Genomic DNA, 57671 nt, shown 5'->3' on the forward strand with positions numbered 1-57671 from the left:
CTGAGTATAAAATCGCTCCGGGAACATAGATTAGTGTGCCGATTTCCGGTTTGATGGGCAGTTGGTTCAGCACGGAGGGATCATTGATCTCATCCCATAGGAACATCACATCACTTTTGGCTGTGTCATCATTAACCCATTCTTCTGGCAGCGCCTGAATAACGCTATGGATTTCATCCATATTCCGCACCATTACCCTGATCTGTAAGCCAAAATCGGCGGCGATGGCCTGTTCTAACACATGGGATATCTCCCTATTTGCATCGGCACGTTCCTGATGATCGGCAAAAATAATATTGCCAGAATTGATGTAGGTAACGACATCCAGCATGCCTGCTTGTTCAAACGTTTCTTTCAGCTGTTTCATATTGATTTTATTGTTCCCGCCTACATTAATGCCTCGTAACAAAGCCACATAGATCATATGGGCGCCCCTCCAATTCCTTCAATTCACCGTTTTAACAAAAGGACAGATATTCGAACAGATGAGCAGTATACTCTTCTCCCAACAGATCTTGCAATAAAGGTTCCACTTGCTCCAGATACTCGGGCTTGGTTTCATAGGTTTCTTCATCTTTTACTTCTCCGGCATAGGTGCGCGCCGCTTCAATCAGGATGGCTAGTGCACTGAAAAAGTCTGACAGCGAATCAGCAACACGGTTTGGTTCTCCACCTGTAAAAGCGGCATATACGGGAGAGTTTGGTGCTTCCACATCTACAATTAACGGATCATCGTTAAAGTTTGCGATGACAACGTGATTTTTTGGCCAAGTGGAGGACTCTTCATAAGGTTCATTCATGCCAATCCAGCGGAATCCCAGTTGCTGACGAAGCAGATGTTCAGGTGCGACAAAGGAAATCAGTGCGGCATCACCGATTTCGACGGCGGCATTTTTCATTTTAAGTGTACCTTCCGCATCCGCATCCATCATTTCATAATGACTGTACAGATACTGAAGTTCTGGAGAAAGAGCTATTCGTGTATCCACTTCCGGCTGGTGATGTTGTTCGCGGGGACGCAGATCATGATTTTTGAAAAGTCCATAAGCTTCATTATATAAATCCTGCTGTTCCACCAAACGGCTCAAGGCCGCATCCAGTTGTTGCATGATGTCTGAGTCCTCCTAATAACATTGATATAATAACAGGCCGATTCGTTTGATTCTTGGCTATAAGCATTATACTATATCAAAGATAAATTCAAAAAAACATTTGAATACGTTTACATTAATGAGTGGACATGATATACTTTCACTCAAATAAGGATTGTTACTGCTTCGGGCAGGCAAAACCTGAACAACACTATGCGTGGACTTTGTTCCATTCATAATGTTGTTCGGGTTTTTTTGCATTCTACGGTCCATATTAAGGATAGAAAAACAGAGGACGTACTTATTTCCAACCCAACTAACATCACGCTGTACAGAAGAAAGGGGAGCATTATGAACAAGAGAAAATGGTTAAACGGTTTTGCCGCAGGTTGTCTCAGTATCATCTTGGTGATTAGTGGATGCGCATCCAAAGCGCCACAAACCGCGAGTGACACACCAAATCAGGCGACAGAACAGACAGAGAATGAAACCCAGGAACCTGCAAACAACCAAGCTGCCAAAGGCAGAACGGTGATTACAACCGACGGTGAAGTGGATGATATGAACTCCGTCATTCGTTTCCTCTTATATTCGAATGAGATGGACCTTGCCGGAATTGTACTGACCAGCTCGGTGTATCATTATGCTGGAGACGAGGAAGCAGGGATCAAGCCGTTCCGCTGGACAGGCACACAGTGGGTGTACGATATGATCGATGCCTATGGCGAGATCTACCCGAACTTATCCAAACATGCGGATGGGTACCCGGAGCCGGAACAGCTTCGAGCGATGACCAAGATCGGTAATATTTCCGATAAAGGGGAGATGGAGAAGGAAACCGAAGGTTCCGAGTTCCTCGAAACTCTTTTCCTCGATGATGACTCCCGAGACCTGATTGTTCAGACATGGGGGGGCACCAATACCACAGCCAGAGCGCTAAAATCGATTGAAGAACAGTACAAAGATACGGCCGAGTGGGATACGATTCGCAAAAAAGTCAGTGACAAACTGGTCCTGTACATCATCCTCGATCAGGATGACAGCTACAACGAATACATTGCGAAGAATTGGCCGGATATCCGTATTCTCAACGACCAATCAAACTTCTGGCATTTTGCCTATGCATGGAAGATGCATGCCGAAGAAGTGAACAGTAAGCTTCATGGCGACTGGATGGTCAAGAATATCCTGAACGGACATGGCAAGCTGATGGATATGTATGCATCGATGGGTGACGGCAAAATGATCGAAGGCGAACTGGCCGAAGAACAACGGGGAAGTGCTGAATATCTCAAGAACAATCCGCAATATGACAAGTACGATTTTATATCCGAGGGTGACTCTCCTTCCTTCTTTTATCTGATTGATAATGGGCTGCGCAGTATGGAAGACCCTTCCTACGGCGGTTGGGGTGGACGCTTTGGCGTTGTGAACGACAAGCTGTTTAGAAACAATGTGCTTGATTACGATCCGTACACCAAACGCTATGAAGCCGAATACTCTCTGATGAGATGGTTTGACGATGTGCAGGATGATTTTGCAGCACGTGCAGACTGGGCAGTTGCAGACACTTACGAAGGTGCCAACCATAATCCGTCTTTAACGATTAAGGAAGGGGTGGATCTTAGTGTTAGTCCTGGGGAGGAAGTTACTCTTCACGCGGAGGGTAAAGACCCGGATGGAGATCAACTGACCTATACGTGGTGGAGATATTTCGAAGCGGACACTTATGAGGATTCCAAAGTAACACCGAACAAAGTTCAGCCTGAAATGGCGGGTGACCTGCAGCTTGGATTGCATCGTGAACTTGCAAAGGATGAGCAGGTGGATACGATAAAATTACAGGGCAGTGACACCGAAGCGGTGACATTTACCGTTCCTGACGATGCCAAATCGGGTGATACCCTTCATATCGTTGCCGAAGTACAGGATGATGGAGAGCATCAGTTGAAGCATTATCAACGTGTGATCCTAACTGTGAAATAAAGAAATAGAGGGGCTATCCTAAAAGTCATCAACATGGCTGGTGGGACGCCCCTCTTATTTTTGTAGTCTGATCGTAATTGATCCGTTAACGCTGGATGCCTGACCAGAAGACTTTCCAGGTGATCGCCAAAGCTTGTTCATAGGATTGCCGTGTCTCATACACGAGCTGTATATCCAATCCATCCATCACGGTGACAAAAGCTACGGTGGCTTCTTCCGGACTCAGGCTTATATCGGAATGTCTGGTGAATACGGCTGCCAGCTCTTCTTTCAATGTCCCGAGGTACGTTCGATACTGGGCTAGCACAAAATCATGCACCTCCAGCGGTGTGATAAAGGACAGGATATACATAAAAGCGACGTTTGGATGAGTCAGAAAGCGATTTTTGTGTTCATGCAAAAAGGCATATAGCTGCTGATCCAAAGTTTGGGTAACAGACTCGCTGAAGAATTGGCGTACAAACTGTTGTTCCTCCTGCACAACTTCCTCATATAACTCCAGCAATAACGCTTTTTTGGATGAATAATGATAAGCCAGGGATTGCTTGCGAATGCCTGCCTCTTCGGCAATCTGCGCCATCTTGGTCCCCTCGTAACCCAGACGATTAAAATGTTGAATGGCAATTTCCTTGATTCGTTTTTTACTCAATGTCTACCTCCAGTTGGCGAGCTGTATACCTCTGCTGTTTTTGGGAGTATACCAAATATAACAAGATATATACCACAAAAATGCCTATAGAGATAGCATACACCACCGTATAGGAAAATGCAGAAGCCACCACGCCCAGGATCAACGAACCACCACCAATTCCGAGGTCAAAGAAGTTAAAGAAGGAAGCCATCGCACTTTCGTGCTCATGTTCTTCTACAAGATTCACACACCAGGTCTGAATGGCCGGGAATATGGCACCAAAACCAAAGCCATATAATGCGCCGGCGATCAGGAATTGCACATCACTCTGGGCGATAATCAGAACCAGTAGCCCCGCGATTGCAAACACGGCAGAAGGTAACAACACGGAACCTGGTCCCCATCGATCAAACATTTTCCCCGAAAATAGTCGAACGGCGAAGCTGGCGATGGCGACGATGAAGAAATACCAGGCTATATTCTCAAACCCTCTTTCGGCAGCAAATAAAGCCACAAAGGACATGATTGAACCGGCTGCAATACCAACGAGCATAATGAGAAGGGAAGGGAAAAGTACCTTCTTTTCAATCAGTTTCACCGAAGGGACATGAGTTTGCATAGACTCGCTACTACCTCCTGTTTTCGGCTTTCTGGATACAAACACAGTCATCAGGAGAGCTAACAGCAAAATGCACATACCTCCCATAAACAGGCTCTGGTAGTCGTACCTAAACAACAGGCTTGTTCCAATCAAAGGACCGATGGATATAGCGACCGTCTCCCCTACGCCGAAATACCCCATACCTTCTCCCCGGCGATCTCTTGGTATGTTTTCAGTGGCAATCGTTGCAAAATATGTCGTTGCCAAACCAAATCCGAATCCGTGGATCACTCGAAATACAAGAATCATCCAAATACCTGACGATAGGTAGTATGCGCCTGTCATTAATGCACAGATAGTGATGCCGATAATCAATAGATATTTTTTATCTATTCGAGCTGCTAAAACAGAAGTGAAGGGTCGAATCAAGATGGCAGAAAACATAAATACGCCGGTAACAAGCCCAATTTGGGAGGCTTCGCCACCAAGACTTGAGACAAACAAAGGCAAGGTGGGAAGCAACATTTCAAATGCCATAAACAATAATGCGTTGGCTAACATGATAAATAGGAATGATCTTCCCCAGAGTTGCTGAGGTGTAGAGCTATGTGTTGAAGTACTCATGGTTTTCCTCCGTAATATTGATCTCTGTCGCGCGACATGTTGAACTGATTTTACCTGACGATAGTCAGGTTGTAAAGCGCGTATTCAGAGCAGGGGTTCATGATTTTTTGGTGGATGAGAGAAGTTATTAATTATTTTTAATTCATATCCCAACATTTTCCGGTATAATAATCAGATAAAATGATTCAAGTGAATACTACCTCGGAGAGGTGATATGTAGTGACTGTTGATATACTTGTAAGAAATAATGTTAAGGTACTTGGCTCGGGTAGCCAAACGATTGTATTTGCTCATGGTTTTGGATGTGATCAGGATATGTGGCGTTACATTATTCCAGGTTTTATGGAGAACTACCGAGTGGTGTTGTTTGATTATGTTGGATCTGGCGAATCTCAAATTAACTATTATGATGCTATCAAATATAGCAACCTTCAAGGATACGCCCAGGATGTGCTGGAAGTTATGGAAGCGCTCGAACTAAAGGACACCATATTTGTCGGGCATTCCGTCAGTAGTATGATTGGTATGCTGGCATCGATTCAGAACCCCAAATATTTCAAAAAAATTATAATGTTAGGGCCCTCCCCACGTTACGTGAATGATCTGCCGAATTATTATGGAGGTTTCGATCGGAATGATATCGATGAATTACTTGAGATGATGCAGATGAATTTTATTGGGTGGGCGAGTTATCTGGCACCCATTGTGATGAACAATCCGGAACGGAAAGAGCTGACGGAAGAGTTGGAGAAAAGCTTCTGCTCCAGAGATCCGCATATTGCGAGACAATTTGCCGAAGTGACGTTTTTATCGGACTGTCGTATTGATCTGGAGCAGGCAACTGTGCCAACATTAATTCTTCAGTGCTCGGATGACAGTATTGCCCCGGTAGAAGTAGGGGATTATTTACACGCTCATCTGAAGAATAGCCGATTGCAACAGATGACGGCCAAGGGACATTATCCGCATCTAAGTCAACCGGAAGAAACCATCCGAATGATTAAGGATTATTTAACGAGCGCATAAAAAGCGGAAGAAAGGCAGTTATTCCATGGATATACAATTAGATCTGGCTCCCTGTGGATACTTCTCTATCTCTGATTCGGGCGTCGTACAGTCGATTAATCAAACTATGCTTACGATGCTTGGATATGAACGCGATGAGCTCATAGGGCAACATATTGAATCCACCATGTCGGTGAGCAACAAGGTGTTTTTCCATACGTATTTCTATCCCTACATCCAGTTATATGGACATGTGGACGAGATGTACTTTACGTTCCGTACCCGTGATCAGCAGGCTGTTCCTGTTCTGCTTAACGGTGTTCGCCAGACCCGTAACGGGGAAAGCGTGGTAGATTGTGTTGTTGTAGTCATGCGTAAGCGAATCGAACATGAGAAGGATATTTTGCATACCAAAACGAAGCTACAAGAGTTGTATCAAGCGACGCAAGAAGCGAACAAGGAGCTTGAACGACTGCATGAGGAATATAAAATTAAAGAGCAGGCGTTAATCAAAGTAAATGATCAGTTGGAAACACTGGCCTCCACCGACTTGTTGACAGGATTGAAGAACCGCAGGTTTTTCCAGGAAAAAATGCTTGAAAGCTTAATGATGTTCCAGGAGAAACAACGTTATTTCTCCCTGCTGGTTGTGGACATTGATCATTTCAAAAGCATTAATGATACGTACGGACATCCGATCGGAGATCTGGTGCTCGGCAATCTGGCAGGGCTGCTGCAAACGGTATCGCGAAGTACGGATGTGGTTGCACGTTACGGTGGAGAGGAATTTGTTGTCATTCTTCCAGATTGTGAAGAGGAGCAGGCGATTGGTATCGCAGAACGATATCGTTCACAGGTTGCTTCAGCCGACTGGGGTGAATATAACATTACTGTGAGTATCGGTGCGGCCACTGTAGTAGAGGAAGATACGGAAAAGACCTTGTTCCAAAGAGCGGACAACGCCCTGTATGCCTCCAAAACCGGAGGACGAAACCGGGTGACACATGCAGCTCAGATGGTAAAAAGTTAAGAATTGGATTGCATCAAAAGAAAGCAAAAAGGAGCCTGTGCATGATGAGGAAGATGATCCCACATGCACAGGCTCCTTTTATTTGCGTGAAATAGATTGACTACGTTGAGATGGCAGACTCAGGGTTAATTTATCGCGGAGCAAGGTAACCATACGCCTTAGCCGGAGAGTTCGCCTGAGGACGAAAATCTTCGCTCGGTTCATCCATAAATGCCGGGTTCACATATATGGAGTGTGCATCATTGCCAGATCCCTTGATGTAGGCGGCAATGCCGGAGTAGGCTTTATTTTTCCAAACCCACAGGGCATCTTCCTGCTCACCTGGTGAGTAATAGACATTATGGTCAAACACATTGCCGGTATTGCTAGTATATTCGTTGTATATCAGTACTTCCGAGCTGCCTGATACGAGAATGTTACGCATGAACGTATTGTTCTTTGTCCGTGACTGCATGAATAACTGTCCATTGCCTGCACTCAGGGTATCATTTCCCACAAGTGTATTGTACATAATCTTGCTATCCTCGGTAGCTCCTCGTTCCTCGTCATAACCTCCCATGGCAATACCCGTCAATCTGTTGGAATAAATCAGGTTATCACGCACGGTAATGTTGCTGGTTGAACGTCCGGCATGCTCTGAGGCAATCTCAATTCCGATATCGCTCCGATATACCCGGTTCTGGTCGATGATATGATCTTTCCCGCCATCTACGTAGATGCCGCCGGCCGAGTTGGTATCATTGGGCAGGTCTGTACCGTAGGAGGGATTGTTATTGGACGTAATATCGTATACTTCGTTTCCTCGTACAATGCCGTTCCGAGCCTGATCGTACGTGTCGTCCTCGGACGTACCCTCGTACCCGATCAGATCAATACCAATATTGTCGGAATCATGGATGATATTGTCCTGGATGGCAAAGGTATCAACATTACCGTTGACTGCGAGTGACTCGCTTGAACCAAGTGTAAGATCATACAATTCATTATCCTTGATGATGATATCGCGTAAAGCTTGAGGGTGCTCTGTGCCATATATGGCAATACCGTGGGCATCCCTGCCCCGCAAATCGGGACCTTCAGGAGTTGCGTAACTAGCGATCGCGTGTATGGTGTTGTCTAACAGCTGAATATGCTCACCTGCTCCGTGGACATAAATCCCGGTTGGAACTTGGCCCCCAAGTGTGGTCGTGAAGTTACGAATTTCGAGATTTTGAATCGTGATATAACTGGCATTTTCAATTTCAATTAACCCTTCAATGCCCCGGACAGATAAACCTTTACCATCAATGATAACCTGCTCCTGAGGATAACTTGAAAATAGGGTTGGATTAGCGGAAGAATTACCGCTCCGGGTGATTTTGACTTTCTGATGATAGACACCTTCACGCAAATAAATCGTGCTTCCTGGGGAAGTATGGTCGGCTGCGTGCTGCAACGTTTTCCACGGAGATTGAATGGTTCCTTTATTCGAGTCGTTTCCTTGGGGTGATATGTAATGGATGACCTGGGGATCAGACTTTTGAACAGAAACGGGTTCCTTCATGGCAGATGTATGATTCTGACAACCGGATACAAGCACCATCAGAATCGGAATCATAAGTATAACTACGCGAATCAAATCGTTTCCCCCTTGAATTTAGCTTTGAAGATAGATTATAGCAGATTTGAACGGGTTAATAACCCATGATATGCTCTTATAAAATCAGCGAGGAGACTGCTCATGAATACATTAACGATAGCTGAATTAGTAGATCGGGAGAATCACGCATGGGAAGAACTCAAGGAACTCCTGGATAGTGGGCAAAATACATATGTGTATGTTCCAGCAAAACAAGAGGCTGGAGAGGATACCCTCTATCGTCTGCAAATAAGCACCAAATCCTATTTGGGGGCTGTTGCTTATGAGACAGAAGGTATTGTACTGGACCATGGCTGGATCACGTTGCTTGGTGCGGGTGGTGACAGTACATCGGGGAGTCTCACCAGTTGGAATGGTGTGAGTGAGCAACCTTGGGTAGATGTGCTGGAAGGTATGATGGTCGTTGCATATGATGCGGCAGGCGGTTTCTTCGGACTGGATACAGGCAAGTATGGCCGCACGGGACACATATATTATTTTGCACCGGATACACTCGAATGGGAATCGACAGAACTGGCATATTCAGGTTTCATCAACTGGCTGGCGAATGGTGATCTGGAGCAGTTTTATCGGACCTTTCGCTGGAAAGGCTGGCAAGAGGATATGTCTCAGCTCCAGACAGGACAAGTATTTGCGTATTACCCACCACTTTGGACGCAGGAAGGTGACGGCGAGAGCAGTAATAAAGCCCCAATTAGCATAATGGAGGCCTGGAAGTTCGCACTGGACGGTAAATAGTTGGCATGCTACTGTAGGATGAAATCAGGAAAGTAACCGGTAAGTTCAAGTTCATTGAGTGATCTACTTTAAAAAAACGGTATTCTGTTCCAAACTAAAAAAGGCTCGCGCTTGGCGCGGGCCTTTTTGTTCTGAACTTTAAACTCAATTATCAATTGTCCAATGTAACAGGTTTAATGCCTGAGCGTGAAGCTCTGCTATGCCAGACGGTCAACCCGAGTGAAACAACGCAGACGAGCAACAGACAAGCATACACCACATGATAAGCTTGCTCGACCGAGACTCCCGGAATGCTGTGCAGCAGCAGCCCACACACGGCTACAGACACCGAACCACCGAAGAACTGAATCAGTTGTAACATGCCCATACCGGAACCGATTTGCGCTTTGGGCAGCACACGTGACGCTTCATTATTCAGTGAAGCCATGGAGGCTGACAGTGCCGGTGAGAAAAAGAGATAACCACTGGTAATGATCAAGGCGGACTGATCCAGTCCGAGCATGAATAAAGCAAGTACCGCTGCGAGCAGGGTGTGTCCGATGATCATAAATCGCATATTGCCATAACGGTCGATCCAACGCCCGACGAAACGGGTGCAGAATGCTGCAACGATTGCCCCAGGAGCAATCAGCAAACCAATGGCGAGCGAAGAGCGTCCATATAGATCAGCGAGCACAAGCGGCATCAAAAACAGATTGCCCAGATTCACCACCAGCACGCAGAATCCGATAAGGATTAACCGGGTATATCCTGGCGTTCGGAACACTTGTGGATTCACAAACGGAAGACTTGCTTTTCGAATATACAGGAGATGTGCAACAAGTGAAATAACGCCCACGGCAAACCATAACCAGGATTGCTGGGTGATCGCGACGAGAAGTGTAGTGGCATTAATGACGGTTAGTATGGCACCAATAACATCGAACGGCTGATCTGTTTTGACTGTTTCCCGTGGAAGGAAATAGAGCAATACAGGCAGGGCGAGCAAGACAAGCACGGTTATGGCAAAAAGTCCGTTCCAGCCCCAGTATTCGCTAATGAGTCCGCCGACAATGGGGCCAAGTCCAAAAGCCATGGCGCTACCTGATGAGATCAGCGCGATGGCAGCTCCGCGTCGTTCCACCGGGATGTAACGACTTGCAATGACGAGACCCAGACCTGCCATAACTCCTGCACCCGCAGATTGCAGAATGCGTGTCAGTAACAAGATAGCGAAGTTATGCGCGAACAACCCCAGCAATGAAGATAACCCCAGGATCAGAAGCCCGACCGTTAACAGTTTGCGTACCGGGATACGGTCTGACAATCGGCTGTAGATCACCGTCGACAGGGCGTAACCAATCGAATAACTTGAGATGACCCAAGACCCCAGGTCCGAGGTAATCTGCAGATCATGAATAATGACTGGCAAAGAAACATTGAACATGGTGGTATTCATCACAACGATGAACAAACAGCATGTCCAGAGTGGCATGACAATTTTATCTTTCACGGTACCATTCCTGTCTTGGGTATGAATATGAATTCGGATAGAACTTTTAATAGATATTTGATGAAAAGCAATATATCATTTTACACCGAAATTTATAATATGGCAATAATGTCATAATAATTCGTTCAGATGTGATGAGCATAGTAAGATTTTAATAACAAACAATAGACGAATTTCCTGAATTTAACTAAAATGATCATTGAACATACATAAGCAGATGGATCAGCGGTTAGGTAACTAGATATGTAAGTAATTAGCATGTTTAAAATGAAGGAGATTATACCCATGACTCATGCATTATTAATGTCCCATAGCGTATTTCCGACGCTGGATATGAAGCGCACCGCGCAGTTTTATGAAGAAAAGATGGGCTTTCGAGTAGTTGAATATCTTGATGCCGCAAAACCTCACATCTGCCTGTATCGTGATCTGACCGAGATTATTTTAACCCAAAGCAATGGACAGAAAGTTATACCCAACAGAGAGTTATATGGTTATGGATATGATGCATATTTTATTACCAAGAACCAGGAAAAGCTTCAGCAGGAATTGATCAACGCCGATGTGAACATCGTACGTGTCCTCAATCATACAGACTATAATAACAAGGAGTTTGTGATCGAGGATATCGATGGACGATGGATCGCTTTTGGCATTAAACAGGGGTAATTAGATACAGAAAACGGATTTATGAATCACTAATGGTGTTCAAATTGATAGCGGAGTATGTGAGGGAGTTATCTATATGGTAGAAGGAATTTTTTTGCTGTTTGCCCAGATCGGTTTAATTATTGGAGTTGCGTTAATAGCATCCGGATTAACAAATGGTTCAAAAGGGAAAGAAAAGTTTAAATGGTCGGCGACATTTCCCACGGTATCCTGGGGATTATGTATCCTTAATTTGCGCTTGGCGGTAGTCATTTGCTGAGAAGACCGGCGCAGCTGCACATCGATACGGATAAGGCCGCACGTGCTAGTTCCGGATTTAGTACCGGTGCAGTATGACCATAATTTAGATTCAAATCTCTACAATCAGAAAACGGCGCTTATCTTAAAGATAAACGCCGTTTTTCTATGAAAATATGAAAATGGTTACATAGATTAGTGCACCTTCGCAGCAATATAAGCAGTAGAGCTATTATAAAAATTCTTATAAGTACCCAGATCCCAAGAGAAGGTACTTGGGTCTGAGATATTGGTGTTGATAGATGGTTGTTGTCCGTGTTTCTCAGACCATTTTCCCGTACTGTTCTGCAACATAAAGTGGAAGTCCACCACATCAATACCTACATCGACTTTGCCATTATTGTTGGCATCAATCCAGCCAACTCTATAAGCAATGCGGTGTTCTTCGTCTGTGACAGTAGCTGTTCTACTGGATAGAATTTTCCAACCAGGTTTAAAATACAGTCCATTCGTGTTTCCGTCTTTAACTACAAGGGCTGCTCCAACGCTCGAATTTGTAAAAAATCCTGTGTCATACACATTGGAAACCCCATCACCATCTCCCGGGTTCCAGAAGAAAGGTGCCTTTACCGAATATCCATAACAATTGACACCGCTTGAAGTGACTGCCGAATAAGGCCAAGCGTGACCGTAAGCTGACGCAAATGGCTGTACCATATCAATGTGTGGTGCCAGTTGTATGGTGATTTTCGGAGATACATCGGCATTAGGGTTATCCGGTAAAACAAGGTTTGTTAAGGCTTTGAGTTCCCCAACCGTAGTTTGGTTCCCTTCTTCATCAATAACAATTGTATTATCGCCTTGAAATTTTCCTGCTTTTGCTTTGGCTGTCCCTGACGTTTGAACTTCAGTGAACTTCTCCGTAGTGTACTGATCCGTAGTATCTGGCGAGGCCATAGCGACGGATGCCATACTCACATTAAATAGTAAAGTACAGGTAAGAGCGGCTTTGAAAATTTTCTTCACTTTAAAGATCGACTCCTTCTGTTGGAATAAACAAATAATAACATATAATTCCAATTAATTCCACATGTAGTGAATGAAAAAGAAGCCCAATCAGCTAATGAGAGGGCTACACCATTGGGAATTTTGACTGTCCTTCATCGTTCCTGGTTTCCGATCGTATCCTAGTTCCCGAATGGCAGCCGGTGCAGATGAGCATCTGTCCATCTGTTGATTGGTATATAGATATCAACTTAATGCTTAAATTTTTTGCGAAGATACCCTAGAAATCATCAGTATGGCTGAGAAGTGTACGCTTTGTCTGTGTAAAAAAAACTGTAAACAAACAGGCGCTCCGATAACGGGCGCCTGTTTGTGCATGTTATATCTACAAATCTTACGCCGCAGTAACTTGTTTACCGCGATTACGAATCCACTTGATGACATCCATCAGAATGACGGCGACAAGTGCAAGTCCGCCTGCAATCAGGAACTCATTCCAGCCGAATGTATCCGGGATGGCGAATACACCGCGAACACCTGGAATCAGTGTGATTGCATAGAGACACAGACATACCAGAATGGAGCCAAGCACGAATTTATTGGTCATGAAGCCCACTTGGAAGATGGTTTGTGTGTTGGAACGTGCTGCAAATGTTTGCAGACTGCGTGCGAGAATCAAGGTTGTGAAGGCCATAGCCACACTGATTTCCTCCGAGATGCCAAGTCCTATATATTGGGATACAATAACAGCCGCACCAATAAGGACACCACGTGTAATCACAGCCTGCAGGGTTCCACCTGCGAAGATACCCTCGTTAATATCACGGGGTTTACGCCGCATGACATCTGGCTCGGGTTTCTCTGTACCCAAAGCAATGGCAGGCAGGGAGTCGTTCACCAGATTGATGAACAGCAGCTGAAGGGCCGTAAATGGATTAACCCAGCCGACGATCAAGGCAAACAAAATGGCGATAATCGCGCCGAGGTTACCGGCGAACAGGTATGCGATGGCTTTTTTGATATTATCAAATACCATCCGTCCAACACTAACTGCATTCACGATGGAGACAAAGTTATCATCCGTCAGAATCATGGCAGCCGCATCCTTGGCGACATCTGTTCCGCTACCCATCGCTACGCCGATGTCGGCTTGTTTCAGCGCAGGTGCGTCATTAACTCCATCTCCGGTCATGGCTGCCACTTTGCCTTTACGCTGCCAAGCACGAACAATCCGGATTTTGTTTTCAGGAGATACCCTTGCGTAAACCGAGATATGTTCGAGTTGTTGATCCAGCTCCTCATCAGACATTTTGTCCAGTTCGGCTCCGGTAATGGCGAGGTCATCCGGTTCGGCAAGGCCGATATCCACACCGATCGCCTGAGCCGTTGTTTTGTGATCTCCAGTGATCATGATGGTGCGAATGCCCGCTTTTTTGGACTCTTCAATAGAACCGTATACCGCTTCACGCGGTGGGTCAATCATCGCTGTCAGGCCAACAAGTGTCAGATCATGCTCGTCATCAATGGTGACCTGGTTTTTATCATCGAATTTTTTGTACGCGTAGGCCAGCACACGGAAGGCACGTTTTGAGAAGGCCTCATTTTTTTCTTCAAATTGTGTGCGAATCTCGGGTGTGAGGGGCTGAACCTCACCGTTGATAAACACATGACTACAGCGGCTGAACAGCACATCCGGTCCACCTTTGGTCAGCAAGGCCGTCTGTCCCTCGAAGGTATGCACCGTACTCATGAGCTTTCGATCCGAGTCAAAAGGAAGCTCAGCTTCACGCGGGAACTGGTCACGGATTTCATTGTAATCCTTGTTCACCCGGTTGCTGAAGGCAATGAGGGCCACTTCGGTTGGATCACCCAATTCCTTGCCTTCCTGGTTAATATTCGAATCATTGCAGAGCACTGCAATATGTAACAGACGCCGTTCCTCTTCCGACCACTGATCGGGATCATCGGGGAATTCGTCCTTGGTGCCATGGGGAATGTAATAATCCACGACAGTCATCTTATTCTGAGTTAGCGTTCCGGTTTTATCCGTACAGATGATACTGGCAGAACCGAGCGCCTCAACAGCAGGCAGTCTGCGAATGATCGCATGTTGTTTGGCCATCTTATTTGTTCCGAGTGACAATACGATAGTCACAATGGAGGATAACGCCTCAGGAATGGCAGCAACGGCAACAGCTACGGCAAACATCAGTGCATTTACGATGGAAGGCCCGATATTCTCCGTACCTTCGGTCAACCATACACGACCGGCTTCGATGCCAAAGATGAGAATCGACAAGCCTAGGATGAAAAAGCCCAGTTTTTTGCTGAATGATTCCAACTTGCGCTGTAATGGTGTGTTCTTGGCTTCGGCATTTTCAATCAGTTCGGCAATTTTGCCGATTTCGGTTTTGAGAGCCGTACCTGTAATGACAAGCATGCCCCGTCCATATACGACGAGTGAGCCACTGAAGGCCATATTGCGACGATCTCCAATAGGCGCTTCATCCGGAATGGCATCGGCGTGTTTCTCCGCAGCTTCGGATTCTCCGGTCAACATGCCTTCGTTGATTTTCAGACTTCCTGATTCCAGGATACGCCCGTCTGCCGGGACATAATCACCTGCATCCAGCATAACAATATCACCGGGAACGAGTTCCCTCGCTGGAATGGTTTTTTTCTGCCCGTCACGAATGACCTTTGCTTCAGGTGCAGACATTTGTTTCAGCGCGTCAAGCGAACTCTCGGCTTTTTTGGTCTGCACTACACTGATCACCGCGTTGAGCAAAATAACCAGGAATATGATCAATGACTCAATCAGGTGTCCAAGTACAACCTGTACCGCGGCTGCAATCAGCAGCACGATGACCATCGGATCTTTGAAATTTTCGAGGAACAATTTCCAGACTGGTGTTGCATCTTTACCTTTTAACTCGTTATATCCTTCCGTTTCAATTCTCTTGGCAGCTTCGGAGGTCGTAAGTCCCTTGGAGGAACTCTGTACATCCTGAAGGGTTTCCTCCGCACTGTGTCTGTAATGTTGCAATTGACCAGCTCCTTGAATATTAGATTTCTCTGTGTATTACCCTTACGGGCAAAATCTAGAATCGTTTCATTTTCGTATTTTTTTAAGATTATGGATTTATACGTTTTTAGCTGTACACAGTATTTTTCATAATGATCCGAGATATGCCTTTTTTTGAATGTTATTATTTCCAGTTTGGATGATAGTCTGGAGAACCATATATAGATGTTGGATCAGAAACTGTGTGCACCATCACACTAGCTCATATCAGGGTCTGTTACGCTAATACATAACGAACTGCCTTAAATCTAAGTTTGGAGGGGATACCATATGTTTTGTTATCAGTGCGAACAGACGCCGAGTGGCGGGTGTACCGTGGTAGGGGTATGCGGCAAAAACGAAACAATCGCAAGTTTGCAGGATACGATGATTTTTGCGTTAAAAGGCATCGCTGCTTATGCGACACATGCACGCCAGTTGGGATATTCTGATCCTGAGGTGGATCGGATTACACATGAGGCATTATATATGACATTAACGAACTCGAATTTTAATGTACAGGAACATCTGGAGATGGCGATGAAGGTAGGTAATGCAGCAATCCGCATTATGGATGTGTTGGATCGTGCGCACACGGACCGCTTTGGTGTACCGCAACCGATTACGGTTAGCCAGAACCAGATTGAAGGACAGTGCATCGTGGTGACGGGACATAATCTGTATGCATTGGAGGAGTTGCTTCGTCAAACTGAAGGGAAAGGAATCAACATCTATACCCACTCGGAAATGTTGCCTGCGCACGGTTATCCGGCGCTGAAGAAATACGCCCATCTCAAGGGTAATATCGGCAAAGCCTGGTACGATCAAAGAAGACTTTTCGAACAATTCCCGGGTGCTATTCTTGCAACGACGAATTGTGTTATGCCGATCAAAGGCACATATGCAGACCGCTTTTTCTCCTACGAAGTGGCGGGTCTGGAGGGTGTGGCCAAGATCATGGATGATGACTTCTCACCCCTGATTGAACGTGCATTGTCTCTGCCTGCGGCTAATATACAGTCGGAGCAAGTCTTAACGACAGGATATCATCATGAGACCGTGATTGGGCTTGCGCCCGAGATTATTCAAGCGGTGAAAGACGGTCATATTCGTCGATTCTTCGTTATTGCAGGCTGTGATGCGCCGGGGAAAGGTGGTAACTACTATCGAGAACTCGCGACATCCTTACCGAATGATACCGTAATTTTGACCACATCCTGTGGTAAGTTCCGCTTCAATGATGTGGATTATGGTACGGTTGGAGACACGGGTATACCGCGTTATATCGATCTGGGTCAATGCAACAATTCCGGTTCTACAGTGAAAATTGCAATGGCTTTGGCGGATGCTTTTGGCTGTACTGTGAACGAGTTACCTGTCAGCATTGTGCTGTCCTGGTTTGAGCAAAAAGCAGTTGCGATCCTCCTTGGCCTGTTCAGCCTTGGCATTCAGGACATTCGTATTGGACCAAAACCGCCTGAGTTTATATCGGAAGGTGTCTTGGATGTACTCGTAGATATGTTTGGTCTGAAGTTAATTACAACGGCAGAAGAAGATATGAACGCGATGTTGGCACTGTCATAGGATGGGGATGTATATTTACGTGCATCGCCATCTGATGACTGCGAATGTCGGTTGTGAGTATGAAGAGTATGACTCATAAGTACAGATGGATAAGAGCCTACATAAAAGTAGGCTTTTTTGCTTTTTCGACTTTCATAGGTCCATATACCTTGTATAAATGAACATGAAATGTCAGGGAAATTAGTTTTTTTATCCTATTGAAGTTTTTTCATGGAAATGTGTATATAGATAGAGGCATATAGATCATAACACATCACAAAACACGGGTTTACCGTAACATGAGGAGATTGTACATAATGCATAACACACAGATTGAAGATTGGTTGAAACTCGCAGGTGGCAAGGAGAACATTAAGCTCGTAGAACATGATAAGGACACAACGACACTGGTGCTGAAGGAAAGTACACAATTGAACATGTCGGTTCTTGCCTCCGCAGATGTTGTAGCAGATATTCGGGTAACAGGTGAGCAGTGCCGTCTGGTAATAAGAGATGAATCTTCACTTATCTACAATACGTTACTGGGTATGAACGCTTGGGAATCTACAGGGACAGCGTTGCAGGAAGCGGGACACACGAAGAAGAACAGATTCTCCATCTTACATTTTGTATCCGATGTGTTCAGGCCCTTGATGCCTGCAATTCTCGGAGCCGCTGTTATTAAAATTATAGTCGCCATTATTGCGTTAATGGATACGTACAGTTCTGCGGACTCTTCTGCGTTGATGGACAGCCAGACCTTTACGATCTTCAGGATCATTGGAGACGGTGTATTTTATGTACTGCCTATATTGGTAGCAATCAGCACAGCTTATCGGTTGAAGAGCAATATCTATGTTGCAGCATCTATTGGCGGACTCATGTTTTATCCGGAGATGACCATGCTGATGTCAGGGGAAAAAGAGGTGCATTTCCTGGGTTTGCCACTTGTGTCTCAGCCTGCTTTTTACTCTACGCCCATCTGGGTCATTCTAACGATCTGTGCAGCCGCCTTCTTGGAAAGAGTCGTTGAACGATGGAGTCCAAAATTCTCCAAAGGGATGGTTGCTCCATTCCTGACGTTACTGATTCTTGTTCCGCTAGTATTGATGATACTTGGTCCAGTCGGAACCTGGATTGATGAGTATCTGCCGGAGGCATTGGATTCACTAGTAGCTAATGCTCCAGTGTTGTCGGTGATGTTACTGGGAGCTGTCTTCTCACTGATGTTAATTATAGGATTACACTACTGGCTGATTGCCATCATCATTAATGAAATGGTTATGAATGGTGGTTCTATGGTGATTGCTGCCATGTTAGTGGCGATTGTTGGACAAGCGGGGGCCGCGTTCGCAAACGGAATCCGCTCGAAAGAGCCAACATCCAGAAGACTGGCTTTCTGGGCTACTGGAACAGCCCTCCTTGGAGTGGTAGAGCCTGCATTGTATGCGGTCAACTTGAGAAAGAGATCCTCTTTCTACGCGGCATTGCTGGGTGGAGCTGCGGGTGGACTGTATTTTGGATTGTTATCTGTCGAGGCATTTGCTATGGTGGGGAATCCGAGCTTGATCAGCCTCCCGCTCTTCATCGAAGAGGGTAGCTTGAATCTGTTACACACTTGCATTGGTGTGGTTATTGCATTTGGTGTCTCAGGTGGACTAACGTATTGGATGGCAGGAAAAGGACAGGAACGGGGACAGGGGTCACCGAAAGCTAGTATTGATTAATATGTAAAACGTAGCATTGAAAAGTAGCATTAAAGTTGTAAGAAAGAGCTTGTACCTTATGGTGCGGGCTTTTTTGTTGTGTTTTTCTGATTAATGTAAGTATGGAATGTACAATCGCTGTCCACCATTTTATTCAAGCCATAGCTTGTTGGTTATGGAGTTGTCATGTATTTTGATATAGTGAAACCTATAAATCTGGATTACTAATCCCTTTGAAAGGATAACCTATGTCTGACAACATGGAATGGATTGCTCAATGGAAGTCAACGAATGCACTAAGCAACACATGGATAACGAAAGGCGAGCTGCATTACTTTCCCAGTCACACCTTGATATTTATCATTGATGGAAAAGCGATCTGGAATATAAATGGACACCGAGTTCACGTCTCCTATGGAGAATTAATTGCGGTTGAAGAGAACTCCGTAATGGAGGTCATTGAAGGTGGCAACCTGGATCTGGCAGGCTGGCATGTTCAGTTCGATACATATTCGGTGCAGCATGATAGACGGGAAGCTGAGAAGTTCGAATGGCGGTTACCGTCAGGAGAGGCGTATCAGAAAGTGCAGCTGTCCGGTGGAGGTCTGGCAAGTATCATTCAGCATTGGAGTGAAGTGCATACACCGGATCAGAGTGCAGAAAGAGTTGGCAATCAGCATTTGTTATATGAGTTGTTAAGTAATCTATATCGGAAACAGCCGGATGACGAGTTGAAGCCAGAACACGGTATACTTCGCTCCATTGACTACATGCAGCAGCATTATGATCAGGTCATTACACGTACACAGTTAGCTCAGATCGCCGGAATCAGTCCATGGCATTACTCCCGCAAATTTAGCGAGCGATATGGTAAGCCACCTCTGGATTATCTTGCACACTACCGGATCTACCGCGCGCAGGAAGAATTGATATTAACAGCTGCAACCTCACAGGATATTGCCAAAAAGTCTGGATTTGAAGATGCTCATTATTTTAGCCGACGATTCAAACAGTTGACCGGCGTATCACCTAAGATATATAGGCAGACGATGACGCAGCGCAAGATGGTGTCACTTTCTCCAATCTGTGCAGAAATTATGATTCATCTGGGTGTCATCCCCCATGCCGTAGTGGTTACCCCAATCCTGCTGTCCCCACATCATCGGGAACAATTTATAGTGCATGGAGTGCAGATGCTGGAGGTTACACAGTATGAGGTGGAGATAGAACTTGTTCGACAAGTTCAACCGGAGATGTTGATAGGAAACGTATTGACGGAAGAGGTCAAAAGGGAGCTGCGCACAATTGCACCGATTCTTACCGGACTTCATCAAGATGTAGAACCAATGCTCGATCAATTAGCAGCCTGGTTTCTTAAAGAAGATGAGGCTTATAGACTGCATCAGCAGATTAAACATGAAGTCAGTGTAGCTAAGCGACAGTTGCAACCCATCATCCAATCCGCATCCACAGTCATGCTGCTGAGGGTAGAAGCGTTTGGTTATCGATATCTGGGTGGGCATTCACACGGGGTATCACACTTGTTATATGAACAGCTTGAATTAACACTGCCGCAAGCACTGGATTCAGGTACAGCATGGTTTAACCCTTGTTCACTTGAACTGCTCACACAAGCCAATCCCGATTATCTGTTTGTGGAGAAGCGGATCATGCAGCACTTCGGCGCTGAAGAGAATATGAGGAAACTATGGGAGAGCCCGCAATGGAACGAGCTGAAGGCTGTGAAAAATAATCGGGTATTTTACGTAGATACTCACCTGTGGGTAGACGGTCACGGAATTACGGGACATACTCTGATTCTCAATCAGATCGTTCGCCATCTTACGGAACCTTTTCATGAGAGAGCACAATAATCCAACTGAATACGCACGATATGCTATGGAAGCAATACTTCTTATTTGATACTATTTGATAATAATTATCATTATCAATATACATAAGGGGCGAAGTATATCATGTCACGAAGATTCAAAGGGTTTGGTATCATGCTGTTGGTGATTAGTGTAATGCTGGCGGCATGTTCCGGTGGAACCAAGGAAGAGAACGCTACAGCTGGAACAGCAGGTGCTCCAACTGAAGGAGCAGCGAGTACTGCAAAAGAAACAGCGACTGAAAGTGGGACTAAGGTGGTGAAGGATCAGTTTGGAGAAGTAACGATTCCAACTCATCCTCAAAATCTGGTTGTGTTTGATTCGATCTATGCCGAGTATCTGATTGAGATGGGTGTTACACCCCAAATCGTTTTGTTAACTCCAGAAGTTGAAGCGGAATACCGCCCTGATTATTTGAAAGAACATGGGGTCCAGATCATTGAAGTTGAGCAATATCAATATAATTATGAGCAGTTGCTTGCGTTGTCACCGGATATGATCCTTGCAGCTGGCGAAGGTATGGAACAGGGCGTATATGATGAATTGTCCAAAATCGCTCCTACGGTGGCACTGGATGCCAACAGTGAAATGAAACGTGCTATGCCAAAGCTGGCTGCCATATTCGATAAGACTGAAGAATCTTCCAAAGTACTGGCTGAATTCGACGAGAAAGCCTCACAAGCGAAAGAGAAAATTGCGACAGCCCTGGGAGACAAGACCGTATTGGTTCTCCGGGTAGAGCACAATCGTTACCGTTTCATGGGTCCCAAAGGAGGAAGCAGCAGTGTTTTCTTCTATGATATCCTGGGTCTGAATAGTCCTGAAGCGATCAAAGACTCTACAGATTGGTTTAGCCAGTTCTCCCTGGAATTCTTGCCTGAGATGAATCCGGATTATATTTTCCTGGAAGACAGAACCCTCGTAGGTTATGACACGAAGAAATCCATGGAAGATCTGAAAGCAAGTCAAGTGTGGTCGAATCTGGAGGCTGTGAAGAATGATCATGTCTTCCCGTTGAAGACAAGCCAATTCGTATCGGGTGTGGGTCCGATTGGCTCTGTAAAATTGATGGACTATGTTGTTGGAAAGTTGGTGCCTTAAATGACTGTAGAGCCTCAACTGGATATTTATGATATTACCATCGTTGGTGGGGGACCTGCTGGAATGTACGCCTCCTTTTATAGTGGCATGAGAGCCATGCGTACCAAAATCATTGAAGCCAAACAGGAACTGGGTGGATTCATGCGTACGTACCCGGAGAAGCTGATCTGGGATGTGGGCGGGGTTGATCCGATTCGCTGTGAGAAGCTGATTGAATCGCTGGAGAGACAGGCGAGAACGTTCGATCCAACGATTGTATTTGGGCAGGAAATTGCCGAGCTTGAACGACGTGAGGACGGTGCATTTGTACTCATTTCCAAAACAGGCGAACGTCACTACACACGTACCATCCTGTTATGTGCGGGCAGAGGTATGACTCAGGTGCAGAAGCTGGATGTCGAGGGTGCCAATCGGTATGAGCTGACAAATCTGCACTATACGATAACCGACCTGTCCCGTTTTGCCGGGAAGCGTGTTCTGATCTCGGGTGGCGGCGATTCCGCAGTCGACTGGGCGAATGAACTGGGCAAGATCGCAAGTGAAGTTACGGTAGCACACAGACGTCATGAGTTTACCGGACACGAGTCGCCAGTTGCTCAGATGAAAGCTCAAGCCAACGTCATGACGCCATTTAACATCTCACGCTTATACGGTACAGGTGACAAAATCGATCGTGTCGAGCTAGCCCATGTAGAAACTGGTGAGATCACACATGTTGAAGTGGATGAAGTTGTCGTAAGCCATGGGTATGATCGTGATTTCGGTAACCTTGTGCAATGGGGACTGGCGCGGGAAGATTACGGCGTATCCGTTGATCAGCGCATGCGTACCAACATTCCAGGTATCTTCGGAGCGGGTGATTTCATCACTTATGGAAGCAAAGTCAGGCTGATCGCAGGTGCTTTTAACGATGCGGTGCTCGCAGTCAACAGTGCCAAGACATATCTGGAACCTGCTGCTTCCGATATGGCGGGTGTCTCTTCCCATAATGCCCGTTTTTATGAGAAAAACAAAGCTCTCTCCAATACGTAAAACTGCATATGCATAAAAGATAACATGTCCTAGCAAGAAGCCCGATTTGTGTCGAGATCTCTCTCAAACACGCATCGGGCTTTTTTGTGAGAAAATCGTGTGTTTTTCGTAATAAAAGAGAGATATTAAGGTTTATATCAACCAGATTTAAATAAGATATTTTGTCATAAAAACCGCGTTGCTGTTGAAAAGTTAGAACCTTTGACGAATGAAAGATTTCCCTCAACTATTAAATTATAATTATAGAAATGATGATATCTGGAGAGGGGGACTTGCATTTGATTCAGCCTCAATCCACAGAGATAACAATAGAAGAAGTCATAGATCAGCATGCTAAAAACGTAAAAAGAACAGCAAGAAGATTTTTCTACTCTAGAATGTTATACGACAATTGGCTATTGGACGATCTCACACAACAAGGCTATTTAGGACTTATAGAGGCGTATTCGAAATTCAATTTTAAAAAAGGAAAAGAGTTTTTCTGGCGTTATGCTTATAAATTTGTAAAGGGAAGAATGATAGAGTTTACAATACAACACTACAATATTGTACGACCTAGCCAAAAAATAAATAGCATAATCCTTAAAATAATGAGTCGAAATCTACTAGGAATGTCACCAGATGTTATTTCCCAAGAACTCGGATGCTCCTACAATATGGCCGTTCAAGCTTTGCATTTTTATGTAATTAGGCGTCAATTATACTTATATGACTCAATTAATTCAAAGCAAGAAAACCAAGATGAAAGACAGCTTATAGATGTGATTGCGGTCGAAGAAAATCAGGATCAAATATTTAAAATCGAAAGTGTAGGAAGCTTTTCTACAATAGAACAGAAAGTTGCTGACAAGCTAATAGAAGGCTACAGCAGAGAGAATATAATAGAATATTTTACGATCTCCGCAGCTCAATTAAGAATGAATATTGATGAAATATTAAGAAAATGCGATTTCGATTACCAAAAAATTATTAATAGAAATGAGGCGTTACTATTGCAAATTTCAGCACTCAATCTAAATGGTCAACCACAGCAGAAAAGTGATGATAATTTTAAATGGGTGCCAATTGAATATATTTTTGCTAATCCCAGTAACCCCAGAAGAGATCTAGCCGTCGACACAAATCAATTACAACAAATAATAGAAACAAAAGGTTGGGAAGAGCCAGTAACGTGTTATAAGAAAGGAGAGTACTACATTTTATTGTCTGGACACCGTAGATGGTATGCAGCAAAACAATTAGGGCATGACAAGATGCCTGTATTTGTAGTGGACGCACCTACTACATCTGCTGAGGAGAAAGATCGTTTAGGCTCATTACAAAGTGTGCAAGTGGAATGGACACCATATGAAATAGCTAAAAACATATACGACCGTTGGATATTTAGCGGGTGTATCGCATATGAAGAATTTTCAAAAAAAATAGGAGTACCTAAAAAGAAAATTGCTGCAAAAATTCGCGTTTACAAATATTATCTACGTGTTGAAATTGAAGACAAACTGAAAAATGGCATGTATTCGATCTCTATGCTTGACTACATCATTACCTGGATTAAGCGATTGTGTGAATTTCATCCTAACTTGGTGAAATCGCTAGATGAGGATTTTATAAGAATACAAATGTTAAAAAAATACGAAAACAAATGTTTTAATAGTAACATTCTTAATGATAGAAATTTCGTATGCAATGCTAGTGAAAAAGAGATTATATCGTTTCTGTCGGACACTACCAAAACGTTGAAACAATCAGAGATTGAGATGACAATCAATCGTTCGGGAAAAGATGATAATTACAACGGAATATATAAAACAATGGACGACTCAATAGCAACTGTTCAAAAAATTGAATGTAAAGATCGTAAAGAAGCACAAATATTAATAGACGAGTTAATTGATTTAATGGAAATGTTAAAGAATAAGAGCCTTGAATTACAAGGGGGAGTTAGACTTGAGTAACTATTCCAAGTTGATAATGGCAGATATAAAGGATGTCGAACCAAACCCGTTGAATCCACGAATGGATAACACAATTAAAACTGATGAATTACAACGAGTAATTAAAGAAAAAGGATGGGAGGTTCCTATAACCTGCTATGAAAGAGATAATAAGTATGTAATTCTATCAGGTCATCGAAGATGGCATGCAGCAAAAAAGTTAATGCAAAGAAAAATTCCAGTGTATTTAGTTGAGCGGCCACAAAGTATCGAAGAAGAACAGGAAAGATTAGGATCAGTCCAAGGTGGTAAATCAGATTGGAGTGTATATGAATGGTCTAAGCACACTCATGATATGTGGATTTATTGGGAAAAGTGTTCGTTTAGTGAGCTCGCACGCAAAATGAACAAAAGTGTTGCTTTTGTATCAGCAAGAGTAAAGGTATTTAGCTATTATCCACATTCTGAAATCGAACAAAGTTTAACCAATAATAAAATATCAATCTCCGCACTAGCATGTTTAATACAATGGTTGAACAATTTAAATAGATTAAAGCCTGAAATAGTAGAAGATCACAAATTGGATACAGTGCGGACAACAATGTTGTCCAAAATTGAGAGGGGATTAGTTGGAATATTGGATCTTAAAACGGACTCATTTATCCACAAAGCCAACTCTGAACAATTAAAAAGTTTTTTAGTAGATCCTGATAAGAAGTTATCTGACGCACTTCTCGAGATAGATGGGGATAGTATGAGATATAGAGGGAAAAGTAAAATTAATACCTATATCCAAGATATAAATAACGCAAAAGATATTTTTAAAAGAATAAATTTTTCTGGCAACGAGCATGAACGTATAAGATTGCAGGAAAGAATAGAACAATATTCAAACACAATCTTACGTCTGAAAACTGATTTGAAATTATATATTGATAATTAAAAAACCTTCAAAAAACTAACTGTGATCCCTTCTGGGAATCACAGTTTTTTTATATCTGAGAATTTAGACGGATGAAATATAATATGTTCTAAGAAATGGTATAATATTGTCGAATAACATCAAAATCTGTTAGCTGATAAAAAATGTTGGAGGTAGCAGATGAAAAAAATAAACAAATTTATATCTTCTCCTCTTGAATTTGAGGTCTTGGAGCATGACAAGGTGATTGCCAAAGTGAAGTTGGATTATAGCAATCAAACGGTTGATGTATGGCAAGATAAAAGTGTATCGCCTGTTTTTCTCCCTTTTCCAAGCAAGTCTAAGGTAACCGTTGGGGATGTACTGGATTACTTTGAATCCAGATGTTTTCCTCGCACCAGACACCATGCCGATAAAATTTTGCAATCATTGGGTCTGAATGATTACGTAGCTTCGGAGATCGTAAAACAAACACATGGTGTGTTATATGATGATTATGTCTGGATTAGATTTTCTAATGAGGAGTTGTCTTGTGCTGATGTCCATCCCCGTTTTGCAGGTGAGCAAGGATTCTCGTAAGACTTTTGTCAGTAGTAGCAAGGGTGACCAATTAAAATGGAAAATTGAGAATAAGTGGGGAAAAGCTAATAAATTTGGTTATGAAGGACTGGCGGAGTGGGTAGCGTTCGAGCTAATTAGACGATCCAATATTCCATCAGGACTTATAGTTCCTTATACGCAGTGTGTTCTGATTGAGGAAAACGTTGAATATCCGGGTTGTTATTCTGAAGATTTTCTGCAGCCGGGAGAGAGTATCATTACTTTGCATCGCATTTTGGAGAGTTATGGTGTCAAATTTGAAGATTTACAGCAAGGACAGAGCACACGAGATTCCGTGCTTTTAGTTGTTGATTTTCTCAAGGATGTATTGAAATTAGATACGCTAGAGTACTTCTCAATCATGTTACCACTGGACGCGATTCTGCTAAATGAAGACCGACATTTGAATAATATCGCTTTTATACATGGTCCTGATGGATATAGACTCTGTCCACTTTTTGATCACGGTCTAAGCCTTTTGTCAGATACAACAGACTATCCGCTAAGCATGCCAACAAGTATTGCATTGCGCAAGATTAAGGCGAAGCCATTTAGCAGTGATTTTTCAAAACAAGCACGTGCGCTTCAAACAAATCTTCAATTCGATCGATCTTCAGTTATTCAATTCATTGAACAACATGATCAAGTTCTTGGGAGAGTTGCTCAAATTTTAAGATCCCAGATTCGAAAGTATGAACACTTATTTGTGTAACTAGATATAATGTTTCGGTAACAGTGAGATATTCAAACTCCAAAAAACAGCGCCACCTGAATCGTTCTGGTGAGCGCTGTTTGTGTAATCTTTTTTGAACTGGATAAAAACTTGAATTCCCAGACTACCAATCTTGGCGAATGGATAGATGATTTTCTGAGGAACTCAGGACATCTTATTTGGCCTTCAGCTCCTCTTTTTAAATTGTAAGGTCCATCAGACACGTTATCTACCAAAATCCCCTTATAAAAACACTGAAAACGGCTTGTTAATCGGATATAGAGTGTCTCAAGTTCCTTAGATTTCTGTAGGCGCTTCAAACCGTTGAATAAGACGCCTCAGATTCGTTAGCGCTCGCTCCATGTTTTGATCTAACCGGCGGCGAGCCTAGAGGACGACCCTGAATCCCGCCAGAAGAGAAGCTTTTCATTGTAAGGAAGAAAATCTGCTTTCACGACGTCTTGATCGCTTGCTCGCACTTGAAAGGTACGTTCTCACACATTCAGGATTCAGTGCGCTTGCCTACGCTGAACACGTTCAGGTTCGGTTTCGGGTCTCACTAGATTTGAAAACTCGCGCTAATTCAGCTCAGTCTGTCCACTTGCGAGTCGATCTGCGATCTCTTCGGCTTGTAGAATGGAGGTATAGGGATCAGCAGTGAAATATTTATGAATATCCAGTTTGTAGATATGGTCGTTCTGCACCGCAGGCAGATTGTCCCAGACATTAGGCAACAGGGAGTGATCTTTCGTGCCTTCTGTAACCATCATCAGCAGGTAATCACCTACATACTCTCTAAAGACCTCCGCGCTAGCTTCCAGATTTTCTTTGCCTAGGTCCAGAAGATCTGACTTCACCTTGGGTGCCGGAGTTAGTCCAAGCAATTCATAGGCTGCTCTTCCACCACGATTGGCGCTGTTGCCAATAATGGCTGGGTTCTTCAAAAAGTTAAAATCGGCAACGGTGAAGGTGGCACCGTCTGGAATTACACCTTTAATTTTGGCCTGAGCAGCTACGATCCGTTGTTTAAACGATTCGTTCCAAGTTATGGCTTCTGCTTTGCGGTTCAGAATCTCGCCCATGGCTGTCACTTCTGCTTCCATGGAATCATACTGATCGGGTACGAATACGACAGTCGGAGCGATTTTGGAATAGGTCTGAAATTTCTCCTGGTCCCATGTGATAATCAGGTCCGGTTCCAACTCTACCATTTTCTCAAGTGAAACCTCACTGTGGTTACCCAAATCCGCGCTATCCACAAGTTTGTCACGCAGGAATACTCCATAATCCAGCAGGCTACTCGGCACACCAACTGGTGTTACGCCGACAGCCAGAACATGTCCTATATTCCAATCAACGACAACCCGCTCCGGGTTGAGGGGGACTGTAACGTCTCCCATCATCGTGGAGAGTGTTCTTGTTTGCGGTGCGGTGTTTCCTGTTTCTGTCGTCCCAGGTTTCACGGTCTCTTTCTGGGTACAACCACTAATGAATACGGCCATGATCAGCAAAACAGGCAGGGTGATACGATACCAAGCTTTCTTAAACAACATGACGAACCCTCTTTCTAATTGATAATGATTTTCATTTAATATAACTCTAGAGACAATCTAACCATTGCACAATAACCAATTCGGAAGCGGAAGCATAACCATTTCAGAACTCAATCGACAGGTTGAACTGAGAATGATTATCATATATGATGAGGCGAAGCTTTGGATGTGGTAACGAGGAAACACAAAGAAAGGTCCATGACGATGAACATAGAAGAATACGGGGCATTATGGGAGCATATAACAATCCGATTACTGGATATTCGGATCATGACCGTTAACATCAGTGAAGATCCTAATACGTGGACGCTTCCCTCGAATGCTTTTTTATTAATTACGAATGGCAAGGGGAAGATCTGGCTTGGTCAGGCGATGCATCACATTAAAGGGACATATATTCTGCACGCCTCCAAAGGAACGCGTCTGGATTGTCTGGCTAATAAGCCGATGGAAATACATATGTTGTCTTATTCGTCACCAGAGTCAGAGAAGCCAAATACTGAAAGATCCCAAACATATACTGGGTCGGAGTCTTTGCAAGTAAGTTTTGGTTTTGAACCAGCGTGTCCATTGCCATTAATTGAGATCATGCAGTTGATATACAGACAATGGAATGAACTACAGTCAGCAGGCCGAATTCAAACCAAGGCGTTGTTCTACCAATGGCTCGCCGAGATGCTGAAACAAATGCAGGAGCAAAGGTTTAACGATGCTAAGCTGAATCGGGTAGATCAGGCGGTGCATTATATGAAACGTCACTACGGGGAACCACTCAAGATAGAACAGGTAGCTGAAATGCTGAATTGTAGTCCAAGGTATCTGAACCAATTGTTTCAGCTTCAATTAAATACGAGTCCCAGCCGTGTGCTGTCACAGATTCGGATGGAACAGGCATTAAAACTACTGGTGAGCACGAATGGGACCTTACAAGAAATCGCGGAGAGAGTAGGCTATGAGAACGGCTACACGCTAAGTCGTTATTTCAAGAAACATTATGGTGTATCTCCTGAGTTTTACAGAAAGCGTCGAGAGTGCGGTGCTCCAGATGTAGCCCTGCAAACATCCCAACCACATGCCGCTCTGGAAAGTCATTATTCGGGATGGAGCGAACGAACGGTACCTATAGTTGAAGCTGACAAAAACCAGCCAAAACAGAAGATTATAGATCTACAAGGAGTCCAAGTGAGGAAGCCCCCAGCGCCCGAGGTACCAAGAGCCAGAACTCGAAAACTTGCCACAAGCATGGGCGAGATTACGATACCGACCAAGCCTAGCCGTGTTGTCGTGGACTGGAATTTGGGAGAAGTGCTGGCATTGGGAGTGACGCCTCTTGGAGCGCCGCATTCACTCATTGAAAGTAACCAAATGCTGGAGCCTTATATCTATGATCAAGTACAGGATATCGGCAATCATAATTTTATCTCGCTCGAAAAAGTGCTTGAACTGGAGCCCGATTTGATTATCACCTGGAATCCTGCTGCCTACGCTTCCTATGCCAGAATTGCACCTACGGTGGTCTATGGAGAGACTGGTTACGGCTCTGTCGCGGAGGAGATTCGAGAGATGGGACGTATTCTGAATCGCCAGACAGAAGCCGAAACATGGATTAAGGAATACGGGCGGAGAGTACATACTTTGCAGCAAACGATCCCGGGCAAGGTCTCCGCAGAGAAGACATTTACCGTCATTGATCCGAACTGGGGAGAACATATTACCCTTGTGGGAAATACGGGAACTCGTGGAGGTAAGGCAGCCTACGGGTTACTGAACTTGAAGCCAGCAGGCAAGGTTCGCCAGGAACTATTGGAGCCGGGCCTGGAATACCTGGATATTGCGCGGAGTGCGGTAGGTGGGTACCTGGAGGACTACCTGTTGGTGTTGGATAATGGTCCAAGACACGGACTTGATCAAGCTTCAGGCAAACCATGGCAGAAGTCCATCGAGACAGATCACTGCCGGATTATTAGCCTTGACTGGAATAGATATTTTCTATCCGACCCGTTGTCTGCGGTACTTCAAGCCGAGGAAATGGCAGACCGGATTATGGCATATTAATTGTCGCTCACGCAATGAACTGTAAGACTTATCGACCAGATATCATATATGCATATCCCGAAATGAGCGAACCATATATGTGAATATCTGGTGAATTTCTCGATGTTTAAGTCCATGATGGTTTGTTCTCCATTATACTTGATGAAAACGGACGAGGAGATGGACTCCAAATGAAAAAACAAATGTGGATCATTGCAAGTGTTGTAGTTGTGATTGTAATCGGAACCTATCTGTTTGCAAGCAATACGGGCAAGGAAGAGGCGGGTACAGCCAATGCGCCCAACATCCGAAAATTGGTGGAAGATATCAGCACAGGAAAAGAAACACCGGAATCTGCCTCCATTAATGCCAAACAGTTAATCGTCACCGATCAAGATGAAAAAACCATTACATATGATTTGCCTGAAAATGAATTTTTCCTTTCCATTGCACCCTATGTGGACCAGACCCATCCCTGTGCAATTCATAGCTTGACCGGTTGTCAGGGGGAAATGAGCAATAAGGAATTCAGTGTTACCATTCACGATTCTCAAGGCAACACTTTTATGAAAGATGAAGTGATGAAGTCTGGTGCAAACGGATTTATGGATTTTTGGGTGCCTAGAGACAGAACCTATCTGATTCGTATTGTTCGAGATGGAAAGGTTGCAGAAACGCAATTGTCTACATATGAAAATGATAATACATGCATCACTACGATGCAGTTGAGTTAACAGCAATCAATAGAAGGGAAGGATGGCTTTTGAGCTATCCTTTCCTTTTTTATTTGATAAAAGAATGGGAATAAGGTACTTTCCATTGACAAAAATCCATTCCTACGGCATAATCCAATAGTGATAATGATAATTGTTATCATATAAATACATATTAACAGGGGAGAAAAGAGATATGAAAAAAGGGTTGAATGGACTGTTGATTATGCTGGCCTTTGTGCTGGTTTTGGCGGGTTGTGGTAAAAGCACGACTACAACAGATACAAGTCAAGGTAGTGACTCGGGTAGTGCTCCGGCTGAAGAGACAGCAGGTCCTGTTACCGTGAAGCATAAACGTGGAGAGCTTAAGCTGGACAAACCAGCAGAACGTGTCGTTACACTTGAATGGACATATACGGAAGATGTTGTTGCCCTGGGTGTTCAACCAGTAGGTAACGCAGATAACGCTAACTATAAAGTGTGGGTAACATCCGAAGCAGCACTGGATGACAGTGTAACGGATATCGGAACACGCAGTGAACCAAATCTGGAAGCTATTGCTGCATTGAAGCCAGATCTTATCATTGCTAATGCAGATAATAACACGGCGGTTTACGATCAGCTTAACGCGATTGCTCCAACGATTGAATATGATCCGTATGATGGTGACGGCTATGATTATGACAAGATGACAGAGATATTTAATAACATTGCAACAGCTCTCGGTAAAGAAGACAAAGCAAAAGAAGTTCTGAGTAATCTCGATCAGCACTATGTAGAAGCCAAAGAAAAACTGGCTGCTGCGGGGAAAGAAAACTTCAACTTTGCACTGACACAAGCGTTCACATATCAAAATGCAGTCAGCCTGCGTATGTTTACCGATAACTCGGTTGTGATTGGTACTTTGGACAAAATCGGACTGGTTAACGAATGGAAGCCGGATAAAGTTGAGAACTATGGCTTCTCTACAGTAGGTATTGAATCCTTAACCGATGTAAAGGACAGTAACTTCATTTATATTACACAACCAGACGATGACGTCTTTGGCACAGCCATGAAAGATAACTCGGTATGGAACGGCCTGAACTTTGTGAAGGAAAAACGCACATATCAACTCGATAGTACAACATGGACATTTGGTGGACCGATCTCCTCCAAAGTATTGGTTGATGGGGTAGTCGAGGCGATTACCAAATGAGTTCGGTTCAAGGATCTAAGCCAGCTATGAATTGGCGCACAATAAGCATATATGGGGGCGGTCTAACCGCTCTCATCGTGCTTTTTTTTGTAAGTCTGTGTTATGGAGAAGCTTCCATTCCTTTGCATGTCGTTTGGGACGCTCTTACAGGCAGACAGGATTCATTAGAGCACAATATGGTCTGGGACTTGCGCATGCCGCGGACAGTAATCGGTATTCTTGCGGGTGGCGCACTGGCTGTTGCGGGCGCTTTGCTGCAAACGATTACTCGTAATCCATTGGCTGCTTCAGATACGCTGGGCATTAATGCAGGAGCGTACTTTGTGGTGGTGCTGGGAGCTATCGCTTTTCCAGGTCTATTAAGTCAGTCGCCTTTTCTTTTCGCAGCACTAGGTGGTTTGCTAGCAGCATTTGCGGCTTATTTCATGGGCGGCGGACGAACATCAAGCCCGGTTCGACTTGCGTTGTCCGGTATGATTGTATCGATGGTGCTTGGTTCATTTACAAGTGCATTACATATTTTTTTCTCCATGGAGACACAAGGGTTGTTCCTTTGGGGCTCCGGAACACTTGTCCAGAATGACTGGAGTGGTGTGTTTTATGCTTTACCTTGGGTGGTTGGTATTACCCTTCTCGCGTTAATTCTGTCCAGACAGTGGGATATGCTGGAGTTGGATGAATCAACAGCCTCTTCCTTGGGACAAAAGGTTACATTGGCTCGTGCAGTAGGGTTAATTCTTGCTGTATTGCTGGCCGCTGTGATTGTAAGTGTAATTGGGCCGATTGGCTTCGTGGGACTGGTCGCACCACATCTGGTTCGATTGAGTGGTGTACGTTCTAATCGATTACTTTTACCCGGTGTGTTCATATGGGGCGCAGCGCTCCTGGTTGGAGCAGATGTCCTCGCCAAGATGGTGCATAACTCCAGCATGGAACTGCCAACGGGTGCTGTTATGGCAATCATTGGTGCACCGTGGCTCATCTGGCTTGTTCTTACACGCATGAAGGCTGCAAACGGATCAGGCATGTCAACTTCAATGAGCACAGGAGGAGCCGCGCGTCGCTTTGCATTTGGCCCGATGGCTGTATTATTTTCAGTCATAACGGTCGTGCTTATCTTGCTCAGTACGATGTTTGGCGGTATGCGAATTCCGCTGGCCGATTGGTTACCAAGTCTGTTCCAATCGGATGGACTGTTCTCCGCGCTGATTCAGCTTCGGATTCCGCGTACACTTGTTGCCGCAGGTGCAGGAGCTGCACTGGCAATCAGTGGTGTACTCATTCAGATGGCGGTACGTAACCCGCTGGCAGATGCTTCAATTGTTGGTGTGTCCTCAGGTGCAGGGCTTGGAGCGATGATGGTCATCATCTTATGGCCGGGTCTTCCGATATACTTGCTGCCAATTGCGGCAATCATCGGTGCAGCCATTGCTGCAGTGGTGGTGTTCTCCCTCGCCTGGAAGAAAGGACTGAACCCTTCGGCGGTTGTGTTGCTGGGGATTGCAATGTCTGCCATTGCTGGAGCAGGTATTCAGATTCTGATTGTCCGTGGTGCGGTATACGGTAGCAGCGGATATATCTGGCTGACAGGAAGTACCTATGCTCGTACCTGGGAACAGGTGAGGGTTATCGGATTATTTTTAGTTATTCTGGTACCGGTGGCTTGGTGGCTGGCACGCAGATTCGAACTGCTGGTATTTGACGACAATAGTGCATCCGGGCTTGGTCTCGGAGTACGTCGTACACGATTATTAGCCATGACAGTTGGTGTATTACTTGCAGCAGGTGCGGTTGCTTGCGTAGGAACCGTTGGTTTTATCGGTCTGATTGCACCACATATGGTTCGGTTACTGACGGGGAATAAGTTAAGACGATCCATGTTCCTATCCGCATTAGCGGGTGCAGTCATGCTGGTGCTCGCCGATACAATCGGCAGAACCGTCATGGCACCGACAGAGATTCCATCAGGCATACTCATTGCGATCATCGGAACACCGTACTTCCTGTATCTGATGTATCGTTCCAACTGGCGCAAGTCTGTATAAAAAGTTCAAACCTGAAGCCTGCTCCCCGAGCAGGCTTTTTGCTGTAACGCGTGCCCAGAGGCACGCATGATCTTGTTGGTGAAAGTCCAACCCAAGGAGGGGCCAAGCCACCTTGGTAGCTAGGATGCTTGCATATGGCGAAATCTGTGTGCAAAAGCGCATCGACAAAAGTACCTGTCAGAAACAGGGCGAGCAACAAGCCAGGCCGTAACATGAAGTGAATCCTGCCGCGTCGTCAAAAAGGCCCTGCAAGGGGGAAAAGAAGGTGCCGAGTCTCGGTCATATAGATGAAGGCCAAGGAAGCTGTGCAGAACTTGGAACAACAGTGAAGAACCTTCCGGCGTAAAGGGAGCGGCATGGCTTGAAAGATCATGCAGTGAACTGGGGAGACCCTCCCCCACACGGATTTTTTTTTTAGGAATTCGTAAAGAGATGCTCTATAAGTCCAAAAGACGAAGTGAAACGTCTGTGGGAAGGGAGTCCGAGGGGCTCATAGTACCGAAGAACCCAAGGACAACATAACCTTGGGGAGGGAAGGAGCCCTGCTTTGTTTATGCTTTTGGAGGAGGTACGAGTGAGTGAATGCCAATCGGCTAACAACACCAAAGGAAAAAGTTCAACAACTCCAAGAAAAGCTAGGTCATGTGGCCAAGGAGAACAGCAAGCGTAAATTCCATGCCTTGTACGACAAAGTCTACCGGGGAGATGTTTTGTGCGAAGCCTGGAGACGAGTGAAAGCGAACAAGGGAGCAGCAGGAGTAGATGCCATGACGCTGGCAGATGTGGAGGAACAAGGAGAAATGAACTTCCTTAAGGACTGCGAACGAGCGTTGAAAGAAGGCAACTACCATCCGCAGCCTGTACGGCGGCACTATATCCCCAAGAAAGATGGGAAGCAAAGGCCGCTGGGCATACCCACCGTGCGCGACCGAGTCATACAGATGGCAACGAAACTGGTAATTGAACCCATCTTTGAAGTGGATTTTGAGGACGTATCCTTCGGATTTCGCCCAAAACGAAGTGCGAAAGGAGCGCTGGAACGAATTCGGAAAGCCTGCAACCGCAAAGGGAATTGGGTAGTCGACGTCGATATCCAAGGTTACTTCGATAACATTAATCAAGAGAAGCTTATGAAATTGGTGCAGATGCGCATCAACGACAGGCGGATACTGAAATTAATACGGAAGTGGCTTCAGGCGGGAGTGATGGAAGAAGGAAACGTAAGGCGCTCCGATTTAGGAACGCCGCAAGGTGGTGTGATCTCACCGCTTCTGGCGAATATCTATCTGAACTATTTTGACCGACTATGGGAGAAACATGGAAGAGGTCTGGGAGAACTGACAAGGTATGCAGACGACTTTGTAGTCATCTGTAAAACCAAAAAGGACGCCGAGCATGCGTATGAACACATAGGCAAAATTATGGAACGTCTGGAGCTAACCCTGCACCCGACCAAAACTCGCATTGTAGGTCTATGGACAGGAAACGAGGGATTCGACTTCTTAGGAATGCACCACCGAAAAACGAAAGCAGAAACGTCGCAAGGGAAGGTATATTACACCACACAGCAATGGCTAACCAAAAAGGCGGAAGAACGAATTCGTGGAGTCATTAAAGAGCGATTATCCCCACCGAGTATGCGATCTAGATCGTTTGCGGAACATGTGAAATGGCTCAATCCGAAAATTCAAGGGTGGAGAAACTATTACTACACGAGTTACAGCCAAAAGAGACTAGCTAAGCTGGATTGGTATATGTTGCAACGGTTAACACGGTGGTACGCGAAGAAGAGACAACGCAGAAAATGGATGGGTTCAATAGCTGAGGTTAAGTACATCGCCAGTCAATATGAATTAAAAACGCTATTGTAATCTGCATGCCCATGAATGACAAACATCGGAAAGCCGTATGAGGGAAAACCTCACGTACGGTTTGATGAGGAGAGGCTGGGTTTTGCCCAGCCTTTTACTCTAGTTGGCACCATTCAGCCGCAATCTTAAATCACCCAATGAATGTCTACTCCCGCACCAAATGACAAAATCCCCTCACGTCTACAAGAAGTAGAGACCACGTTATCAAACGTGAAACTCTTACTCCCTTTGGACCTTGAGGGGATTTTGGCTTGAGCACATTCCAATCGTACTCCCGTTAGCTGGATTTCAGAATCCCGCTGTCATCGACGGATTGTACCGCTTGTTGCAATATTTCATTATCCTGAACAAGCGCGAATCGAACGTAACCTTCGCCTGAAGGACCAAAGGCACTGCCTGGGGTTGCGATGACTCCTGCATGTGTAACCAGATCCATGGCAAATTGCTCCGAGCTGTCGTAGTGCGCCGGAATCCGGCTCCATACGAACATCGTTGCTTCAGGTTTGGCAATTGGCCAACCCAGACTGCTGAAGCCTTCACATAGGATGTCTCTGCGCTGTTCATAAATAGCTCTGACCCGTTCAACCTCGGATTGATCTCCGGTAATGGCGGCAATTGCTGCTTTTTGGATCGGTAGGAACATCCCGTAATCCATATTGGATTTTAGCTTTTTCAGCATGGAGACCATGGTTGTATTGCCCACACAGAAGCCGATTCGCGCTCCTGCCAGTCCGTACGTTTTTGACAGGGAATTGAATTCCACACCGACGTCCATGGCGCCAGGGAATGCGAGGAAGCTTCCACATGACATTCCGTCAAATACGAGCTCGCTGTACGCATTATCGTGAAGCACGATAATATCATACTTCTTGGCAAAGGCAATCAGGTCGAGATAGAACTGATCCGGTGCCATCGCAGTTGTTGGATTGTTAGGATAGGAGACCAGCATGAATTTTGCTCGATGAGCGATATCTTCCGGTATATCCTGAAGCTGAATAACATACCCGTTTTCTTCTTTTTGCGGCATATAATACAGTTCTGCACCTGCTAGTAACGGTCCATCCGCAAAGACGGGATAGCAGGGGTCAGGGACCAGCACCAGATCACCTTCATCGACAATGGAGAGGGATATATGTGCCAGCCCTTCCTGTGAACCGAGCAAGGAACAGATCTGTGTTGCCGGGTCTAACTCGACCTGATAGCGTTGCTTGTACCAATCGCTTGTAGCTTGCAGCAACTCACTCTGATCATTCACAGCATATATATAATTAGCCGGATCAGCAGCGGCCTCGCATAGTGCAGTTATAATATGCTGCGCAGGTGGGATATTCGGCGTACCCACACTGAGATCAATAACGGGCTGACCGTTCTCCAGTCTGCGGCGTTTGATCTCCAGCAACCGGGTGAATATTCCTTCGTTGAAATGATCCATTCGTTTGGCAAAGTTCATGATGATGATTCAGCCTCCAATCCTCTTCGTACGCATATTCATTAATAATAAATGGACAGCGACAAAAAGAGAAGAGCAGGGGAAAGCTTGCGGATCATGACTTTACTTTAAACTGACTTAGTTCGTCTTGCAGTTTGCCAGATAGCTGGTTCAACTGTTTCGACAGATCCGCTACCTGTTCGATACTATCCAGCTGATCCTGCGTGCTGGCGCTTACTTCTTCCGTCGATGCCGAGTTCTCCTCTGTGGTGGATGAGATAATCTCCAGTGCCTGGAATATCTCATCTTTGTGTTTGTGTACATTGGCGGTATTAGTGGTAATCTGCATCATACGTTGCTGTAGATCTTTCAGGTCTTTGTTAATACTGAAGAAAACATGTTTGGTATCTTCTACGGATTTGGCATTCTCCTCCGCAATCTTCATACCGCGCATGGTATGTTCAACAGACAGGGTTGTTTTCTCTTCAATAACATTCACCTTTTTGTTGATTTCCTCTGTTGCCTGAGCCGTCTGTTCTGCAAGTTTGCGGACCTCTTCGGCAACGACGGCAAATCCTCTTCCATGTTCGCCAGCACGTGCAGCCTCAATGGAGGCATTCAGGGCGAGCAGGTTCGTTTGAGAGGCAATCTGTTTGACTGTATCCACAAAACTGGATATTTCATTCCGACTCAGGTCAATCTCCTGGATAATAGAGGACATTGCTTGGGTGGACAGGTGGTTTTCCTCGGACCATTTCGATAATTGTTCCACGACCGCAAGTCCTTGGCTGCTTTGATCAGCAGATGTCTGCACGACCGTTCCCATAGCCTGCGCATCGGTAGCAATTTCATCAATTTGGCTGGATAATGAGCCTGTTTTGCGTAAGATATTTTCCGTTTCGATGGACTGATAATTCGTAGCATTGGCAATCTCGTTGATGGCTGTTGATGTGTCATTCATGGTCACAGCCGTTCGTGAGGAGATGGCTTGCAGATCATTCGACGACTGGTTCAGGATTTGCGCCGAGCTGCCGACCATTTGCAGCATGCCCTGAATTTTCTGCACCATGGAATTCAAGCCTGTGGCGATCTGTCCAATTTCATTATTAGATTTGATATCCAGTTGGACAGTCAGGTCACCTTGTTCAATCTGTTTAATCTTGGCCAGCAGCTGTGGTATGGAGCGTAACAGACGGCGAAGGGTAATGTAACAGATAATCACAAGCAGAAGGGTGGCTGCAGCAAAACCGCCAAGCGTAATCCACGTGAATGTTTTTAATTCCGCGAGAACTTCTTCTTCGGATATGGTCAGACCAACGGACCATCCCGTATCTTTGCTGGTAGCGAAGCCGATATATCGACGTTCCCCATTGTCGTTCATAAGTTGTACGCCGTTTTCACCGGCAAGCATTTTCTTGCCGATGTCTCCCATGTCCCCCGTACTGTTCAGGATGTTCTCCTTCAATACCTTCTCTTGATCCGGATGGTACAGAATTTCCCCGCTCTTGGATAGCAACATAGAATAACCTGTGCTTCCAAGGGAATAACTCTCCATAATCGCCGGGATATCCTTGAATGCAATATCCGCTGCGGCAAAGCCGATCGTGGTGTTGTTTTCGTCTTTGATCGGATAGAAGATACCCATGAGTACATCGCCTGCTGCAATATCAATGTACGGATCGGAGAAATAAAGTCCGTCTGCGTCAGTAACCGGCTTGTAGTATGGACGTGACTGGATATCAAAGTCCGGCGCAGATACGACACCATCATTTTGAATCCAAAAGCCTTTTCCATCCAGACCCGCGACCCAGGCATCTGCAAACGAAGGCTCTGCTTTAACAATAGCGGCGAGTGTCGCCTGTGTTTCCGCAGCGTAGGTTGAACTTTTCGCATCCGCAGCAGATGCTGTTGTTTCTATGTATTGCTGAAATAATGTGTTGGTGGACATTTGCTTGACCAGTGCGCCCTTTTCCTTGAATAGTGCATCAAATTCACTAACAATGGCTTGTGTCTTGGTCTGGAGCATGGATTCCTGCTGTTTCACCAGAATGTTTCGTGTGCTTGCAAACATAAATGTTCCCAGCACGGCAAAGACAACTACGATAATGATCAGCAGCACAATGGACAACGTATTTGCCATACTAGATGTCCGTGCTCCCGTTTTCCCCCACTTGTTCAACATGTTCGACATATTCCATCTCCCCAGATGATTAATAAAAAGCTCAAAACGCCTAAGTTATATGTCGGCTTAATCTATAGTTTTATGTAGATTTCTGTCGAATAATCCTGAAAGCGACGGAAAGGAAAGGTATGAGTATGAGCAGGCTGAAAGGGGAGGGATTAAAAAAGAGGAAAGGAATGAAAAAACGGGATCGGTAGTGGTTCATCCAGGCGATCTTGTTTATAATGGAATGAATTGGAACTATGGATGGAAAAGGGGGATTATCTGTGAGTGAGTTATGGCATGCTTCAATACAGGGGGTTCCATGGAATGCCGAAAAGATGCACCAGGCGGTGCATCTGTTGCGTCGCAGAGCAACGGTTCATTTTCGCGTTGACGCGGATACATACGAGGACCTTGCCGAGCTCGATGCCAAAGTATTTTCTGCCCGGCCGGATCTGATTCTACACATATCACATATGGACCCTAAAGGGGTATATTCATCCGGATTTTTTGGGCGACTGGCACAGTTGAAACATGTGTCTGCCTTGCAGCTTGATCTTTCGCAGGCTCAGGATTTGACGATACTGGGTGCGATGGAGCAACTGCAGTTTCTAAGATTGAATTCACCTGCAAAGGCAACCGTGCTCGATTTTATTAAACACTACAAACGATTGACCTTTCTTGAACTGCGTGGCAAATTCAACGGATTTGCTTCCATTGCGGCATGTCTCCAACTGCATACGCTCATTCTGAACTGCACGATCGAAAGTGCTGATGTGTTAGCGGAACTGCCTATGCTTCAGTATCTATCCCTGGATCACTGTGAGTTAAAAGGGGGACTGGATGTATTGACACAGTCGACCATCTCGATGTTGAAGCTCAGCTCTGTTCGCAAACTGACGAGTATTCAGGGACTCGAACAGATGCGCGGGCTGGAATATCTGCATCTGTCCTTGCCCAAGCTGGAGCAGTTATGCGACTTTTCCCTTCTGACCTCTCTCAGACAGCTCGAACTGGACTATATGAAATCGTTGCGGGATACGACACATCTATGGACAGCCCGTGCTTTGGAGTCTATTGAACTGAAAGAGATTAATACGGCGCTCAAGGCGGATTCGTTTGCTGGACTGACCGGGCTGGAGCATTTGCGCCAAATCGATTTTCGTTTCATTGATGTTAACAAAGGACGAATTGCAGCTATGCGTGATCACCTGGACAAGGCCGGAAAATCCCATTTGTTATATGAAAATATCCCTGAGCATGAACGCCTGAATTCCGCAGGTATTGCGCACTTATCGCATGTATTAATGTAAACGGGCTTCTGTCCAGCGTGTGTATACAGAGCGCACTCCGGTGAACGGACCGATTGAGGCGTGTAGATGTCATTGCTATCTAGGTGTTCGTATCCGTTAATGCGGGCATGTTGATCTCTTTCACGCAGGCCGCTTTGGACAAGCTGATGATACATCGAACGATGGAGACCATATCTTGCAGGGGAATGCGGGTCCCATCATACTCGGCCAGTGCACGTTCCATCCCGTCTTCATACGGAATTTCTGCCGCCAGTTCTCCCGGGTTGATGCATGTCACCGCGATGCGGTCATTTCTCGTATGTTCTCTTAGAGCTTCCGTAATACCCCGTATGGCAAATTTGGAGGCGACAAAAGAAACCTGGCTGCTGCCTGCATTGCTCAAACCGGCTGTTGAACCAATCAGGATGATCTTGCCTGCTTCAGACTGGCGGAGCTGAGGCAGTAAAGCCTGTATACATACAATTGTAGAAGTCACATTCACATGGATCAGCTGACTGATATCTGCGGGTTCATCCTTATCAAACGTGTAGTGCTCTTCAAATCCTTCCTTTTCCCAGATCCCCACGTTATAAATAAGCACATCCAACGTCTCGCCTTGAAGTTGGCTGGCAACTTGCTCTGCGGCCTGAAGCTCGGAAAGATCAGCCTGAATCCATATTCGCTCGACGCCATCCTCCACGGACAGACTTTCCGGCTTGCTGCGGGAGACCACCCAGACCTTATCACCGGATTGTGGCACACCTCTGACAAATGCATCGCCCAATCCCTTGCTTGCACCAAAGACAATTATATTTTTCAAATAAAGCCCTCCTTATCGATTAGAAATTAATAATATTTACATTAATCTATATCTTACTATAAAGGTGATATATGGAACATGAAGTTTACATGAGGTATGCTTCATCCTTATCAAGAAAAACCACCCCTGCCCCGCAAGGACGGGAGAGAGATGGTTGGAGAGATCATGATAACATTAATGGTAAAGTTTTAACTCGGCGATGGACCACCACCACTCGGGAGTGTCCGCGGTCAAGGCAATTTTGATGTATCGCGCCGTTTGTTTGGAGAACGTATGTGAGATGACAGGTCCTGTTCCCAGTGCTTCCGTAACCCCTTCCCAACGTTCGCCATCATCAGAAGTGAAAAACTGGAAGCTGCGAGCATAATCGTTGCTGCTGCTGCCTGAGTCCATTGTCAAGCGGCTGAAGCTCTGCTTGCTTCCCAGATCAATCTGGACCCATTGATTGGCATGTTGACCAGATGAAGAGGTCCAGCGTGAATTCAGATCGTCGTCGAGCATCGCCGCAACATCTTCAGAGGTGGAGGCAGTCGCTGTCCATGATGTTCGATCCAGTTCAGCAGGTAACAGATGATCCTGTTCCCCGGATATCCAAGGTGTCTGATCAGCGGTATAGACCTCTAATTCAGCCACGGACCACCAATGAGAATCGGTACCCGTCTGTACGACCTTAATATAACGTGCCTCATGCGGTGTAAAAGCGATAGAAAGTAGCGCATCTGATCCTTCACCCGAAGCCAAGGATTTTCCCCAATGCTCTCCATCCAGAGAAGTATATATTTCATAACCGCGAGCAAAGTCTTCCCGGCTGTGCGCGCTGTCGAGCACAATCCGATTCACTGGCTGCGAGGCTCCCATATCAAGCTGAATCCATTCGCCACCTGTTTGAGTCTGACCGGAGGTCCAGCGTGTTTGGTCCGAGCCGTCGAGTATAGCCGCTGCATCGTCTCCGGAGGAAGCTGTCACGGACCAGCCATCTGGCAGTAGCCTCTTTTGTTTGCCCGTTCCATTATGATGAACAAACAACTCGGAGATCGACCACCATTGATCGGAATCCCCGATCTGTACCATTTTCACATAACGTGCCTGCTGTTCAGGGAAAGTGATGGACATGCGTCCAGGCGTGCCTTCGCCGCCCGCAATGGATGTGCCCCAGTGTTCACCGTCATCCGAGACATAAATCCGATACTGTCTCGGATAGTCTTCTTTCGCATGGCCCGGGTCCAATTCTATGGCATCGAAAAAACTCTTTTGGCCGAGGTCAATGGTAATCCATTGTCCTTTGGTTTGCTTCCTACCGTTTGTCCATAGTGTATCTGAACTTCCGTCCAGCATATTGGCTGTAACATCTGCTCCTTGAGTAGAGGAGGCGGTTACGATCCATGAAGAGCGATCTGGAGGCGGTACGGGCTGTGGGAGCTCTGGTGTTGCTTCAAGTTTGCCAAATCGGGCAAGCTTGAGTTCAGAGATCGACCACCAGCTGTCTGCAGAGGAGGTCAATACAATTTTGACATAACGAGCGGTTTGCATGCCCAAATCCACGGACAGACTTGGAGACGTTCCTGCTCCCTCTGTGATAGGCTCGCTCCAGTTCTCGTTATCTTTGGATACGTAGATTTCGTACCCGTGAGCATAATCACCGCCGTTGTTGCCGGAGTTCATGAATACCGTATCCATAAACTGTTCGCCACCCAGATCGATATGCAACCAATCGCCGGGCTTCTGAATCTGTCCGGATGACCAGCGTGTAGTCAGATCACCGTCCACCATGCGCTCTACCGGCTCCGAACTGGAGGATGCCGTAATGGTCCATTGGCTCCGATCGAGATAGACTACACCCTGAGAGGCATCCGGCTGTTTAACGACGGAATGTTCCAGCGGGTTAACCTTTACTTGCGCTTTGGCATACACGGTAGCCGAACCCAAAGCGCCATGGGCATTGTAGAAATGAACGGTTTTGACAGTGTCGGACGGATTCCAGATTTGCGCTGTATAGACGCCGTCCTTTTCATACACGGTTGCTGCCGGATCATCTGCCCATATATGCATCGTGCGTGTTCCCGTAGAAGCCATGCTGTGCATGAACCAGTACGCGTTAAAGACTTCATTTTGCTGCATCTCACTCGTATTCCATTTGGCTAGAGCACCTTGCGGGTCTCCAATGGACTGGAATGGCCAGATAATATGCTGCCATGTGCGCTCCTGCTGACCACCCAGGTCCTTAATGAGACCATTGTAGAGAGCCTTAGTATTCTGCGGATCACGTCCATAATAGGTCATCCATTCCGCTGGCGGCAGCCAGTGAATACCGTAAATATGCTCCGCCTCATTAGAGAAGTACGTTCCATACAGGTAGGCGCTGCCGTACACATGACCTACCGTAGCGTGTTGGTAATCCTCCAGCCAGTTATCCCCGTCATAGTTAAACCAGTATTGCTCGGCAGCTTTCTCTTCGGTCATGAAGCCCCAGATCCCGGTGTCGCGATAGGCTTTGTTGCCTGTCACCTCACCCCACATATATTGGCCGACCCAACTAAAGAGCGCTTCTCCTGCGGCCTCCTGGTTATTCCCGCTGCGATTATCGGCGTAACCACCTGCCCAGGAGTGACCAGCGTACGGATCAAAATTGCGAAGCCATGGAAACTGATCATCTGTCTGTGAAGGATTGGCATAGTCCCGAATCAGAAGCTCAACCATGTCGCCGTAATCTTGCAAGAATGTTTTGTCATATGTGGCCAGTACAGCCGATGCAAAAACGTAATAACCGTAGGTGAAATGATGATCTGTCAATCCGGTATTAACACCAAATCCGCTACCGTAAGGGAAGATGGTTCCCCATTCATCCGAATAATAAAAATAATACGAGTGCAAAGGTTCGTCCGGCGAATAGGTATACCAATCTGTCAAAATGGTTCGAAGCAGGGACAGATAGTTTTCTCGTCGTACCGTATCTCCTATCTGGTCGCTGATGAGCACACCCAGCGCAAGCGGATGAAGCTTTTTCCCTTGCCAGTAAGGATCCTCGCTCATCAGATTGCCTGCCGTATCCGCGTCAAGCTGATCCAGATAGCTGATTAATTGTGCACGCGAGTAGGTTGGATCATCTGGCTCCACAAATTGCGGAATAATTCCATAGAATCGATCTTGTGTCGTAAACGTATTGCCTTCACTTACTTTCATCATGCCGCGAATGGAAGGGTAAGCAAGCTCCGTAACCGGAGTAGTCGCTAGTTTCCATTGGTGCGGCAACAAGGCCATCACTGTCTCGGATGAAAAGCCTGCCCGCTTCGTCCGGGTTACCGAGTTGAAGGTAGTCGTTACCAGTGAAGTGCTCTCATTATAATTGTAGTCCACTGTTGTATCGGTTACAAAGGCGTAGGCATGCCGGTAATAATAAGACAGTTCTGCCGCGGACGGCAGGGTAGCCAGTGACAGATAGTCTTCGCTCTGGCCCAGCTTGATTTTGAGCGTATTGCCAAGTTTCATAAATACGGTTCCTTCAGGTGCAAAGATCCCGTAGTTTCTTGTAAAGGTCTGAGGCGTGGGCGCTCTGTCCTGATTGGTTACTTCAACACCGATATGATCGGCCGTCAGCGATTCTCCATCATTCAGAACAATTTCACGGTTCTGATCATCGAAGAGACGTGTGATGTTGGGAGAACGAACAATAATGGTATCCGGGTTATCGAAGGTGTTGTACAGGAAAGGGGAACCTTTCACAAACGTGGTATTCATTTTGGCTGTGTCATCATCGCTCATGATGATCGTTGCGGAATAATCCCCATATCCCGCCACCTTGGTATTTACCTCCGCCGGGTTCATATTGCTGGTGCTCATGATCAGATCCGGTTCACCGTCAGCGTCCATAGAACCGCCATCAGCCGAAACGTAACCAGCTCCGGGATTCAGAAGTTGAAGTCCTTGTTTGGTATATCTACTTTTAAGCGGAAGTGTGACCAGACTGTTGCCATCCCCCAGATCGGATACAAGAATAGACTGCCACCAGTCATTGGAAGGGAGGGGCGCTGTGATGTCAGCCGTGCGATTTTTCGGGTTTTTCGGCTGCAGCATGGTGATGTCATTTACAGCGTAACTCCCGGAACCCACCTTTACCGAGGACGGTTCAGGGATATTCGGAATTGTATGCACAGGTTTGGCATCGCCTTCGATATACTCGTAGACGTCGAATGCGTACAGGGAGTATCCGTTGGTTGTTCCTCTGCCAAGTCCGGCTAATTTCACATACCGTGCTTCGGCGTATACCGGAATCTCATCCCGTCCACCGTCGCTGTGCAGTTCCCGGTATAATGTAGTCCACTGGTCTGCATCATTTGATACTTGAATATCGTATGCACGTCCAAAAGCGTTTTCCCATTGTAGGGATACGTTCCCGATCTCCCGGATTAGTCCAAGGTCTACAACAATCCATTCCTGATCCTTGTAGATGGAAGACCAGCGTGTATCCGGACGGCCATCCGTTACATTCCGTGCTTCGTAATTCCCTTTTTCCATTTTGGCTTTATCCTCGGCTGAACGGCTGGGCTCATCAATTTCTTCCGAAGACGCTGTAACCGGTTGTCCTAGTGCAAGGTTCATTGCTAATGGTTTGGGAGGTGGATTTGCTCCGCCCGTCCCATATACATTGAATTCGTATACAGAGACGCCATAGGCTGGCTGTGCTCTTTGATGACTGAACAAGCGCACATATCGTGCCTCCGCTGTGACCTCAATTTCTGTCAGGCCGCCTTGCCCCTTCGTTGTCGAGTAAACAGACTGCCAGTTGACCTCGTCGTTGGATACTTCCAGATCAAAGACGGAAGCATACGCATTTTCCCACTGGATGGAGATGCCCGAGATGGAGGCCACCGTGCCTAAGTCAACATAGATCCACTGCGGATCTTGCTGCCATATACTTTCCCAGCGGCTGTTTTTGTTGCCGTCAACCACAAGTTCTGCCGTATTGCCGCCCAGAGATGACGAACTGTACACAGGCCGGTTCAGGGATAACAGATGATGTTCCTCATCTGCGGCGTTCACTTTTGAGACCGGCCACAGCGGGATGCTGCTAATCAACAGCAGAACAGATAACAGCAAGTTCATGTAGATGTTGCGTGTTTTTCCTCTTTGACTCGTTCGTACCTTCATATGACTACTCCTTTGTTAGCCCTTGCCATCTCACCAGACAGAGCTTCTCTTCTTCTCTTACTCGCTACCGTATGTATCATTTTGTTTCCCGTGTTGCTTTTGTGAGATGTGAATCCAATGCTCAACACGGGATATTCAGGTGCCCCATTTTGTATATCGATCATTTTGTCTGGAATATAAAGGTTTTTTAATCGTTTTCGTGGAAAAAGAGACATATGTCCTACATAATGTATGGGGAATGTGCAACTGTGAAATCAAGATACGGAATCGTTGTTCTCCAACAAAACGATATCTTCGCCCCGTTGTTGCCTGAGAGCAATATTGTCCCTCCCCCAAGCACACATGACATCCACGATGGTGTTGGCGGTAACGCCATATTCTGTAAGTCCATATTCAATTAAAGAAACCAACACCCTGGATGGGAAGAAAGGAACTTATGATGAAAACACTTGTTATTCTGGCACATCCCGATATCGAAAGTTCAAGAGTCAATCGTCGCTGGAAGGAGGAGTTGTTGCAGCATACAGATGATATTGTTCTTCACGAATTATATTCGGCCTATCCCGATTGGAAGATTGATGTTTGCCGAGAACAAGAGTTGCTGGAGACGCATGATCATATGATGTTGCAGTTCCCGTTATATTGGTACAGTTACCCACCGCTGCTAAAGAAATGGTTTGATGACGTGTTTACCCATGGATGGGCGTACGGATCGAAAGGTAATCGATTGAAGGGAAAGCGGATGGGTCTGGCCATGTCCATAGGGGATAAGCAGGAGAATTATGCGAAAGATGGTTCCATCGGTTACAGCGTAGAGGAACTTGTTGCACCCTTCGTAGCAAGCATGAATCATGTAGGGGTTCAGGCGCTGCCGCATTATGCAGTCTATGGTGCCTCGTTCCAGGCTACGGATGAAGAGATTAACCGAAGTGCTGAAGAATACATGCGTTATATAAAGCAGTTCCGGGATTTTTGAAGTTAAAAGGTGAAGCTCTTCATAGAAAATGTACTGAAAAGGACCTGACTCCACACATGGTGAAGTCCAGGTCCTGATCAATAAACGAAACATTAATAACCGAATAAAACTACATTTATTCTACGCGGAAATAATCAAAATCTGCATATCCTCCGGTAGACTTCGTTGCATAATTGAATAGTGCAAACCGATATCCCATAAAGTGTGGCAGGGTGTAAGACATTTGAAGTGTATTGCCAATGGTTGTCCAGTTGCTACCATTCAGGCTATAAGCAAAGTAGGCTTTGTCGGTTTGGTTCGTAAAATCACAGATGACGCGGAGATAGATTCTGTTCTGGTTGAATGGCACAGTTGCTACTTCAGTCATGGTGCCAGAACTGGCATTAGCCATAACGATAGATTTGGTGCTGCCCGTCATTTTTACGCCGACAAAACCATATTTGGCCTGAAAAGCAGCGAGTCCAGCATAATCACCATCCTTCATGCCGGCTGTATCCAAAGCGGTCATCCCTGTGCTTTTTGGACCAAAGGTTCGTTGTGTCAGCGTGTTGCGGGCTTCTAACAGGTTTTTGCTGATTTTGCCTGCGGTTAACCGCATGAAACCGGGCCGCTGGAGCAGGGACCAGTTGGCAGCATCAGGGTTATGATTCCACTGCCAGAAAGTAGCGAGACTGGATGTACCGGAAGATGAATTGCTCGTCAGGGAGACGTCATCCACATAAAACGCCATCAAATCATTGGCCGGGTCCGGATTCGAGTTATACGGTGTTTCCACAAAAATAAAGCTTTGGGACAGGTCTGCATTCGACGGAACGGTATACGTACCTTGAATGGTACCCCACTGTCCGCGGGTTAACGTCGCACTGCCCATAATGGTAATTCCGGTATAACTTGCACCGTTCTGGATGCTAAGATTGAACGTTTTGGTTGCAGGACCAGTAGTGTATTTGATCTTTGCCGAAAAAGAGTATGTTCCTCCAGGTACCAGCTTGCCTGTAACCATCTGTTTGGCTCCGCCTGCTGTCTGCTGTCTGCCGCTGACGAGCAGGCTTTTTGTACCGCTGAATGCTTCGGCATTTGTTACGGTGATATTCGCCGTATTGTTGCTGGTCCACGGCTGAATGCTGCTTTCCTCAAAGCCGCCGTTCACTAACAGTTGCGTTACTGAGGGTGTGCCTGATGTGGTTGCGTTGAACTCATCGGACCCGTAGATTTTGGCAGCAGGCTGACCTTCAACGGGCATATTCATGTTAAGGGGAACCTTGCCGTTCACCCCAAACACAGGCCAGTTATCAGACCACGTCACAGGAACGAGATAGGGGATGCGTCCAATGGCTCCGCTATCACGAAACAGCAAGCCGTACCAAGCGCCGGATGCGGTATCCACGATGCCTCCTTGGGCGATTCCCGAGTCTCTGAGTACAACTTTACCTGTGTATGGACCTGTCAATGTGTTTGCACGATAGGCAAGCTGAATGCGACCATCACCCGAAGGCCAGGCAATCAGGAATACATAGTACATACCATTGATCTTCTGAATGTGTGCTCCTTCTGCCTTTACAATCATGTTGGAGCCGGCAACACTGCTTGCGTTTGGAATCAGGACCTGATTGAGCCCGCCGGATTTAACGGCTTTGGCATCAGGTGTCAGCTCAACGATACTGATGTTATCACTGCCATGAACAAGAAAGGTTCGATTCCCGTCAAACAAAAGGGAGGGGTCATGGTAATAACTGTTCAATGTGTAAGGTGTCCATGGTCCTGTTTCAATATTGCTGGTTTGGTAAATATACGTCTTGCCCGTGGAAAGCGAGCCAAAGGCCACATAATATATACCGTTGTTGTACCGCAAGCTGCTCGCCCAGGAACCACGCCCATACTCGTTTTGTCCATTGTTCAGATTCTGTATATCCCCGTTTCCAAGCGTATCGTATACATAGTTTACGATGCTCCAGTTGACCAGATCATAAGACTTCATGACCGGGACTCCCGGATTCATATGCATCGTTGTGCTTGTCATATAAAATGCATTGCCTACCCGAATGACGTCACTGTCAGGAACATCCGCGTAAATAACCGGATTGCTGAACGTTGCGGCTGAAGCTGCCGGACTTGTCAAAGGGAATGATGTTATAAGCAAAGGAAGAGCGAGTAGAAGAGCACTGATTTTTTTCCACATATTCTATCCTCCCAATGGATCATGTCCTATGAATTAAAGCGAGTACTCCAGATAATCAATGTAAGCATCCCAAGTGCCATTATCCGTTGTTACGACCAGCTTGATTTCCTGATTGCCTGTAGCATGAGTGATGCCGGTGAGGGTTTGAACGGTCGGCTCCGTTCCCGTGAAGTAGAAAGAACCAGCGGTTACACCCCCAATGACCAGATCAACACGAGCTGTATTATTGTTGTTGGAAGCGCCGCGAACAGAGAACTGGTGGGTTGGGAATCCAAAATATTGATTGTATGCTGCATAATCATTGTTCCCGTAAAGAGCGACTCCATTAAAAGGGGAACTGACTACGCCAGCGTATTGACCGCCAAGCGTCATATTCTCGGCTTCGTAACGGGTAACGTTTGGATTGGGATTAGGATTTGGGTTAGGGTTGCCGCCCGAACCGGATGTGAACTGCCAGTAGTCCAGTTTGAACAGATTTCCATTGCTCGAGCCTGTAAACACCAGATACAAACGATGTACCCCTGTAGCATTGGTAACATTGGTCTCCATCTCGCGCCAAGTTTGCGAACCGCCAGTTGAACTTACGTTAAGTGTTCCAACTAGTGGGCCTGTCGGACTGTCCAGTCGAACCTCGATGTTGCCATTTCCGGTAGAAGCGACATTGGCCTTGAACTTGGAGGCTCCAGCTGAGCCAAAATCAACATTGCCGACCGCGATCCAATCCCCGTTATGAATATTAGTGACATTCTGATTGGCTACAGGTCCACCGCTCGCTTGACTCGGTTCAGTGTTAATTCCTGCTTGCCAGCCAATGGTTTCGGCTTCCACGCGGACATACGGGTTGAGGTTAGTGGTCTGAGGTACACCTGTCATATTCCCCTGAACTTCCTGGATTGTTCCATCCGCATTATGTGTCAGTTTGTTGATATGTGTGGAACGGTACCCTTTACCATCACCGAGGAATGCCTTGCTTACCGTTTGCGCATGGTACGCCACATACCATTCGTTGTTGAATTGGAACACGGCATGGTGGTTATTGCCGCCTACACCGAAGAACGTGCCGGGATTTTTCAGAAAGTGTCCTTTATACGTGAAAGGCCCCATCGGGCTGTCGCTGACCATGTATCCGATCTCACCTTTTGGATATGCAGTGGGGTGTGTTCCCGCGAAGTTGATGCAGTAGGAGTAATAATATTTGCCGTTATACTTGTGGATGCCAGAATCTTCGAACATATAAGGAGAATCAATAGTCACAGCACTGCCCACCACACTGGTCATGTCGGCACCGAGACGAATGACCCGAGCTGTTTTGGGATTGGCAATGGAAGCAGCATTGGTATCGTTCGGGATGCCGCCTCCAGCATACAAGTAAGCAGAGCCATCATCATCGACAAGCACAGCCGGATCAAAGAGCCATGTTACGCCGGACATACCCGGTGTACCGTGAGTCAGGAGGGCACGACCAATTGGATCGGACCACGGTCCAATGGGGGAATCAGCCGTGAGTACGCCAATACCTCCACCCGAGTTGGCAAAGTACAGGAAAAACTTTTCTTTGCCAGCAATGGTTTTCTTCGCCATGGCAGGAGCCCAGGACTGAGTAGCCCATTTGGCAATTCCTTGTCCATTATTGGCATTATTCGCACCCGCTACCGGGATGGAACCATGGTCTGTCCAGTTCACCATGTCAGCTGAGGAGATGACGTTAATTTTCCCGATCGTGCTGTACTGGTTCTCTCGGACAGAGCCGTCACTGTTGTACAGATATGCATCACCTGTCATGTAGACATAGACCCGATTGTTATGGACGAGCACATAAGGATCGGCTCCCAGTTTATGATCGATGAGGGGGTTAGAGTTTCCAGGAAGTTTGGCAACGGCTGCATTGGCTGCATGGCTTGATTCCATGGGCAGGGTGACAAAGATTAACAGACACGACAACAACAAAACTAGCGGTTTACGAATCATACGTTTCGCCTCCATGAGATTGGATTAGTTGGTGAGCTGAAATTCAGGATAGCTGAGATGATGAAATGCCGAAAAAACGAAAAGATTTTCCTCATGTCACCCCCTTCTTGAAATAATGGTTAGGTTGGCTGTTAGGATAAGTCTTCATGTTGTCATATATGGTTTAAGCCGGACAACCTGTGCACCGGGTACGTGGTCACGGCAGCAAGGGGAGTGGCTATAACCCGAAGTAAGCCTGCATCTGTGGGTACGATTAGAAAAGCTATAATCTGTCAGGTTTCTTTTTGTAATCGCTTTCAATAAAATGGGCTAGAACACTGAAATTTGGCGAAGAAAGAGGTTTGGCCACATTTAAATGTAATTATCTTTCATATTTTCATTTAAATGTTTATTAACTTGACGATATCATATCACAATTTTAAGATAATACAATCTTTTTCTATTTTTTAGTAGAGGATGAAGAAAATGATTATTCTATGTGTTTAACATTGGGCTTGATGGTAAAATACGATCTCATATTCTATAAAACTACACTTTCAAGCATAGCTTTACCCGGCCAACAATTAGATACGCGAAAAAGACGTCTTAAGCTGTGACCGTTTCCCTGGAATCTAACGGGGGAACGGTCATTTTCGTTTTTTTCTGGAATCGATCCTGGTTATATAACAAAATCTACTCTTACTTGCTGACCAACTTTGACATTGCATAATCTCTTCTCTTTGTTGTACATATTCCAGTTTTTGTATAGCTAAAGCCCTGAGCGTAGAAGGTTGTTAAGTGATAATGGTGGGGTGCCCCCTGTGTTTTGTCCACACCGTTGATTGAGTGTTTGAATATTACTATCTAGTGAGCTTATGCCAAATACTGCTAGAGTCAGAGGTTCATAAAGGTGGGATGGGAAAAATGGCTATTTTGTCAACTGGGCCGATTGAAAACAATCCGGTTTCCGGGGTTAGACCGACCCAACAGGTAACGATTAGATTGGTAAGTCGGGCTGAGGTGGACTCTGTAACAGTATCCATTCAGGGGTATGTGCTAAGCACAACAAGAACGCTGTATGTGAGTGAAGTAATCAGTATTGCTCCTAATGAAGCAGTGACCAGAACTTATTTTGCAGATTTAGCTGCTTTTGAGTTTGTTTTTGGAACAGACGTGGAAGGTGTGGAGGAAGTAGGGATTTCAGTGTGGGGCAAACAAGCCTCTGGGCAATTGGTAGATGCACACCGGGTGGTGGAGCACGAAAAAACAGTTAATGACATCTAGGAGATCAGAAATCCCCAAAAGAGGAGATGTAGCGATGAGCTTTTTATCAACAGGGCCAATAGAAAATAATGCTGTTAGCGGTGTAAGGCCGACTCAGACAGTTACAGTCAAAATTGATAACCGTAGTGATGTGAGTACCTCAACCATACAAATACAAGGGTATTACATGAGTGGTGGAATGAGGGTTCTGTATGTCAGTGAGTCTTTTGACATCGCACCTAATCAAATAGTAACCAACAACTATTTTGCCAATCTGGATGCCTTCGAGTTTACTTTTACAACAACAGCGACGGTTAATGATCCTGTTCAAGTATCCGTATGGGGTAAGAGCAACACAGGCGCATTGGTAACAGCCCATCGTTTGGTTTCTTCCGAATTGCTGGGTGAAACCCCAAGCATCAACGGAGCTACAGGCGCAACTGGGGCTACGGGGGCGACAGGCACACCAGGGACAGCTGGAGTGACAGGTGCAACAGGAGCACAAGGCACAGCAGGTACAACGGGAGTAACCGGAGCAACAGGCACAGCAGGTACAACGGGAGTAACCGGAGCAACAGGCACAGCAGGTACAACGGGAGTAACCGGAGCGACAGGCACAGCAGGTACAACGGGTGTAACAGGAGCGACAGGCGCATCAGGTACAACCGGAGTAACAGGAGCGACAGGCACAGCAGGTACAACGGGAGTAACGGGAGCGACAGGCACAGCAGGTACAACGGGAGTAACGGGAGCGACAGGCACAGCAGGTACAACGGGAGTAACCGGAGCGACAGGCACAGCAGGTACAACAGGAGCAACAGGAGAAACAGGCGCACCAGGCGCACCAGGTACAACGGGAGCAACAGGAGAAACAGGCGCACCAGGTACAACGGGAGTAACCGGAGCAACAGGCACAGCAGGTACAACCGGAGTAACGGGAGCAACAGGCGCATCAGGTACAACGGGAGTAACCGGAGCAACAGGAACAACAGGTACAACAGGTGTAACCGGAGCAACAGGTACAACCGGTACAACCGGGGCTACGGGTGCGAGTGGTTCTGGAACAATTATTCCTTATGCATCAGGACTTCCTGTTGTGTTGACTACAGTTTTGGGTGGACTTTTGAATACTTCCAGTTTAGTTGGTTTTGGTAACAGTTCTACCGGAGTAAGTGTTAACGGAGGAATTATTGATCTCACAGGCGCTGCAGGCACGTTGCTTAACTTTGCTTTCTCAGCATCGCGTGCAGGAACGATTACTTCACTGGCCGCTTATTTCAGCACAACAGCCGGACTAAGTTTGGTTGGATCTACAGTAACCTTAACTGCACAATTATTCCGATCCACTACACCTAATAACTCCTTTACAGCTGTACCAGGTGCATTGGTAACCTTAGCTCCTCCACTGACCGGCATTTTGGCACTGGGCACAATATCCAGCGGGGTGACTACAGGACTGAGTATTCCGGTATCTGCCGGTGACCGCCTGCTTATGGTGTTCTCAGCATCAGTAACAGCCGGAATTGATGTGGCTACAACGGTAGCGGGATATGCAAGTGGCGGCCTTACCATCACTTAACGGAAAATGGGCTATATAACAAGTTTAAAGACAGGGACTCTTGCCAACATGGTGAGAGGTCCCTGTTTATGTGTGTGCTTTTGTTTTCAAACTCTCTTCAAATGAAAGATAAGGACTATACAAAAACATAAAAAGACGAGGATTGCTCCTCGCCTCGTACATACCGTGGCCTACTCAATTTCACTCTGTTTTGGTTAGGCTGTCTACGACAAATTTAAGTTGGGCTTCCAACGAAATTGGGTCACTAAACACGAAGCCACGGCTTTCCTCGCGATAAACGTGATTATTCTGGACAGCAGGGAGGTTATCCCAGATAGGACCTTCAAAAACGGAATCTCCACTCTCATCACCTGTCCATCCACTTACAAAGATATAATCTCCTGCATATTGTGGTAACAATTCAAGTGATAACTTGGCCCAACCTTTGCCGCTATCGATGGCTTCCTTCTGAATGATCGGCGGTGCCTTCAGGCCAAACTCTCCATAAATAATATCTCCACCTCTACCAAAGCTCCCGTAGGCATAAAATTCTTTGGCACTTCCCGTATCAAAAATCGAAACCGTGCGATCACCTACCGCTTGCTCCACGAGTGGTTTATATTCAGCGATCTTAGCATCCCACTCTGCGATCCAGGCCTTCGCTTGCTCTTCTCTACCAGTCATCTTGCCAAAATCCATCAATTGCTCCCGTAGAGGTATTCCATATTCAACAGCGACGGTCGGCGCAATTTTGGACAGCTTTTCGATCGTTTCAGGGTCATTCCAAACGACAATTAAATCCGGTTGCAACTCCATGATTTTCTCGTAGGGTACATCGTTACCGATGTTGACAACGTCATCGAGCTTTCCTTCTGTATAACTGTTAAAGGACTCATCACCAGTTCCAACAGGCTTAAGGCCAAGAGCTAGCAAATGACCGGTAAAGGCTCCTGCAACCATTACTACCCTTTGAGGTTTTTTGGGGATTTGTACTTCACCGTTAACCGCAGAATAGGTTACCATCTCCGAGCTTCCGTTTGTGGTGTTACTGATATTACTCTCTGCACCTACAGTTGGACTTTGCGTACTGCCAGTGCTTCCATTCGTGTTTGCTGGCCTGGAACATGCGCTAACCAATAGAGTTAGGCACAACAGTAGGGTAATTCCTACAGGTAGTTTGCTTCTATACATCCGTAAATCTCCTTTTTCGCTATGTTGATAATGATTATCATCTCTGATATCAATATAACGACGGAGTTTACGCGGAGCAATGGATGATCGAAGCCTAAGGATAGGACGATAAGAACCTTTTGTCACTTGTCCGGACTCATCCTTGAATTGCTTTGGTGTGACTCCCGTATGTTTTTTGAACATTCTTATAAAATAGGATACATCAGCATATCCGACGCTTGCAGCGACTTCTTGCAGAGATAACTCGGTCTTTTGCAACAGCGTTACTGCTTTGTTCATCCTAATACCGATTAAGTAATCGATTAGACTTGCGCCAGTTTCACGTCGGAAGTACTTGGACAGATAAGGGACGCTGTAATGGAATGTATGAGCGAGGGTTTCCCGCGTCAGCGGCTTGGCGTAGTGCTCCTGCATATAGCGAATAAGCTGAGAAGCAAGGTTAGGCCTAACAATGCTTACCTGCTGTTGATCCATTTGTCTGAGCAATTCATATACAAATTGATAGAATAGTGTTTTGGTATGGAGTCGCTCCAAGCGTCCCGGTTTATTCCACTCGCCCAGCATTCGCTCAGTGATTTCGTAGAGGATGGCAGGATGATATGGAATAAAACCGTACTGGAGATGGAATGGCAATGGTTGATCCGGTTGTTGAAGTGTATGCTGCTTGCCAGGCAGCGGTAAGGAGGCTTTATAGAAAATCAGATAATAATGAAAGGATTCGTCCGTTAGGATGATGTCCAGACGGGTGTTTTTGCCCCCATGAAGCATATAAAATGGTTTGGTAGCATGCTCATTTCCGTCTAAGATCAAGGTTGCATTACCATTCGTTACGTACAAAAAGGCGCTGGCAGGGAACAGGTAAGGATGTACGCACTCGTCGGCCTGTATGACAATATGTCGTACATCCATGATTTTGAGCGATGCACAATTCCAGATGAGTATGTGTTCTTGTACATTCAAGGTTGCTTTCAATAGAGAGTTGTCTTCCTTCCATGAGCTGTTGAAGCCAGCCTTTTATG

General features: G+C 45.8%; 40 protein-coding genes (1 of these 40 cut by a window edge). 24 read left to right on the forward strand and 16 right to left on the reverse strand.

All coding sequences use genetic code 11. The features are described 5' to 3' along the window. Together MHI01_RS26840 and MHI01_RS26845 are read right to left on the reverse strand one after the other, a co-directional pair. Window positions 1–424 carry the 5' portion of a DUF1697 domain-containing protein gene (locus tag MHI01_RS26840; protein ID WP_340984540.1) on the reverse strand. Its footprint begins 134 nt before the window's first position, so only the first 424 of its 558 coding nucleotides appear in the window; the start codon lies at window positions 422–424; its stop codon lies off the left edge, out of view. A gap of 34 nt (window positions 425–458) precedes the next feature. After that, the gene (locus MHI01_RS26845; RefSeq protein WP_076318787.1) at window positions 459–1109 is read right to left on the reverse strand and encodes a hypothetical protein; all 651 of its coding nucleotides are present in this window, start codon (window positions 1107–1109) and stop codon (window positions 459–461) included. 333 nt (window positions 1110–1442) lie between these two features. Between MHI01_RS26845 and MHI01_RS26850 the strand changes: the two genes are divergently transcribed. Beyond that, window positions 1443–3077 carry a DUF1593 domain-containing protein gene (locus MHI01_RS26850; RefSeq protein WP_340018069.1) on the forward strand — a complete coding sequence of 545 codons (1635 nt, stop codon included), beginning with the start codon at window positions 1443–1445 and terminating at the stop codon, window positions 3075–3077. 85 nt (window positions 3078–3162) lie between these two features. Here MHI01_RS26850 and MHI01_RS26855 read toward each other — a convergent pair whose 3' ends face one another. After that, window positions 3163–3726, reverse strand: coding sequence for a TetR/AcrR family transcriptional regulator (locus tag MHI01_RS26855; protein WP_076252779.1), 564 nt, complete (start codon window positions 3724–3726; stop codon window positions 3163–3165). After that, window positions 3719–4933 carry an MFS transporter gene (locus MHI01_RS26860; RefSeq protein WP_340984541.1) on the reverse strand — a complete coding sequence of 405 codons (1215 nt, stop codon included), beginning with the start codon at window positions 4931–4933 and terminating at the stop codon, window positions 3719–3721. Before MHI01_RS26860 ends, MHI01_RS26855 begins: the two co-directional genes overlap by 8 nt. Before the next feature lie 219 nt (window positions 4934–5152). On the opposite strand from MHI01_RS26860, the gene MHI01_RS26865 reads away from it, so the two are divergent. Continuing rightward, window positions 5153–5959 carry an alpha/beta fold hydrolase gene (locus MHI01_RS26865; RefSeq protein WP_036617433.1) on the forward strand — a complete coding sequence of 269 codons (807 nt, stop codon included), beginning with the start codon at window positions 5153–5155 and terminating at the stop codon, window positions 5957–5959. 25 nt (window positions 5960–5984) lie between these two features. Next, window positions 5985–6968 (forward strand): sensor domain-containing diguanylate cyclase, encoded by a 984-nt coding sequence (locus tag MHI01_RS26870; protein WP_315371476.1) that lies wholly within the window; start codon window positions 5985–5987, stop codon window positions 6966–6968. Window positions 6969–7098: 130 nt separating this feature from the next. Here the strand turns inward: MHI01_RS26870 and MHI01_RS26875 are convergent, their stop codons facing one another. After that, on the reverse strand, window positions 7099–8586 hold the full coding sequence (locus MHI01_RS26875) for a DUF1565 domain-containing protein (protein ID WP_315371475.1): 1488 nt from the start codon (window positions 8584–8586) through the stop codon (window positions 7099–7101). A gap of 102 nt (window positions 8587–8688) precedes the next feature. Here MHI01_RS26875 and MHI01_RS26880 point away from each other — a divergent pair, with 102 nt between their 5' ends. Beyond that, on the forward strand, window positions 8689–9345 hold the full coding sequence (locus tag MHI01_RS26880; protein WP_338706714.1) for a DUF2625 family protein: 657 nt from the start codon (window positions 8689–8691) through the stop codon (window positions 9343–9345). Between the two features lie 151 nt (window positions 9346–9496). Here MHI01_RS26880 and MHI01_RS26885 read toward each other — a convergent pair whose 3' ends face one another. Further along, window positions 9497–10837 carry an MFS transporter gene (locus tag MHI01_RS26885; protein WP_340984542.1) on the reverse strand — a complete coding sequence of 447 codons (1341 nt, stop codon included), beginning with the start codon at window positions 10835–10837 and terminating at the stop codon, window positions 9497–9499. A gap of 285 nt (window positions 10838–11122) precedes the next feature. Here MHI01_RS26885 and MHI01_RS26890 point away from each other — a divergent pair, with 285 nt between their 5' ends. Together MHI01_RS26890 and MHI01_RS26895 are read left to right on the forward strand one after the other, a co-directional pair. Further along, a complete protein-coding gene (locus tag MHI01_RS26890; protein WP_340984543.1) occupies window positions 11123–11506 on the forward strand; it encodes a VOC family protein in 384 nt (127 codons plus the stop codon). Window positions 11507–11582: 76 nt separating this feature from the next. Beyond that, the gene (locus MHI01_RS26895) at window positions 11583–11765 is read left to right on the forward strand and encodes a hypothetical protein (protein ID WP_282320593.1); all 183 of its coding nucleotides are present in this window, start codon (window positions 11583–11585) and stop codon (window positions 11763–11765) included. Window positions 11766–11938: 173 nt separating this feature from the next. Here MHI01_RS26895 and MHI01_RS26900 read toward each other — a convergent pair whose 3' ends face one another. Both MHI01_RS26900 and MHI01_RS26905 read right to left on the reverse strand, forming a co-directional pair. Further along, on the reverse strand, window positions 11939–12769 hold the full coding sequence (locus MHI01_RS26900) for a hypothetical protein (protein WP_127550115.1): 831 nt from the start codon (window positions 12767–12769) through the stop codon (window positions 11939–11941). 373 nt (window positions 12770–13142) lie between these two features. Next, window positions 13143–15794, reverse strand: coding sequence for a cation-translocating P-type ATPase (locus MHI01_RS26905; RefSeq protein ID WP_340984544.1), 2652 nt, complete (start codon window positions 15792–15794; stop codon window positions 13143–13145). 309 nt (window positions 15795–16103) lie between these two features. Here MHI01_RS26905 and hcp point away from each other — a divergent pair, with 309 nt between their 5' ends. From hcp to MHI01_RS26950, 9 genes are all read left to right on the forward strand, one after another. Then, entirely contained in the window at window positions 16104–17396 is a 1293-nt protein-coding gene (gene hcp / locus MHI01_RS26910; protein ID WP_340984545.1) for a hydroxylamine reductase, read from the forward strand. Between the two features lie 296 nt (window positions 17397–17692). Beyond that, window positions 17693–19102 (forward strand): PTS transporter subunit EIIC, encoded by a 1410-nt coding sequence (locus MHI01_RS26915; RefSeq protein WP_340984546.1) that lies wholly within the window; start codon window positions 17693–17695, stop codon window positions 19100–19102. 227 nt (window positions 19103–19329) lie between these two features. Further along, a complete protein-coding gene (locus tag MHI01_RS26920) occupies window positions 19330–20955 on the forward strand; it encodes a helix-turn-helix domain-containing protein (protein ID WP_340984547.1) in 1626 nt (541 codons plus the stop codon). 102 nt (window positions 20956–21057) lie between these two features. Then, on the forward strand, window positions 21058–22074 hold the full coding sequence (locus MHI01_RS26925; protein WP_340984548.1) for an ABC transporter substrate-binding protein: 1017 nt from the start codon (window positions 21058–21060) through the stop codon (window positions 22072–22074). Continuing rightward, window positions 22075–23106, forward strand: coding sequence for an NAD(P)/FAD-dependent oxidoreductase (locus MHI01_RS26930; protein WP_340984549.1), 1032 nt, complete (start codon window positions 22075–22077; stop codon window positions 23104–23106). Between the two features lie 278 nt (window positions 23107–23384). Then, on the forward strand, window positions 23385–25061 hold the full coding sequence (locus MHI01_RS26935) for a ParB N-terminal domain-containing protein (protein WP_180361898.1): 1677 nt from the start codon (window positions 23385–23387) through the stop codon (window positions 25059–25061). Next, entirely contained in the window at window positions 25054–25983 is a 930-nt protein-coding gene (locus MHI01_RS26940) for a ParB/RepB/Spo0J family partition protein (RefSeq protein ID WP_101314992.1), read from the forward strand. The genes MHI01_RS26935 and MHI01_RS26940 overlap by 8 nt, the downstream gene beginning before the upstream one ends. A gap of 159 nt (window positions 25984–26142) precedes the next feature. Then, window positions 26143–26541: a hypothetical protein gene (locus MHI01_RS26945; RefSeq protein WP_101314991.1), complete on the forward strand. Its 399-nt coding sequence runs from the start codon at window positions 26143–26145 to the stop codon at window positions 26539–26541. After that, window positions 26495–27274, forward strand: coding sequence for a hypothetical protein (locus MHI01_RS26950; protein ID WP_340984550.1), 780 nt, complete (start codon window positions 26495–26497; stop codon window positions 27272–27274). Before MHI01_RS26945 ends, MHI01_RS26950 begins: the two co-directional genes overlap by 47 nt. Before the next feature lie 578 nt (window positions 27275–27852). Here the strand turns inward: MHI01_RS26950 and MHI01_RS26955 are convergent. Then, window positions 27853–28827 (reverse strand): ABC transporter substrate-binding protein, encoded by a 975-nt coding sequence (locus MHI01_RS26955; RefSeq protein WP_340984551.1) that lies wholly within the window; start codon window positions 28825–28827, stop codon window positions 27853–27855. Window positions 28828–29031: 204 nt separating this feature from the next. On the opposite strand from MHI01_RS26955, the gene MHI01_RS26960 reads away from it, so the two are divergent. The 5 genes from MHI01_RS26960 to ltrA all read left to right on the forward strand — a co-directional run bounded on the left by MHI01_RS26960 (window position 29032) and on the right by ltrA (window position 36688). Beyond that, entirely contained in the window at window positions 29032–30882 is a 1851-nt protein-coding gene (locus MHI01_RS26960) for an AraC family transcriptional regulator (protein ID WP_340984552.1), read from the forward strand. Window positions 30883–31052: 170 nt separating this feature from the next. Then, the gene (locus tag MHI01_RS26965; RefSeq protein ID WP_340984554.1) at window positions 31053–31595 is read left to right on the forward strand and encodes a CueP family metal-binding protein; all 543 of its coding nucleotides are present in this window, start codon (window positions 31053–31055) and stop codon (window positions 31593–31595) included. Between the two features lie 175 nt (window positions 31596–31770). After that, window positions 31771–32772 (forward strand): ABC transporter substrate-binding protein, encoded by a 1002-nt coding sequence (locus MHI01_RS26970; RefSeq protein WP_047843871.1) that lies wholly within the window; start codon window positions 31771–31773, stop codon window positions 32770–32772. Beyond that, on the forward strand, window positions 32769–34817 hold the full coding sequence (locus MHI01_RS26975; RefSeq protein ID WP_036617472.1) for an iron ABC transporter permease: 2049 nt from the start codon (window positions 32769–32771) through the stop codon (window positions 34815–34817). The genes MHI01_RS26970 and MHI01_RS26975 overlap by 4 nt, the downstream gene beginning before the upstream one ends. 578 nt (window positions 34818–35395) lie before the next feature. Next, window positions 35396–36688, forward strand: coding sequence for a group II intron reverse transcriptase/maturase (gene ltrA, locus MHI01_RS26980; protein ID WP_036669585.1), 1293 nt, complete (start codon window positions 35396–35398; stop codon window positions 36686–36688). Window positions 36689–36965: 277 nt separating this feature from the next. Here the strand turns inward: ltrA and MHI01_RS26985 are convergent, their stop codons facing one another. Together MHI01_RS26985 and MHI01_RS26990 are read right to left on the reverse strand one after the other, a co-directional pair. Beyond that, complete coding sequence (locus tag MHI01_RS26985; protein ID WP_340984555.1) at window positions 36966–38138, reverse strand: aminotransferase class I/II-fold pyridoxal phosphate-dependent enzyme; 1173 nt, start codon at window positions 38136–38138, stop codon at window positions 36966–36968. A gap of 94 nt (window positions 38139–38232) precedes the next feature. Next, window positions 38233–40308, reverse strand: a complete 2076-nt coding sequence (locus tag MHI01_RS26990) for a methyl-accepting chemotaxis protein (protein WP_340984556.1) — start codon at window positions 40306–40308, stop codon at window positions 38233–38235. A gap of 257 nt (window positions 40309–40565) precedes the next feature. On the opposite strand from MHI01_RS26990, the gene MHI01_RS26995 reads away from it, so the two are divergent. Continuing rightward, window positions 40566–41594 carry a hypothetical protein gene (locus tag MHI01_RS26995; protein ID WP_340984557.1) on the forward strand — a complete coding sequence of 343 codons (1029 nt, stop codon included), beginning with the start codon at window positions 40566–40568 and terminating at the stop codon, window positions 41592–41594. 79 nt (window positions 41595–41673) lie between these two features. On the opposite strand, the gene MHI01_RS27000 is transcribed toward MHI01_RS26995, so the two are convergent. Further along, a complete protein-coding gene (locus MHI01_RS27000) occupies window positions 41674–42393 on the reverse strand; it encodes an SDR family oxidoreductase (protein ID WP_036617480.1) in 720 nt (239 codons plus the stop codon). A gap of 174 nt (window positions 42394–42567) precedes the next feature. Further along, a complete protein-coding gene (locus MHI01_RS27005; RefSeq protein WP_340984558.1) occupies window positions 42568–47538 on the reverse strand; it encodes a discoidin domain-containing protein in 4971 nt (1656 codons plus the stop codon). Between the two features lie 439 nt (window positions 47539–47977). On the opposite strand from MHI01_RS27005, the gene MHI01_RS27010 reads away from it, so the two are divergent. After that, window positions 47978–48514, forward strand: a complete 537-nt coding sequence (locus tag MHI01_RS27010) for an NAD(P)H-dependent oxidoreductase (protein WP_036617635.1) — start codon at window positions 47978–47980, stop codon at window positions 48512–48514. Between the two features lie 115 nt (window positions 48515–48629). On the opposite strand, the gene MHI01_RS27015 is transcribed toward MHI01_RS27010, so the two are convergent. Further along, window positions 48630–50693: a beta-xylosidase family glycoside hydrolase gene (locus MHI01_RS27015; RefSeq protein WP_340984559.1), complete on the reverse strand. Its 2064-nt coding sequence runs from the start codon at window positions 50691–50693 to the stop codon at window positions 48630–48632. Between the two features lie 33 nt (window positions 50694–50726). Beyond that, a complete protein-coding gene (locus MHI01_RS27020; protein WP_340984560.1) occupies window positions 50727–52661 on the reverse strand; it encodes a carbohydrate-binding protein in 1935 nt (644 codons plus the stop codon). 903 nt (window positions 52662–53564) lie between these two features. On the opposite strand from MHI01_RS27020, the gene MHI01_RS27025 reads away from it, so the two are divergent. Together MHI01_RS27025 and MHI01_RS27030 are read left to right on the forward strand one after the other, a co-directional pair. Next, the gene (locus tag MHI01_RS27025; RefSeq protein WP_036617491.1) at window positions 53565–53924 is read left to right on the forward strand and encodes a hypothetical protein; all 360 of its coding nucleotides are present in this window, start codon (window positions 53565–53567) and stop codon (window positions 53922–53924) included. A gap of 34 nt (window positions 53925–53958) precedes the next feature. After that, window positions 53959–55482, forward strand: a complete 1524-nt coding sequence (locus MHI01_RS27030) for an exosporium glycoprotein BclB-related protein (RefSeq protein WP_340984561.1) — start codon at window positions 53959–53961, stop codon at window positions 55480–55482. Between the two features lie 180 nt (window positions 55483–55662). Here the strand turns inward: MHI01_RS27030 and MHI01_RS27035 are convergent, their stop codons facing one another. Beyond that, a complete protein-coding gene (locus MHI01_RS27035) occupies window positions 55663–57561 on the reverse strand; it encodes an AraC family transcriptional regulator (protein WP_340984562.1) in 1899 nt (632 codons plus the stop codon). Window positions 57562–57671: the final 110 nt, after the last annotated feature.

This window comes from Paenibacillus sp. FSL M7-0656 (assembly GCF_038003225.1).
Lineage (GTDB): Bacteria > Bacillota > Bacilli > Paenibacillales > Paenibacillaceae > Paenibacillus > Paenibacillus amylolyticus.

Coding starts and splice junctions, on each gene's coding strand:
- MHI01_RS26985 (WP_340984555.1), bottom strand. CDS start 38,138: ATGAACTTTGCCAAACGAATGGATCATTTCAACGAAGGAATATTCACC.
- MHI01_RS26870 (WP_315371476.1), top strand. CDS start 5,985: ATGGATATACAATTAGATCTGGCTCCCTGTGGATACTTCTCTATCTCT.
- MHI01_RS27005 (WP_340984558.1), bottom strand. CDS start 47,538: ATGAAGGTACGAACGAGTCAAAGAGGAAAAACACGCAACATCTACATG.
- MHI01_RS26930 (WP_340984549.1), top strand. CDS start 22,075: ATGACTGTAGAGCCTCAACTGGATATTTATGATATTACCATCGTTGGT.
- MHI01_RS26895 (WP_282320593.1), top strand. CDS start 11,583: ATGGTAGAAGGAATTTTTTTGCTGTTTGCCCAGATCGGTTTAATTATT.
- MHI01_RS26915 (WP_340984546.1), top strand. CDS start 17,693: ATGCATAACACACAGATTGAAGATTGGTTGAAACTCGCAGGTGGCAAG.
- MHI01_RS26860 (WP_340984541.1), bottom strand. CDS start 4,933: ATGAGTACTTCAACACATAGCTCTACACCTCAGCAACTCTGGGGAAGA.
- MHI01_RS26960 (WP_340984552.1), top strand. CDS start 29,032: ATGAACATAGAAGAATACGGGGCATTATGGGAGCATATAACAATCCGA.
- MHI01_RS27035 (WP_340984562.1), bottom strand. CDS start 57,561: ATGGATGTACGACATATTGTCATACAGGCCGACGAGTGCGTACATCCT.
- MHI01_RS27020 (WP_340984560.1), bottom strand. CDS start 52,661: ATGATTCGTAAACCGCTAGTTTTGTTGTTGTCGTGTCTGTTAATCTTT.
- MHI01_RS26880 (WP_338706714.1), top strand. CDS start 8,689: ATGAATACATTAACGATAGCTGAATTAGTAGATCGGGAGAATCACGCA.
- MHI01_RS27015 (WP_340984559.1), bottom strand. CDS start 50,693: ATGTGGAAAAAAATCAGTGCTCTTCTACTCGCTCTTCCTTTGCTTATA.
- MHI01_RS26845 (WP_076318787.1), bottom strand. CDS start 1,109: ATGCAACAACTGGATGCGGCCTTGAGCCGTTTGGTGGAACAGCAGGAT.
- MHI01_RS26990 (WP_340984556.1), bottom strand. CDS start 40,308: ATGTCGAACATGTTGAACAAGTGGGGGAAAACGGGAGCACGGACATCT.
- MHI01_RS26955 (WP_340984551.1), bottom strand. CDS start 28,827: ATGTTGTTTAAGAAAGCTTGGTATCGTATCACCCTGCCTGTTTTGCTG.
- MHI01_RS26965 (WP_340984554.1), top strand. CDS start 31,053: ATGAAAAAACAAATGTGGATCATTGCAAGTGTTGTAGTTGTGATTGTA.
- MHI01_RS26850 (WP_340018069.1), top strand. CDS start 1,443: ATGAACAAGAGAAAATGGTTAAACGGTTTTGCCGCAGGTTGTCTCAGT.
- MHI01_RS27010 (WP_036617635.1), top strand. CDS start 47,978: ATGAAAACACTTGTTATTCTGGCACATCCCGATATCGAAAGTTCAAGA.
- MHI01_RS26920 (WP_340984547.1), top strand. CDS start 19,330: ATGTCTGACAACATGGAATGGATTGCTCAATGGAAGTCAACGAATGCA.
- MHI01_RS26970 (WP_047843871.1), top strand. CDS start 31,771: ATGAAAAAAGGGTTGAATGGACTGTTGATTATGCTGGCCTTTGTGCTG.
- MHI01_RS27030 (WP_340984561.1), top strand. CDS start 53,959: ATGAGCTTTTTATCAACAGGGCCAATAGAAAATAATGCTGTTAGCGGT.
- MHI01_RS26890 (WP_340984543.1), top strand. CDS start 11,123: ATGACTCATGCATTATTAATGTCCCATAGCGTATTTCCGACGCTGGAT.
- MHI01_RS27025 (WP_036617491.1), top strand. CDS start 53,565: ATGGCTATTTTGTCAACTGGGCCGATTGAAAACAATCCGGTTTCCGGG.
- hcp (WP_340984545.1), top strand. CDS start 16,104: ATGTTTTGTTATCAGTGCGAACAGACGCCGAGTGGCGGGTGTACCGTG.
- MHI01_RS26925 (WP_340984548.1), top strand. CDS start 21,058: ATGTCACGAAGATTCAAAGGGTTTGGTATCATGCTGTTGGTGATTAGT.
- MHI01_RS26975 (WP_036617472.1), top strand. CDS start 32,769: ATGAGTTCGGTTCAAGGATCTAAGCCAGCTATGAATTGGCGCACAATA.
- MHI01_RS26945 (WP_101314991.1), top strand. CDS start 26,143: ATGAAAAAAATAAACAAATTTATATCTTCTCCTCTTGAATTTGAGGTC.